This window comes from Arthrobacter sp. AG367 (genome assembly GCF_007828995.1).
Lineage (GTDB): Bacteria > Actinomycetota > Actinomycetes > Actinomycetales > Micrococcaceae > Arthrobacter.
The window spans coordinates 1-56,690 of the sequence record NZ_VIVE01000009.1; the positions used below are offsets into that span (position 1 = coordinate 1).

Here is a 56,690-nt window from a genome sequence, read left to right on the forward strand (position 1 = left end):
ACCACACCCCAACCTTCATCCCCCCACCCCACCTCGACCCCACCCAAAAACCCCAACAAAACCACTACTTCAAACCCCCACCACCACCCCACCAACACGAATGAAGACCAGACGGCCTTGCCACTACGGTTGCCCAGAAGTCCCGGCCGGGACCCCCCTTGCCATCAGGCTCTTCCGGCCCGGCCCGGCCCTTCCTTCGACAACACCACCCGGGGACCGGCAGCCTCAGTTAGGCTTCAAGCATGACGGGCACATCAGTGCGAACGTTGCTGAATTTCTCTGCCTAGATCAGTCCAGCGAGCCTATTCAGCCGGGCCAATCGAAGGAGCACATGGGCCTTGACCGGAAACTTGGGTGCCCCGGCAGTGTGGCCGCGGCCACCGGAACTTCCTGCGCCGGTATTCTCCGACCAGCGGTGGCTCGACGCAGTCTTCCTCCACTGGCGCATCACGGAGGAAGAGGCAGCAACTTTCATGCCCGATGGCGTCCGGCCGGACGTGTTCGACGGCAGTTCGTGGGTGGGCCTGATCGGTTTCCGCATGGAACAGGCGGGACTTGGACGCGGGCCGGGCATTCCCTATCTGGGGAGCTTCAACGAGGTCAACGTTCGGCTATATTCGCGGGAACCAAATGGGACCCGCGGCGTAGTGTTCCTGAGCCTGGATGCGAACCGGCTACCCGTCGTTCTGGCAACGCGAGCGGTGGGAATTCCCTACGTGTGGTCCCGTATCCGGCAAAGGCCGCCTTTTCCCGGCAGTAGCGTCCGGCGCCAGCATGGCCACAGCGAGGTCGAGGCCGCCGCGATCACTGATGAATTTCCTGTGGGCTACTCCGTGCGCCGGTTCGGCAGCGCGGCGGCACGCAGCGACTTCACGGTGGTTCCCAGACTCCCCGCCGCCGCCGGCGATCCCCTGTCAGTCTTTCTGACCGCCAGGTTCGGCATGCATGGGCACTTCTTCGGAAGGACGGCCTTCATACCGAACACGCACCAAGCGTGGCCACTGTTCGGAGCTAATGTCCACCAGCTCAGCGACGGACTCATCAAAGCTGCCGGCATCAGTGTGGGCGGGCCGCCCGAGTCTGTCCTCTACTCGCCCGGAGTCCGGACCAGATTCGGCAGGCCACGCCTGGTCTGCGCCAGCGCCACCGGCTAAACCTCACGATCCGGCTGATGCAAACCTTTAGACGTCCAGCCAGCCCTGGCCTTCGCTGAAAGTACTCACCAGCGTGCCCACCCCCGCCTGCAGGGAGTTCGACGGGTCGAAGTACAAGGATGCCTCCGAGGCGCGGCTGTGGGTGATCAGCTGCTCAGCCTCGAGCTTCGCCTCGGGCACGGTAGCTCCGATAATTGCCGTACGGGCCGGAAGCTCGGGCGTGTGCACCACGTCGGCGCCGGTCTGGGTCAGCGGAACCGTGGTGCCGGTGTTGATCTCGTCGTGCGGGAACTCGAACTCGGCATCACCGGGAGCGGCAGGAACTGTGTACTCCAGGAAATAGGTCATACTCCACCCTTGCAGAAAAGCCGCCACTGCCAAAAGCCCTGATGGACTACTTGCCCAGGCCGGCCTTCCTGAGCGCCTCCGCCATTGCCGTGTTGATGGGCTGGGCTACAGGAGTGGGACGGCCACCACCCGCGGTCCTGCCTGACGGCTGATTCCCTGGCTGTTGCCGGTCCGGGCGTCCGCTGCGCTCACCCTTGCCGCCGCCCACTCCCCGGCGGTTGTCGTTCCCGCCCGGTCTCCCTGCCCCGGGCTTCGCCGAGCCGCTCCGCCCGGAACCTGCACCGCCCCTGGCCGGTTCGTCGTCGAGCTTTAGGGTCAACGAAATCCGCTTCCGCTCAGGATCAGCTTCCAGGACCTTGACCCTGACCACCTGGCCGGACTTCACCACCTCGCGCGGATCGGACACAAAGCGGTTGGCCAGGGCGGAGACGTGGACCAGGCCGTCCTGGTGGACTCCGATGTCCACGAAGGCACCAAACGCCGCAACGTTGGTCACGGTTCCTTCGAGAATCATGCCCGGCAACAGATCAGCGATCTTTTCGATCCCCTCCGAGAAGGTGGCGGCGGCAAAGGCGGGCCGGGGGTCGCGCCCCGGTTTGTCCAGCTCAGCCAAGATGTCCCTGACCGTCGGCAGACCGAAGGTATCGTCAACGAACTTCTGTGGGTCCAGGGACGACGCCGGGGCCGCGCCGGCGGCCTTCAAAACCTTGCGCGCGACGCCGTATGCCTCCGGGTGCACGCTCGACGCGTCCAACGGCTCGGCTCCTCCGGAGATCCTCAGGAAGCCGGCACACTGTTCGAAGGCCTTCGCGCCCAGCCGCGGTACCTTCTTGAGGTCGGTGCGCTTGTTGAAGGGTCCGTGCTCGTTCCGGTAGGCCACAATGTTTTCGCTCAGCAAAGGACCGACGCCGGCCACCCGGCTCAGCAGCGCGGGCGAGGCGGTGTTGACGTCAACACCCACGGCGTTGACGCAGTCCTCCACGACGGCGTCCAGGCTGCGGTCCAGCTTCGACGCCGTCACGTCGTGCTGGTACTGGCCCACGCCGATGGATTTGGGGTCGATCTTCACGAGTTCGGCCAGCGGATCCTGCAGCCGCCGGGCAATGGAAACGGCGCCCCGGAGCGAAACGTCCATTCCCGGCAGTTCCGCGGCGGCGAGCGCGGAAGCAGAGTAGACGGACGCGCCAGCCTCGGACACCACGAGTTTCTGCGGTTTCCGGTCCACGTCCGGGAGGAGCTTGATCAGTTCGGCAGCCAATTTGTCCGTCTCGCGGGACGCCGTGCCGTTGCCGATGGCTACGAGTTCGACGGCGTGCTGCCGCGCCAACCGCACCAGGGTGGCCAGGGCGTCGTCCCACCTGCGTGCCGGGGCGTGCGGGTAGACCGTGTCTGTGGCCACCACCTTGCCGGTGCCGTCCACCACTGCGACCTTGACGCCCGTGCGCAGTCCGGGATCCAGCCCCAGCGTGGCGCGGTTTCCAGCAGGGGCGGCCAGCAGGACGTCGCGGAGGTTTGCCGCGAACACCCTGACCGCTTCGTCTTCCGCCGCCGCGAATAACCTTGCCCGAAGATCAGAGGTGAGGCGGGACAGCACGCGGGAGCGCCATGCCACCTGCGCGGTCTGCAGCAGCCAGGCGTCGGCGGGGCGGCCGCGGTCGGCGACCCCGAGGAACCTGGCCACGGCGGACTCGTAGCGGGCGCGGGCGTCGGTGAGGGCGGCGTCGTCCGATGGATCGGCTTCGGCGAGGTCCAGCTCAAGGATGCCGTCCTTCTCCCCGCGGAACAGCGCGAGGACCCGGTGGGACGGCATCCTGTCCGGCGCCTGGGCGAACTCAAAGTAGTCCGCAAATTTCTGGCCTTCTGCCTCTTTGCCCTTCTTGACGCGGGACACCATCCGGCCCTGGACCCACAGCCGGTCCCGCAAATTTGCTGCGAGGTCGGGATCCTGGGCCACCCTTTCCACCAGGATGGAGCGTGCACCTGCGAGCGCGGCGGCGGCGTCATCAACGGAATGCGCGCTGTTGAGGTACTTCGCGGCCTCGCGGTCGGGATCCAGGTCCGGCCGCTTCAAGAGTGTGTCCGCGAGCGGCTCCAGGCCTGCTTCCCGGGCGATCTGGGCCTTCGTCCGCCGCTTGGACTTGAACGGCAGGTAGATGTCCTCAAGCCGCGACTTGGTGTCCGCCGCCAAGATTGCCTTGCGCAGTTCCGGCGTCAGCTGGCCTTGCGCTTCGATCGCGTCGAGGACGGCACGACGGCGGTCCGCCAGCTCCCGGAGGTAGCGGAGCCGTTCGTCGAGGTCGCGGAGTTGGGTGTCGTCCAGCGTCCCGGTGGCTTCCTTGCGGTACCGGGCGATGAACGGAACTGTCGAGCCGCCGTCGAGCAATTCAACTGCAGCCTTCACTTGCCAGGCCTTGACCCCCAGCTCAGCAGCGATCTGGGCAAAGAGTTCGTCCTCCCCTGATGCGCTGGGGCGGACGGAAGCGGCGGAAGGTCCTGGCATTTGGGTCACCAGAACATCTTGCCTTACCGGCCTGCGGGGCTCCACCGCCGCCGTACTCGCTGAGGCGCCATAGGGAGAAGCAGGTATTCCCCTGGGACGCGCAAAGTGCTGTAGTGGACTAGCCATCACTGGCACCCATGCTCGAGGAAGAGGCCACCATGCGGGAATTGCTGGTTGTGTTTCAGGACGGGTTCGACGAAGCGAACGTCACCGTGACCGTGAACGGGAAGGCTGTGCGCAGGGATGTGGGGATTTCCACGAATCCGCTTCTCGGCATCGCGTCAGAGGTCTCGGTAGAGCTGCCGGCCAAGGGTGCCCAGGTGGGCGTTGAGGTCACCAACCGTGGGCTGAAAGCCATCACCAAGGTCAGCGGCAGGCCCAAGAGTGTGCTGGTGTCCATCGAGGACGGGCGCTTGGTGATGAAGGAAGGGACCGGCCGGGAAGCCGTGCTCTAGCGCTTTTTCCTTGCGGCAAAACTGGCTCTGGTAAGAGTCCATTCGTTGGAGTAGCATCTGATCACCGCCGGCATCCGATGGAGTCCGGCGGGCCACATAATTCTTCAGCCGTGAGGTCGTCGGATGACCTTCCGGTGTTGCTGCCCGGGACCAGCACCCCAGACAGCCAACGACGGCGGCACCCATGATGGGTGCCGCCGTCGTCGTTTTGTTCGACTCGGCCGATCCGCCGCTCAGCCCTGGTAAGCGGCTCAGCCCTGGTAGGCGGGGTAATCCGTGTAGCCGGTGGCGCCTTCGGCGTAGAAGGTGGAGGCGTCGGGCTCGTTCAGCGGAAGGCTTTCCTTCCAGCGGCGGGCAAGGTCCGGGTTGGCGATCGCGGGGCGGCCCACCACCACGGCGTCCGCATGGCCCTCAGCCACCAGGCTCACGGCTTCTTCCCGGGTGGTGACCACGCCGAAGCCTGTGTTCACCAGGAAGGTGCCGCCGAAGCGTACGCGAAGATCCTGGACAAGTTCGCCGGCAGGTTCGTGGTGCAGGATGCTCAGGTAGGCGAGGTTGAGCGGCGCAATGCTGTCCACGAGGACTTCGTACGTGGCACGAACATCCGCGGCGTCGGTCTCGGCAATGCCCTGGACGTTGTGCTCCGGGGAAATGCGCAGGCCCACCCGGTTTGCGCCGAGGGCGGCAACCACTGCGTTGACCGTTTCGATCACAAAACGGGCGCGGTTCTCGGGTGATCCGCCGTAGCTGTCGGTCCGGATGTTGGAATTCGGCGCCAGGAACTCGTGCAGGAGGTAACCGTTGGCCGAGTGCAGTTCCACACCGTCGAACCCTGCCTCAATTGCGTTCAGGGAGGCGTTGACGATCTCCTGGATGACGACGGGGAGTTCGTCGGTGGTCAGTGCCTGCGGCACCGGGTAGGGCTTCTTGCCGGCCGGCGTCCGGACGTCGCCGTCAATCGCTACTGCACTGGGGGCGACGATGGGCAGACCGCCGGTGATGTCAGGGTGCGAAACCCGGCCGCCGTGCATGATCTGGGCGAACATGCGCCCGCCTTCGGCGTGGACGGCATCCGTAACCTTTTTCCACCCTGCAACCTGCTCCTGGGTGACGATGCCCGGCTGGCCGGGATAGGCCTGTCCTGCGGGAGTGGGGTAGGTGCCCTCGCTGACGATGAGGCCAAGGGACGCGCGCTGGCGGTAGTGCTCGACGACGAGCGGGCCCGGGATGCCTTCCTGACCGGCGCGGAGGCGGGTCAGGGGTGCCATCACCAGCCGGTTGGGAAGTTCAAGTTCGCCGAGGGTGAGTGGGGAAAACAGCATGCGCAGTTCCTTTCGAAGGCTGAAGACGTACTGCCTTTGCCAACTGTGGGGCGCGTGCAACTATTCCGGACTTTCGCGGGTGCGATAGGGATCACAGCCAGTTCTGCCCTGCTTTTGAACCTACCGTGGTGCTCCGGCACCCGGACAGCCCTGTCCCTGGGGATTGGCGTTGCAGTCGTCGGCGTAGTTGCGGGTGAGCGAGCGCCAGACGCTGATCCCTTGCGGGGGCGCGCGGAACTGGCCCTGGCCGGGTATCGGAAGGGGTGGACCGGAGTTCACCGAATAGGTGCCTTGGAACGAGGTTGTCAGCACCACCTGGAAATCGCCGGTGGATGCGTAGGCGTGGCTGGTCCGGGTCTTCTCGCCCCACCTGTCCTGCGGCAAGGCGCCGCCCATTGACGGCTGGGGGCCGAAAACCGTGCCGTCCCCGTAGTTCCAGGTGTATTGGACGGGTGTCGCCACCACGTGTACCTGTTGGCCAAACATGGTGATGTCGAACTGCTGTTCAATCGCTTCCGCGTAAAAGTTCGTCTCCGCGCCCCGGAGGGTATTGGGGCTGGGCTGCGCCACAACCTTCCCGGCGTTGACCGGCAGGTTCTGGAACTGGCGCTGGATATCGGCGGCGATCCGGGGCAGGAGGTCCTCGGGCTTCGGATCGTAAAGGCAGGTGGGTCCTGAGTGATGCGCCCAAACCGCGCCGGGTACGCCCCGCGGCCGCGACAGCCACACGACCGGAATGCCCTTGGCACCGTCCTCCCGGTCCTTGCAGTCGAGCTGGCGGGCAAGGCAAGGGGTGTCAAAGTCTCCTCCGCCGAGGTGGCATTGGAGCTCGTACTTGTACTCGTTGGGGTCGGTGCTTACAGTCCCAGGTTCAGGTGGAGACATATGACCGGTGACTGGATCCTTAGTCCAACTGTCAACGTCTATTCCCACCTCACCGAAATCAGCTTCAAGACCGTCATCCGCAAATCCTGGGGGCACGAGCCCGGCGTTCAAAACCACCAATATGATCAGGAACGAAACAATGCTTCGCGAGCTTAATCGAAGCATCAGCGTAAGGGATGCAGATCGTTGACGCGCCAGGCGCCAGCCTCGAAGTTGGCCAACAGTACGTTGCCCGTGTTCGAACCGTTACTGGCAGTTCTAAACTCCCTGCCGCCGGGCTCGTAGTAACTGATAGGACTCTGCAGGACCTGCAAAATGACTTGGAAGTTTCCATCAGCAGATCTCTCAAACGTAGTCGTCCTGACAGGAATCGTGATCTTCCCACCCGACAGCCAGCGATTCCCTTGATAGTTGGTAATCAGAGAAGTGCTTAGTTTCGAGCAATAGTCACAGCCTGGCGAGGTTACTGACTCTAGGCCCGCCACATCACCAGTCTGGTAAGCGTAATTGAGTAGTTCAAACCAATAGGCAGTAAACGCCTCTAGTCCTTCCCTCGTTTCTGTCTTGGCTACTTCCGGCAGCACGGGGACGGGAACGTTTTGGGCAGGCCCGGACGCGTCGGCTGGCTTATAGACGGCGCTGGGTGTGGGGGTGGGAGTCGGCGTGGTGCTGGCTGTGGGCGTCTCGGCCGCCACGGGCGACGAAGTGCCGCCCGGCCCCGGAGAGCCCCCGGAATTGCAGCCGGACAGAGCCAGTGAAAGACCAATAACAAGGGCTGCTGCCCCGGACCGCACAGCACGGGACGTAAAGAAGTTCTGTGATGTCATGGGCCGCTGTACCCCCAGTAAATTTCAAGACGGCTTGCTCCGGACAGTGAGTTAAGGGTAGCCCACGTCACAATTCGGCGACCGAACTTATCCACAGGCGGACCCGGTTCCGTTTCTACCATCCGGAATGCGACAGAAGAAGTCATAAAGGAAGCCGGCACACCACGTGCACCGGCTTCCTTTTTGTAATGACCGTTAGAACTAAAGCGCCTATTTTCCGGCTGGGAGCACCAACTCCCCTGTCTTGTCCGTCGACAAGGCGAGCGAAGAAACGTACTGGATACCGCCGTCGGGAGCGTCCTGCGCGGAACGCACCATGTCCGGCCGCTCGAATTCCAACCCCGTCACGTGGCACAGGAGCTTGGCGTCGCTCGGGTTCCCCTCGGCGTCGAACATGGGCAGATCAATGCCGTCTTCGGTGCGGCGAAGATAAAACCTGCCGCGGGTCAGCACAGCGAGAACCGGCGGCAGGACCAGCGCCAGGCCAACCGCGAAAATGGGCGAGTACGGCTGGATTGCGGCACCGAACGCACCAAAGAACACGGCAATGGAAATTCCTGCGGACACCAGCATGGACACGAATCCGACCGGGTTCACGGCGTACAGCATGCCGCGGCGGAACTCCGGCACCTTCGGCGAGATCTTCAGCAGGTACTTGTTGATGGCGATATCGGACGCCACCGTGACCACCCAGGCCATGGCGCAGTTGGCGTAGAAACCGAGGATGGTATTGAGGAAATCGAACATGTTCGCTTCCATCAGAACCAGCGCAATCAGCAGGTTCACCACGACGAACACCATCCGGCCCGGGTACGTCTTAGTGATGCGCGTGAACGAGTTGGTCCACGCCAGGGAGCCCGAATAAGCGTTCGTGACGTTGATCTTAATCTGCGAGATGACCACCAGCACCACGGCCAGCGTCATGGCCAGCCAGGCCGGCATCATCTCCTGGTAGACGCCCAGGAACTGGTGCACGGGCTCATTGGCCGTGGCAGAGGCGGCGGGGTCCAGTGTGGCGATCAGGTAGATGGCGATAAACAGTCCCACAATCTGCTTGATCGCCCCAAAGATCACCCAGCCCGGACCGGCAAGGATCACCGCGCGCCACCAGGCTCCCTTGTTGGCCTCGGTACGCGGCGGCATGAACCGGAGGTAGTCGATCTGCTCGGCGATCTGCGCCATCAGGGACAGGCACACTCCGGCTGCGAGCATCACGGACGCCAGGTTCGGTCCGCCATCGCCGGACGCACCCGTGTACGCGAAGAAGCTGTCGATGCTCTCCGGATGGGACATCAGCAGGTAGCCCACGGGAACCACCATCAGCAGCAGCCACAGCGGAGTGGTCCACACCTGAAGTTTGGCCAGGGTGTTCATCCCATAAATCACCAGCGGGATGATGATCACGGTGGAGGCGGCATACCCCAGCCACTGCGGGACGCCGAGCCCGAGCTCCAGGCCCTGCGCCATGATGGAGCCCTCCAGCGCAAAGAAGATGAAGGTGAAGGTCGCGAAAATAACGTTCGTGACCACCGATCCGTAGTAGCCAAAGCCGGAACCGCGGGTGATCAGGTCCAGGTCGATGTTGTACCGGGCCGCGTAGTAGGCCAAGGGGAATCCGGTGGCGAAGATGACGACGGCTGCCACCAGGATCCCCAGGATCGCGTTGACAGTGCCGTACGAGATCCCGATGTTCGCGCCGATCGAGAAGTCCGCCAGGTAGGCGATGCCGCCCAGCGCGCTCGTTGCCACCACTCCTGCACTCCACTTGCGGTAGGAGCGCGGCGCGAACCGCAGCGTGTAGTCCTCCAGGCTTTCCTTGGTGGCGTTCAGCGCCGCAGTGTTGCCTGCCGTCGGGGTTGCCGGGGAATGTCCGACGACGGCGGCACCGGATGGTGCCGCCGGTTCCAGTAATTGCGTTGTATCTGTGTCGTTGCCCATTAGGTGCGTCGCTTTCGTTTGCGTTTAGCCATCACGGCCCTGCGTGCGACGCTATCCAGCAGGAAAGACAGTCCGGTCACAAGCCTGTTTCGGAAGTGTTAACCCTTGACGGACCTGTCACAAACAGGCGGAGATGGGTACAAAGCCTCTGGCGCATTTCTACTGCGAGTAGAACAATGGCCGCATGATGTTTGAACACGCGGACGGCAATCCCGTCCTGGAACTCGATGACGAGCAGTCCTGGCGCCTGCTGGCGGCAACGCAGCACGGGCGGCTGGTGGTTTCTGTTGCGGGGGAACCGGACATTTTCCCGGTGAATTACGTGACCTCAAACCGGAAGGTCTACCTGCGCACGGCGCCGGGAAACAAACTCGCGCAACTGACCATCAACGCCCAGGTGCTGTTCGAGACCGACGGCATCCTCTCGCAGGAGGCCTGGTCGGTTGTCCTGAGGGGCACAGCGCGTGTGCTCAGCAATTCGGATGAGCTCGCAGCCATTGAGGAGCTTGGCCTGAAGACCTGGGTTCCAACACTCAAGGACTTCTACGTGGAGATCGAACCGAAGTCCGTCAGTGGCCGGCACTTCGTGTTCGGCGAACAGCCGGAACGGGAGATCTAACCGCTCCTAGACTGGAAGGATGGCGGACAGGTCCACTGCAGACAAGCTCACCCCCGAGCAGCGCAGCTGGAACATGTCCCGGATCCGCGGCAAGAACACCAAACCCGAGCTTCTGGTCCGCAGGTTGCTGCACGCCAAGGGCTATCGGTACCGCCTGCACGGCAGGTCCGGCGGCAGCAAACTGCCGGGAAATCCGGATCTCGTCTTCGCCGCCCGGCACAAGGTGATCTTCGTCAACGGCTGCTTCTGGCATTTCCATGACTGCAGGGTGGGCCTGCACGCTCCGAAAGCCAACGCCGAGTTCTGGGCCGCCAAACGCACCCGGACGCGAGAGCGCGACGAAGGTCAGCGCCGGCAGTTGGAAGACGCCGGCTGGGAAGTGCTGACAGTCTGGGAGTGCGAGCTGAAGGACCGTTCAGCCCTCGAAACCCAGTTGGTGAACTTCCTGGACGCCGGCGGCTGACGCAGGAATTCTTGAGGAAATCTTTAGCCGCTGCCGGCACTGTCCTTGATCCTGGCGGGGCAGGATGAACGGGTTGCCGCGATCAGGCAGCACGCCACTGACAGTTTCGGAGCGTCTATCCCATTTCCCCTAGCTTCTCCGGGCCAACAGGGCGGACTTGAAGGCGGATGCCGACGAGTCACTGCTGTTGATGCGCCAGTCCGTTTCCTTCTGCAGATGGAACCAGACGAAGCCCATCACGTCCGGCTGCGCGGCCAGATAAGACACCAGGTCCGTGTTCCAGGCGGCTTTGGAACCACCCAACTCACTGGACGCTGTCTCCGCGATCAGGACGGGTTTTCCGGGTGCCAGGGTGCGGAGCTGGGAGATGCCGGGGCCAAGGAGATCCATCGGGGAAACCCAGCTGCTCCAGGTTTGGGACGTGCCCCAGTTGTAGCCGTCCAGCGCCACGATGTCCACGTAACCTGCCCCCGGGTACAGGCCGGCCATGTCGGTCGAGCCCCAGTAGGGCACGTTCGGGGACCAAACCCACTGGACATTGGCGGCACCCGTCGCGGCGACAACGTCGTGCACATGACGCCAAGCGACCACATAGTCTCCGGGCTGGTTGCCGTTGACGCCCTCGGCCCACGGGTACCAGTTGCCGTTCATCTCGTGCGCAAAGCGCAGCATGACCGGCTTGCCCCAGGCCGCCAGCGACTGGCCCCACTGGGTGATATTTGCGTCGAAGTCACCGGCAGCCACCCGGTCAAGCGAATAGGCCGGCTGTTCCACCCCTCCGCCCCAAGCCCACGGCTCCCAGGTCACCAGGGGCGTGGCACCCCGCGAGCGCACCGCATCCATTTCGGTGATTGGCGGAGACTGCAGGAAATCCTTGTAGAACATGACCATCGAGGGACTTTCCCCGGCCAGCGTGGCCACCTCGTCAAGCTCGGTGCCGGCCAGCGCTCCCCCGGCGGTTGCCACTCCGAAGCGCAAGGGAGCCGTGCTGACTGTGGGCGGCTGCGGGGCGGGCGCTGGTGCCGGAGCCGGAGCCGGAGCCGGAGCAGCCTGAACCACGAAAATCGCGGAAGCCTTGATGGACGAGGTCTTGGCAGTGATGGTGAGGTTTCCGGTTGACGCCGCTGGAATGGTGATCCCCGTACTGAAAGCACCCGTCGATGTGGTCTGGAACGCGAAGGTCGTGGAACCCACAATCACTGTCCCGGTAGTGGAGACCTTGAACCCTGTTCCGGTAACGGTCACCGCGGAACCGGCCGGACCGGAAGCCGGGTTGAGCATAACTTGAGGTGAAGTGGCTGCGCTGGCCGGCTGGATTATGGACACGGCCAAACCAGCCACGATTAAGAGCGCGGCAAATAAGGTCCTGAGCGTTCGGAACACGGCAATCTATCCCCGGATTGAAGGCGGTTTTGGGCCGCTGTTGACGTCAATGCGGAAAGCACTGGCCTTGATCCTATGGGCAGCAAACCGCACTCCCATCAAGAAAACCACAATTCTTGCCGAGTCTTCTGCAAGGTAAAGGGAACGGTCCTAACCTGAAAAAAGACGAAGCACCTCCGCATTACCACCCTGTTTTCCGAGTCAGCAATTCCAGCAGAAAGGAGTGTCATGAGCACTTCAGATGATGCGCCCAGGCCGCTGGTAGACCAGTCCGTCCTGGACCGGCTGCGGGAAGAGCTTGAGGAGGAAGAAGGCTACAGCAGGGTCTTCGTGGGGAACTTCATCGAGTACCTGCCACAACGGCTGGCCCGTTTGCGGCTTGCCCTGACCACCGGAGACCTCGACGGATCGATGGATGCCGTCCTCAGCTTGAAGACCTCAAGCCAGATGGTTGGAGCCGAGCGGCTGGCGGGGCTTGCCCTGGAACTGGAGAACGAGATCCGGGCCGAGGCGCGACACGCTGACATGACGGTGGCATTGCCCAGGCTGGCAGCCGCGTACCTGCGGCCCATCACCCAGTGCAGCAGGCAAACCACGCACCGGCTGCAGGCTCAGTGCTGCCCGGGCGCCAAGCGATAACCCACTCCGCGGACTGTTTGCAGCCACCGCGGCTGCTGCGGCGAGTCGCCCAGCTTTTTGCGCAGGTTTCCCATGTGGACCTCGACGGAACGTTCGTCGGCCTCGCTGATGTAACTGCCGACGTCGTAATCCTCATCCCGAAGCCTGCGCACCAGGTCGGACTTGGTCCGGACCGTCCGGCCGGCTTCCAGGAGCGCGTACAGGAGTTCGAACTCCGTTCGGGTCAGGTTCATCTCTTTGCCGTCGACGGCCACCGTGCGGGACGCGTAGCTGAGTTCCAGCCCGTTGTGGCTGAAGTTTCCACGCTCGGGGTGGGCAGTTCCGTCTTGGGAAGCATCCACCGTTACCTCGCCGGGCTCGGGAACGGAGCGTGGCCGCCGCATCATGGCCGCGACGCGGGCGCGCAATTCGCGCGGCCGGAACGGTTTGGTGAGGTAGTCGTCCGCACCCGACTCGAGCCCGATCAGGGTGTCCAGTTCCTCGGTGCGGGCCGTGAGCATCACGATGTAGGCATCCGAAAACTCGCGGATCTGCCGCGACACCTCGAATCCGTCGATGTCCGGCAACCCCAGGTCCAGGGTGATGACGTCAGGATTCAGGCTCTTTGCCATCAGGACGCCCTCCGCGCCGCCGCTGGCGACCGAGACGTCGAATCCAGCCTGGGTCAGCACAGTGCGAACCAGTTCCCGAATGTCGTGGTCATCCTCGATGACCAGACCCACACGTGCCTCACTCATAGAGCCCCCTCAGTGCCAACGTCAGAAGTATAGCTGGCTGCGGATATCCTGCTGGTATGGCCCTGCAAACCCCCACATCCGCGTCTTCCACCCCATGAGCGACCCCACAGCCTGGTCCTCCGGACGGCTGCGGTTTTTCAAGCGGCCCTTTCACGAGTACCGGCTGACGGACCGGGTGGCCATGAGCCAGATGCCGTTGTTCGTGACCACCATCCTGACGGCCCTGCTGGTCTGGGCGTTCTTCCCGGACACCATGGACAACCCCCTTTTCGTCACGTTCCTCATCTCCCAGCTGGCGATCATGGCGCTGTGCTACCTCATCCCCTGGGAGCGGCTGCCCCACACCAGCTTCCTGGCCATCCCGCTGCTGGACTTCATCTCGATCGCCGCCGGCCGGGAGGGCGGACAGGAAAGCCTCGCGGGTATCAGCCTGCTGGCCGTGTTCCCGGTCATCTGGCTCTGCGCGTCGGGCTACTACCCGCGGGCCGCCTTGTGGCTCTCCTTCCTGGGACCGCTGGCCATTATCTGGGTGCCGTTGCTCGTGAAGGGAAACTACACGCCACAGGACTTTGCCCGGTCGCTCCTGCTGCCGGTCATGATGCTGGGCATTGGCGTCTCAGTGAGCGTCCTGACCCTGAGCATGATGCGCCAGCAGACGCAGCTGGAGGAGAAAGACGAGCAGCTGAGGGCCAACCTGCGCATCAGCAAGCGCCAGGAGGCCCTGTTAAACACCGTGCTGGAAACCGTGCACCTGGGCGTCCTTGCCGTCGACGCCGACGGCCACGACGTCCTGATGAACCGGAAACAGCGCGCCAACCATGAACTGGCCAGGCCAAAGAATATCGCGGACCCCAACGAGTCACAGCTGCTGGTCTTCGGCCCTGACCGCAAGACGCTGGTCGCCGTGGAGGAGCGGCCGGTCCGCCGGGCTGTCCTGGGGGAAACCTTCACCGATTACCTCGTCTGGCTGGGCGAGGGGAAAGAACAGCGGGCCTTTGTCACGACGGCACGCGCCATGAAGGATTCCGATGGCAACCTCGGCGGCTCCGTCATCGTCTTCAGCGACGTCACGGACCTGGTGAACGCGCTCACCGCCAAGGACGACTTCGTCTCCAGCGTCTCCCACGAATTCCGCACGCCATTGACCTCCATCCTCGGGTACGTGGAGATCCTTCTGGCCGATGAGCTGGAAGGGCCGCAGCGCGAGATGCTGGAGATCATCCGCCGGAACTCCGAGCGGCTCCTGACCCTGGTGTCGGACCTGCTGTCCAGCAGGAACGGCCAGTTGATCGTCACGCCCCACGCCGTCGATGTGGCCGAACTCGTGCGCAGCAGCGTCTCCTCCGCGATGCCGCGGGCCGCCGCCGCCGGCGTCGAACTGCGGGCCGAAACCCCGGAGCGCCTGGAAGCTCACGTGGACAGCGCCCGGATCTCCCAGGTCCTGGACAACCTGGTGTCCAATGCCATCAAGTACTCACCGGACGGCGGCGAGGTGGTGGTGTCGCTGGCGCAGGAGGACGGCCACGTGGCCTGCCGCGTCACCGACACCGGCATGGGGATGAGCCCGGAGGACGCCTCCGAAGTGTTCGCCAAGTTCTTCCGCACCAGCAGCGTCCGCCGCACCGCCATCCCCGGCGTGGGCCTGGGCCTGCCCATCAGCAAGGCGATCGTCGAGGCACATGGCGGCACCATCGGCGTCGACAGCACGCTGGGCGAAGGGACCACCTTCATGTTCCGGGTGCCGGTGTAGCGGCCCGCGCCCGCGGGGTTACCTGGCGGGGCCTGCGGGGGCAGGACGCGGGTGGGAAACCACCTCGCCCCAGGACTGGCGGGCGAGGTCCCTGACGGAGGCAAGGATGGCCGACGGCGGCTGGCTGAGATCCAGCGGGAACTCCACGATGTCGATATCGGTGTTAAGGATGCGGCGGAGTTTCATTTCGCCCTTGCCGGCATAGACGAGCCAGGCGGTGGGTACGGCCAGCGCCGTGCAGTGCGCCAGCATCTGGTAATGGTCTGCGGTGAGGGACGCACCGGCGTCCGACGCGGCCCGGTACTTGGCGTTATACGCCACCACCGGCCGCCCACCCAGCAGGTGGACAGCATCCGGGCGCACGGACAGGCGGTCCGAGTCGCGCACCGCCTCGCTGAGGAGGGCGTTGTACCGCAGCCGAAGCTCCCCCGGATACGCGGCCATCGCCGCCCGCAGTGCGGTGCCCACGAAGTCCCCGAACACCTGGGCCATGTCCACCACGAACGAGGCCGTCCGCTGCCTGCCCTCCCCCGCTTCCGCGGACGCGTTGCGCAGGATCAGCTCCGCCAGGCGCAGCACGGCGTGGTAGCGCAGGTTCATCCTGGTGGGCTTCCACGGCGGCACCGGCGCCCCGGACGGAAGGCGCGTGACGGCGTCGAGCTTTCCCTTCAGCTGCCGCAGCCGGCCCAGCACCTCCGGCCGTACCCCCGGCACCTGCCCCATCCGCTCCAGCGCAGCGCGCAGGATCCGGTTTTCCGCGATGTCCTCGGTGAACTCGTCGTAGGAGACCTCCAGGGGAACCAGCATTCCTGGACGGCGGGAGATCTGGTCCGAAATCCGGATGCGTCCCTTGACCGTCCGCAGCGACTCGTCCACGGTGAGGTAGCCCTGCAGGACACCACGGCCCAGGGCCCGTTCGGCCAGCTGCGCCAGCGACTCGGCCAGGGCGCTCCACAGGTCCCGGTCCTCGTCAGCGGCCACCAGGTCCGGCCGGAAGCCCTGATCCCCCGCATAACTGAGGAGGAAGAGGAGCCGGCTGAGCCCCAGCCTGTCCTTGGGCCGGACGTCCAGCTGGAGCGTGGGGGTCCGGACGGAGCCCACCTTGCCCACCGGTTCAATCCGGTACAGCCCCATGCCCATGGGGGATGCCTTGGCCAGCCCGCTGGAGTTCAGGAAGGAAGCACTTGGCGCGTCCAGCCGTTCCACCAGGCCGCCTGACAGCTCGTCCAGGACCAGGTGCCGCACGGACGCCCGGGGATCAGCGCGCTGCAACGCGTCCCAGCAGCTGGTCCAGCCCGAAGCGCTCCTCCAGCTGCGCCCGCGTGAGCTGGCCGTGGTAGTGCTCCTCCAGCAGCGGCATCAGCTCATACTTCCAGATCCGGCGGAGCCCGGCCGGGGTTTGGGCCGCCGGCTTCATGAAGTAGGACGGCCCGATCATCAGGTCCCGGTCCCACTCGTCGATGGCACCGTTCAGCGCATCCAGCAGCAGCGCCGGGGTGGTGTCCAGCTGCCGGGCCTGCAGGAACCGGAGCAGGGAGCCCTTGACCGGCTCGGTCTGCGGGTGCAGCTCAATGAAGGAGAACCGGCGGCGGATGGCTGCGTCCATCATGGCGATGGAGCGGTCCGCAGTGTTCATGGTGCCGATGATGTAGAGGTTGTCCGGCAGCGTGAACGGTTCGTTGGGGCTGTACTGCAGGTAGATCCGGTCGTCGCGGTATTCCAGCAGGAAGTACAGCTCGCCGAACACCTTGGCCAGGTTGGCGCGGTTCATCTCATCGATGATCAGGAAGTACGGCTTCTTCTCGTTCCCGGGCTTGGCGGCTTCCTCGGCCAGGCGGCGCAGCGGGCCAGCCACCAGCTTGAAGGACACCTGGCCCTCGTCCGTCTTGTCCGGCCGGTAGCCCTCGAAGAAGTCCTCGTAGGCATAGGACGGGTGGAACTGGACCAGCTTGACACGCTCGTCGGTGGTGTCGTCCGCCAGCTCGGCGGCGAGGTGCTTGGCCAGGTAGGTCTTGCCGGTGCCCGGAGGGCCGTAGAGGACCAGCTGGCGGTTCTCCTCCAGCAGGTCCGCGATCTCCTGGAGCGGTTCCAGCTCCATGTGCAGCGACGCCGCGAATTCCTGCGTCAGCGGGCGGAAGCCCTCCTGGACAGGCTGGACGACGGCGGCACCCTCAGTGTCGCCGTCGGGCTCGGTTTCCGCCTCGGCAGGCAGCAGCGCCTGCAGCGCCTGGACCACCCGGGTCACGTCCACCACGATGCCGGGGGTGGCGAGCTGGCGCTGGACGTGCCGGGGAAGGCTGGTGGTGGTGTGCCCGTCGTCGAACCAGCGCACCTTGCGCCGCAGCCGGCGGTTGTCGTCGTTGTACTCGGGCTCCCCCAGCACGCCGCCCAGCCGGACAGTTCCGGCGTGCTGGTAGAGCACCAGATCACCCGGTTTCATGACGGTCAGGAAGGCAAACACCGCAGTCTTGGTGTCCTCGCGTTCCACGTAGCCAAGGTGTTTGTAGTCCTCGTCCACGGCGTGCTGGACCAGGCCGGCGGTGACGCCGGGGTCCAGGTGCCGGAGATGTTCGACGTCGAGGGTGACCTTTTCCTCGCCGTGCCAGGCCGTGAGCAGCTCGGCGTGGTCGCTGTGCGTGCGGAGCAGCCAGGCCCGCCGGCCGGGGTCGCCCACTTTGCGCCACTGGCTGACCAGCTGGCGGGAGTACCAGTCCGTGCGCTGGCCCGCCTGCTCGTCCAGGTGCAGCCGGATGCGGTGGATGTCCGCAGTGATGTCCTCTTCGCTGTCGCCGTTGGCCCCGCCCACCAGCGACGCGAACGCGTCCCGGATTTCCTGCCGCTCCACGTCCGCCACCACCGGCTCGAAGTAGCTGGGCCAGGCGAGGAACTCAATGCTGCGGCGGATGGCGGGCTGATCGTCGGGAGTTGATGCAGCGAGGCGGTGGAACTGCACTGGGTCCTTGATGGCCGCCTGCACCACGCTTGCCGGCCGCTGCGCCACGTTCTGCACAAACCGGCACAGCCACTTCAGGTGGTCCCAGATGGTCCAGTTGAATTCGGCGGTCCGGTCGCGGATCACGCCGTGGTCCGTCATGCCGGCGTACAGCTCCTCGGGAAGCTCCAGCGGCGGCTCAAGCCAGCCCGCGGCCTCGGCCACGCGGGCGCGCTTGACCTTCAACGACTTCACTTCGTGGGCCAGCGGAAGCGACTGCAGGAACAGCAGCTCCACGGCCAACTGCTTGGCCCCGCGGGTGGCGCCCTCCAGGTTCTCGCGGAGGTTGGTCATCATCGGGGCCTTGGAATCGGCGATGCCCCGGTCCAGGCGGTCGAGCAACTCCGCGGCCGCCGGAACCGACCAGGTCCGGGTGCGGCCGTCCAGGGGTGAAGCCTTGCCTTGGAGACCGGGCCCCAGCACGAACCACGCCGCATCCTCGATCTCCTTGGAGATGCCGAGGGCGCGGGTCATGGCAACAGTGGCAGTGGGGGTCATGCCTCCAAATTTACAGGGTCAAGCTGGGCGGCCGCTCCAAACCGTCCGGCCGCCCATCCGCCATGCCGGGCTAAATGCCGGTGGCGGGCCGCTTCCTGCCGAAGACGAAGTACCCCATGGGGCCGATGAAATTGATGAAGGAGGCCGCCCGCCAAACAGCCTTTGGGCCGTTAATCAGCTCGGCGGGCCTGCGCGAGATGTCCCGTTGGGCGGCAACCAGCAGGGACACCTGCATGATCGCGGTAAGGATGATGCCCGCCCTGCCGGATGGGGACATTTCCTTCCATGTCTTCTTGTTCCGGCGGCCAAGGGTCTTGTTCTTGGCCATCTTGTTTTTAGCCATCTTGTTTTTAGCCATCGGGGCTCCCTTTCACCGTTCGCTGGTTGTTCCAGTCCAGTGTGTCCAGACCGGCCCTGTCCAGAGGCTTACTGCCTGTAGGGGGCCATCCGGTCCTTTTGTTCCTGGCTGAGTCTCTGCACCCGGCCGGTCGTTTCGTCCACGAACGCCAGGTGGCTGCTCGCCTTCACGCAGTCCTCGCGGGTGACGGGGTCCTGGAGCAGGTAGTGGATATCGAAGCTGGCTCCCTTGACGGCGCCGATCCAGAGCTGCACCACCGCCGGTATGTTGCGGTACTCCAGCGTCCGGACGTAGCGGATCTTGTGATCCACCACCAGCGCCATGGTTCCGGCCGGAACGTCGTTGAACAGCGATACCGGCGGCTCCACACCGGGCAGACCCGCGCCCCGGGGCGGCCCGAAGGCGGCGATCCTCGCCTCCTCCAGCATCCTGACGATCTGGACATTGTTGATATGGCCGTAGGCGTCCATGTCTCCCCAGCGCATCGGCACCAGGACCTCAATGCGCTTACCGCCGTCCGGCCCGGCCCCTTCCGCGGCCTCCCGTCCGTCTTCCTGCCGCTGCAGCCGCTGGGCCGCCTCGGCCTGCTGGGCGCTCAGCTGCGCACCGCCGTCGAATCGTCCACCGGTACTTCTCCGGCATCTGCACCCGCGAACTGTGACATGTAGAGGCGGTGGTAGGCGCCCCGGGCATCGAGCAGCACCTGATGGTTGCCCTGTTCCACGATTTGTCCGTTTTCCATGACCAGGATGGTATCGGCATCGCGGATGGTGGAGAGCCGGTGGGCGATGACGAAGCTCGTGCGGTCCGAGCGCAACGCGGCCATGGCCTTCTGCACCAGGAGTTCGGTGCGGGTGTCCACGGAACTGGTGGCCTCGTCCAGGATCAGCAGCGAGGGGTTCGCCACGAAAGCACGGGCGATGGTGATGAGCTGTTTCTCGCCGGCGCTGACGTTGTTGCCCTCCTCGTCAATCACGGTGTTGTAGCCCTCGGGCAGCGCCCGCACGAAGCGGTCCACGAAGGTGGCCTTCGCGGCGGCCATCACCTGCTCGTGCGTGGCGTTGAGGTTGCCGTAGCGGATGTTGTCGTAGATGGAGCCGCCGAACAGCCACGCGTCCTGGAGGACCATACCCACTTTGGAGCGCAGCTCGGAGCGGCTGAGGTGCGTAATGTCCACGCCGTCGAGCATGATGGAGCCGGCGTTGAGCTCGTAGAACCGCATAACCAGGTTCACCAGCGTGGTCTTGCCGGCGCCCGTGGGCCCCACAATCGCCACTGTGTTGCCGGGCTCTGCCGTGAAGGACAGGTTCTCGATGAGCGGCTTGTCCGGGGTGTAGCTGAAGGTGACGTTCCGGAAGTCCACATGCCCGTCGGTCTTCGGCGGCAGGTGTTCGGTGGCGGTCTCGGCGTCCTGTTCGTCGGCGTCCAGGAATTCGAAGACGCGCTCGGAGGATGCCACGCCGGACTGCAGCATGTTGGCCATGCCCGCCATCTGGCCCAGGGGCTGGGTGAACTCACGGGAGTACTGGATGAACGCGGTGGCATCACCCAGGGACATGGCGCCGGATGCCACCCGCAGGCCGCCCACCACTGCGATGCCCACGTAGCTCAAGTAGGAGACGAACTGCATGACGGGGAAGATGATTCCGGACACGAACTGCGCCCCAAAGCTTGCCTTGTAAAGGGCCTCGTTGCGTTCCTCGAACCGGGCCAGCATGTCCGCATCGCGGCCGAAGACGCGGACCAGGTCGTGCCCGGAAAAGGACTCCTCGATCTGGCCGTTCAATGACCCGGTGTTCTTCCACTGGGCAGCAAAGAGCTTCTGGCTCCGGACTCCGATCAGGCCAGCGGCCACCCCGGACAGCGGAAGCGCGATCAGGGCAATCAGGGCCAGCTGCCAGGAGACGATGAACATCATGATCACGATGCCCACCACGCTCAGCACGGAATTGACCAGTTGGGCGAAGGCCTGCTGGAGTGCCTGCTGGATGTTGTCGACGTCGTTGGTCACCCGGGACAGCACGTCGCCGCGCTGCCGGGTGTCGAAGTAGTTCAGGGGAAGCCGGTTCAGCTTGGCCTCGGTGTCATCGCGCAGCCGCCGGATGACCTTCATGACGATCCGGTTCAGCACGTACCCCTGCAGCCACATGAAGATGTTCGCCACGAAGTACATGAGCAGCACGATGGCGATGAGCATGGTGAGCTTGTCGAAGTTGATGCCGGTGCCGGGCACAAGTTCCATGCGGGCCACCATGTCCGCAAAGTTGTCCTGCCCCTGCTGCCGGAGGCCGGTAACGAACTGCTCCTTGCTGGCCCCGGCGGGAAGTTGTTTGCCAACCACCCCGGCGAAGATCACGTCCATGGCCTGGCCCAGGATCTTGGGGGCGATGACGTTGAGGACCACGGAGATGACCACCAGCCCCACCACGGCATAGATGCCCAGCGCTTCGGGCTTCAGCAGCCCCATGAGACGTTTGGCAGACGGCCAGAAATGCTCGGCTTTCTTGGCCGGCATGGCACCGAACATGCCGCCGTCGGCTTCGGTGGGCTGGAACTCCTCTTCGACGTAGTCGTCATCCTCCGGCTGCCCTGCGCCCGGTTGTGCCTCCCCCGCGGGCGGCTGGACGGACATTGGCGTCACTTCCACGGGACTGGAGTCCTTCTTGCGCGGGCTCATGCCACTTCCTCCACACTCAGCTGGGATTCGACGATTTCCTGGTAGGTGGGTGAGGTTTCCAGCAGTTCCTCATGGGTTCCACGGTCAACGATCCGCCCGTTGTCCAGGACCAGGATCTGGTCAGCCTCGGTAATGGTGGAGATCCGCTGGGCCACGATGATCACCGTGGCGTCCGAGGTGGTGCGTTTGAGGGCGGCACGGAGCCGGGCGTCGGTGGCAACGTCCAGGGCGGAGAAGGAGTCGTCAAACAGGTAGACGCGCGGTTTGGTCACCAGCGCGCGGGCGATGCACAGGCGCTGGCGCTGGCCGCCGGAGACGTTGGTGCCGCCCTGCGAGATCCGGGAATCGAGTCCGTTCTTCTTTTCCCGGACAAATGATTCACCCTGGGCTGTCCGGAGCGCATCCCACAGTTCCTGGTCGGTCGCCTCGGTCTTGCCGAACCGGAGGTTGTGCCCGATGGTGCCGGAGAACAGGTAGGGACGCTGCGGCACCAGGGCGACGCGTTTGGTGATCTCCGCGCGGTCCAGCCTGTCCACCGGGACGCCGTCAAGCAGCACCTGGCCTTCTGCGGCGTCGTACAACCGCGGCAGGAGGGAAAGGAGGGACGTTTTGCCGGCACCGGTTGACCCAATGATGGCGATGGTCTGGCCGGGGCGTGCAGTGAAGCTGATGTTGCTGAGCACCGGGGACTCGGCTCCCGGGTAGGCAAACGTGACGTTGCGGTACTCAACCACGCCTTGCAGGGAGGCCGGGGCTTCGGGACGCTCGGGGTCGTGGATGGAAGGTTCGACGCCGAGCACCTCGCCGATGCGGTCAGCACAGACTGAGGCGCGCGGGATCATCATGGCCATGAACGTGCCCATCATGACTGCCATCAGGATCTGCAGCAGGTACTGCAGGAATGCGGTCAGCGACCCTACCTGCATGGCGCCGGCGTCCACCCGCTGCCCGCCAAACCACAGCACAGCGGCAGTGGACAGATGCAGGATCATGCTGATGGCCGGGAACATCAGGACGAACAGGGCGCCGATGCGGAGGGAGACGTCCGTGAGTTCCTTGTTGGCGCCACCGAACCGGTCCGTCTCATACGGTTCGCGGACGAAGGCCCGGACCACGCGGATACCGATGATCTGTTCGCGCAGGACGGCGTTGATCCGGTCGATCTTCCGCTGCATGGAGCGGAACAGCGGCATGAGGCGGACCACCAGGTACCCCACCACCACGGCCAGCAGCGGGACGGACACCCACACCAGCCAGGAGAGGTTGATGTCCTCACGCAGCGCCATGACGATGCCACCGATGCACATGATGGGGGTGGCGACCATGAAGTTCAGCGCCATCAGCAGGAGCATCTGCACCTGCTGGACATCGTTGGTGCCGCGGGTGATGAGCGTGGGAGCGCCGAACGCGTTGACGTCCTTGGCGGAGAAGCTGGTGACTTTGCGGAACACCGCGCGGCGCAGGTCGCGGCCCACCGCCATGGCCGTCCTGGAGCCGAAGTAGACGCCGGCGATGGCCGCAGCTATCTGGGCGAAGGCCACCAGGAGCATCACTGCACCGGTGCGCCAGATGAAATCGGTGTCTCCGCGGGCCACCCCTTCGTCAATGATCTGCGCATTCAGGCTGGGCAGATACAGGGCGGCAATGGTGGACGCGAGCTGGAAAACGAGGACAGCCAGGATGTACGGCAAATACGGTTTGGAGTAGCGCCGTATAAGGGTGAGGAGCATGGACTCAACTCTAGTGATGCCCACCGACATTGGGTCCCCTTGGAAGCAGGTTTTCCAGGCCGGAGCCACTGGTGGAGGGCCAGTCTACGGGGGCACCATGGGCAGCGGCATTCCCCGCAGTCCGCAGTAGAAGCCGCAGCCCGCACCGGGAAGTGTCTTCCCAGTGCGGGCTGCGGCGTTGGTGTTCCCAGTGCGGGCTGCGGCGTTGGTGTTGCCGGTGCGGGGGGCCGCGCCCTGCTGTCGATGGCCTGCCAGGCGCTGCTAGGAGCCGGCCCCGGCGGACGGAGCCTCGGCTGACAGGGCATCGGCTGACGGTGCGTCAGGCGCTGCGGCACTGTGCTTCCCGCGCCCTGCCAGGTACAGCGCGGCCGCTGCCTGGATCTTGCGCTCCTTCAGGAGCTTGCGCTGCAGCCTGCTGAGCTCTGCCGCGGTGGCCGCCTGCCTGGCCGCCACGTCCTGCTGGGAGCGCAGCTGTTCCTGGATGTCCAGCACCAGGCCGCCCAGTTCCGCCTGCTGGCGGGCCAGCAGGTGCTGGGTGTCCTGCAGTTTCTGCAGGGTGGCGGCGGCGCTGGCCACCGCGTCGGCAGCCTTGTCCATCGTGTCGGCAGAGCGCAGGTCCAGCCCTTCGGAACGGAAGCTCCTGGCGAAGACTTCCTCGAAGTCCTCCGTGGCCACCCGCCCGGACGCCGCGGCAGCAGCGGCAGCACCGCCGTCGTACATCCTGGCCGGCGCTGAACCCAGCCCTGCAGGTGTGGCACTCCTTGCGGGCAGTCCGTTCCCGGGGGCGTTCCCGACCGGCGGGACCACGGGCAGCTGGCCGGTCATGGCGGTCATTCCGGCTTCGCCGGCGGCGTTGGCCTGCAGTGTGGCCTCGGGGGTGATGTCCACGGTCCTGCGCAGCGGCACCTCCTTGATGAAGATCACGGCGATGAGGGCAACCGCGCTCACGACCGCGGAAATCATGAAGATGCCGGCAGTCGCGTCACCGTAGGCCGCCCGCATGATGTCCGCGACCGGTGCGGGCAGGTCCTTGAGGTCCATGCTGGCGCCGCTGTTGCCGGAAGCCTGGATGCCCAGCTTCGACAGTCCATCGGTGGCCAGGTCCTTGACGTGGTTGGCCATGACGGCGCCCAGGACGGACACGCCGATGGCGCCGCCCACCGAGCGGAAGAACGCGACGGAGGCACTCGCGGAACCGATGTCCTTGGCCTGGACCGTGTTCTGCACGGCGAGGACCAGGTTCTGCATCAGCATGCCCAGGCCGATGCCGAAGATGCCGGTATAAAGGCCGGTCAGCCAGAGTTCGGTGGTGTGGTCCATGGTTCCGGCTAGCGCCAAGCCGCCGATCAGCAGGACGGTGCCGCCGATCAGGAAGCGCTTCCACTTGCCGTAGCGGCTGATCAGCTGGCCGGACAGGACGGAACCGACCAGGTTGCCGGCGATCATGGGCAGGGTCAGCAGGCCCGCCTCGGTGGGCGTGGCGCCGCGGGCCACCTGGTAGTACTGGCCCAGGAAGGTGGAGGAGCCGAACATGGCCACGCCCACGGCAACGGATGCCACGATGGCCAGCGCGGTGGTGCGTTCGGAGATGATCTTCAGCGGGATGATCGGCTGCGAGACCTTGGATTCAACCAGGACCAGCAGTGCGAGCAGGAGGACGCCGCCGCCCACCATTACCGCGGTCTGCCAGGACCACCAGTCGTAGTAGTCGGCTTTGCCTGCGAAGGAGACCCAGACCAGGAGCAGGCTGACGCCGGAGGTGAGCAGGATGGCACCGAGCCAGTCGATCTTGGCCGGGCGCTTGGTGTGCGGAACCTTGAGCGTGACCTGGAGCAGGATCAGGGCGACGACGGCGAGCGGCACGCAGACGAAGAACGTCCAGCGCCAGCCAAGCGAGCTGTCCACGATGAAGCCGCCCAGAAGCGGTCCGCCGGCGGTACCGACGGCCATGACGGCACCCATGTAGCCGGAGTACTTGCCGCGTTCACGCGGCGGAATGATGGAGCCGATGATCGCCTGGGCCAGGGCAGTCAGCCCACCCATGGCGATGCCCTGGATCACGCGGGCGGTGAGCAGGAACGGGATGTTTTCGGAGAAGCCTGCCATCACCGAGCCGGCCACGAAAATCACGATGCTGAGCTGGACCAGGACCTTTTTGTCGAAGAGGTCGGCGAGCTTGCCCCAGATGGGGGTGGTTGCTGCGTTGGCCAGCAGCGCGGCTGTGATGACCCACGCGAAGTCCGTCTGGGTGCCCTTGAGCTCGGACATGATGGTGGGCAGCGCGTTGGCCACGATGGTGCTGCTGAGGATTGCGGTAAAGAAGGCAGCGAGGAGACCGGTCAGGGCCTCCATGATCTGCCGGTGGTTCATGGGTGCGCCGGGTTCGTGGCGCTTGGATTGCCGCGACTCCTGTTTGGCGCCGCGTTGGCGCTGGCGCTCCTGTTCCTGGTCCGCGGCGGCGGTGACGTTAGCCATTAATGGACTCCTGCGTTTCGTGTTCAATGGTGGTTCCGGCCGCCCTTGCCCGGATGGAATTCTTCAGGGATGTGGTGAGCTTGCTCAGCATCGCGGCTGTTGCCACGGCGTCGTCCTCGTTCCAGTCGGCGAGGTAGGCCTGCAGGGTCTCCGCCCGGTGCCGCACCAACTCCGCAAGCTTTTCCTTGCCGCGCGGGGAGAGTGCCAACAGCTGGGCCCGGCCGTCGTCCGGATCGGGGGTGCGGACCACCAGGCCCGCGTCCGCCAGCTCCGCCACATGCCGGCTCAGCACCGGAGGGCTGACCCCCAGCCGCTCAGCCAGGTGCGCGGCACGGGTCTCCCCTTCGCCGATGAACTTGAGCACGCCCTGGAGGGCGATGCCCGTGTCCTGGCCCTTGATGTTGATCATGGTGACGCAGCGCAATGCGCGCTGGAGGTCATAGATGTTGCTGACGAGGTCGGCTGCAGTGGCCGGTGCGACAGACATGATCCTCCCTAAAGAATTAGTTGCTGCAAGCAACTGTATCAGGAAAAGGTTGCTTAGGGAAACGAAGTTGTTGCCGCTGGCCCTTAAACACACACGCTCCCCCACTTCAGCCGTTGTGGCAGAAGTGAGGGAGCGTGTGAGCGTTATTGGCTACATCAGTCGCCCAGGTGGGTGGGCCCGAACATCTTTAAAAGCGTCTCAACCACGACGACGTTGGGCCCGTCCCCGGCGAAGCCCGCCTTCAGCGCGTCCCCCACATCCTCCGGGGCAACCCGGGTGGCGGGAATGCCGAAGGACTCGGCAAGCCTGACGAAGTCCGGGCGGGCCAGTTCGGTAGCGGTTGCCTTGCCGAAGGCACCCACCATGTATTCACGCAGGATGCCGTAGCCGCCGTCGTCCACGATCAGCCAGGTGACCGGCACGTTGTGCTGTTTCGCCGTAGCCAGTTCGGCGATGGAATACATCGAGGAGCCGTCGCCGGACACGGCGAGTACCCGGCCCGGCCTCCCCTGGGTTTCCAATCCCACGGCCGCTCCAATGGCGCCGGGAAACGCGAAGCCCAGGCCGCCGGCGCCCTGGGCTGAGTGGAACTGCCCCTGCCGCGCGTCCCAGCAGGACCAGCCCCAGTAGGCGGCGATGGTCATGTCCCAGAAGGTCTGCATGTCCGCCGGCACGGCCTCGCGGATGTCGGCCATGAACTTCAGTTCCTTGCCCAGGTCCTGGGATTCCAGCCGGGCGCGGACCTTGGCGAGCGATTCCTGCACCAGCGACTCCGGGGTGGCACCATGCCAGTCCGGGGCCGCGGCCCTGCCGGGCTGCAGTGCTTCATCAAGGGCCGCGAGCGCCTGCCCGGCGTCGGCACGGATGCCAAGGCCAGGCCGGTTGGATTCCAGCACCCGCGGTTCGGCGTCGATCTGGATGATCCGCCCGCGTGGTTCGAACGTGAAGTAGTTGGACGTCACCTCGCCCAGCGAGGAGCCGATCACCACCAGGACGTCGGCGTCCTCCAGGACGTCGGTCATGTAGCGGTCCTCGATCCAGGCCTGGAGGGACAACTCGTGGTTCCAGGGGAACGCGCCATTGCCGCCCGGCGTGCAAATCACGGGAGCGCGGAGTTTCTCCGCGATGGACAGGAGGGACTTCTCCGCCTTGCCGCGGCGGGTGCCGCCTCCTGCAATGATTGCCGGGCGCCTGGCTGCTTCCAGCCACTTCACGGCCTCCCGCACCAGTTCGATCCGCGGCGGGTTGTCCGCTGCCTCCGCCAAGGCATCCTCCACTGGAGGCACCATGATGGGATCCAGCAGCACGTTTTGCGGAATCTCAAGCCAGACCGGGCCCTGCGGCGAGGAGATGGCCTCGGTCCAGGCGTCCTGGATGGCGGACGGGATGCCCGATGCATGCTGGATCAAGCGCTGGCTCTTGGTCACGTTCGCCGCCGACGCCTTCTGGTCATCAAGCTGGTGCAGCATCCCCTTGCGCCTGGCACCCAGCCCCTCCAGGGGAATCTGGCTGGCCACCACCACCATGGGCACGCCCGTGGCGTAAGCCTCCTGTAGGCCGGCCAGGGACGTCAGCGCGCCGGGGCCGGTGGACAGGAACAGCACGCCCACTTCCCCGGTGGCGCGGGAGTAGCCGTCCGCGGCAAAGGCGCTGTTGTTCTCGATCCGGGAGGAGACGAAGTGCAGGTTGCCGCGTCCCATCGCGTCGAACAGTCCCAGGGCATGCTGCCCCGGGATGCCGAACACCGTCTTGGCACCCAACGCTTCGAGGGTCTCGACGACGAGGTCCCCGCCATTGCGGGCACCCCTTCCCTCCGCGGGGGCGGGTGCCGCCAGTTCGGTCACCGCCCTACTCCTTGGTGGCCGCGGCGAAGCCGGCGGGACGGCGGGCCTCCTGGCCCAGGGCCTGCGCCTGGTAGCCCGTTTCGGCTCCGAAGCGGCTCCCGGGAACGGCATTGTCCGCCATGAGGGTCACCAGTTCGTACGCCACGTGGCTGGCGGCAACACCGGTAATTTCGGCATGGTCGTAGGCGGGCGCTACTTCAACGACGTCGGCCCCCACCAGGTTCATGCCGCGGAAGCCGCGGATGATCTCCAGGAGTTCGCGGCTGGTGATGCCGCCTGCTTCCGGCGTGCCGGTGCCCGGTGCGTGTGCCGGATCCAGGACGTCAATGTCCACCGAGATGTAGAGCGGGCGGTTGCCGATCCGGTCGCGGACCTTGGCGACGGTTTCCAGCACGCCCTGATAGTAGACGTCCGCTGAAGTGACAATGCCAAACCCAAAGCGGTGGTCGTCGTCGAGATCCTTCTTGCCGTAGAGCGGGCCGCGGGTGCCGATGTGGCTGATGGCTTCAGTGTCCAGGATGCCTTCCTCCACCGCGCGGCGGAAGGGCGTGCCATGGGTGTATTCGGCGCCGAAGTAGGTGTCCCAGGTGTCCAGGTGGGCATCGAAGTGGAGCATGGCAATGGGCCCGCCGGCGCGCTCGGCAGCGGCCCGCAGCAGCGGCAGCGCGATGGTGTGGTCCCCACCCAGGGTCAGCAGCTTGCTCCCGGCGGCGGTGAGGTCCAGCGCGTTCTGCTGGATGGTTTCGATGGCTTCGTTGATGTGGAACGGGTTGACGGCCATGTCGCCGGCGTCGGCCACCTGGATGTTCTCGAACGGGCTGACATCCCAGGCGGGATTGTAGGGACGCAGCAGCCGGCTGGCCTCGCGGACATGGTTGGCGCCGAAACGGGCCCCGGGGCGGTAGGAAACACCTGAATCGAACGGCACCCCCACCACGGTCACGTCAGCCTTGGCCACCTGGTCCAGGCGGGGAAGACGGGCATAGGTGGCAGCTCCGGCATAGCGGGGAATCCGGGATGAATCGATAGGGCCAAGGTTGCCGTTGGCTTCAATGCGCAGCTCTTCCAATGGAGGCCTCTCCTTCGAGGAGGTAAGGGACAGGTGTGACTGCAATCATACACTCCTGTTTCCCCTAGAGCATCAGGTGTTTACCAAACCTACCCCCGAACCCCGAGGACAAGTCAGCGGCTGGCGGCGGGCACCAGGACCCAGAGCACCTCTACGGGCTTGTCCGTGGGGTTGACCCAGGTATGGGGTTCGCGGCCGGGAAAGGTTACGGTGTCGCCGGTGCTCAGGTCGTATTCCTCGTTGGTGAGGATCAGCTTGATGGACCCCTTGATCACATGCAGCACATCCACGTCGCAGTCCACCGCATAGAGCTCGGACTCGCCGCGGCCGTGCGGCTCGATCACGGCCTGGATGATCTGGACCCTGCGCTCCGAGCGCGCCGTCAGGAGCCGCTCCACGATGCCCTGGCCGCCGAGCGAAATCCGGGGGCCGTCGTTCCGCTTGGTCAAGTGGGTCTCGGGTGCCGCAAAAAGGTCGCCAATGGAAATGGACAGGACCTGGCAGAGCGTCACCAGTGAGGCCACCGACGGTGAGGTCAGGTCCCGCTCCACCCTGCTGAGGAAACCCTTTGTCAGGCCGGTGGCATCGGCAACCTGCTCGATGGTGAGCCGCTGGGACTGCCGGGCGGCCCGGATCCTTGAGCCGATGGCAACAGGGACGTTACTGGGCTCAACTGGCAGTGCCTTCATCTACGAACCTTTCATGGCCGGCAGTCCGGCTCCACTCTCGAGCCATACTAATCTGCGGCGCTTTTGTGACACGCGCATGCCACACGGGAGCGGCACCGGCGTTCCGATCCTTGACTGTTGCAGCCGTCACACTCTAGTCTTTGGAAACTCCTGTTGCCTATAAGGCAATACCAGGAACCCCTCTCCGTTCGTCCGCGGCGGTGCCGGGCGCCGTCGCCCCCGGCACCACACCCGGCCCACAGCTCCAAGGAGCCAACTATGGATGCAAGTGCCATCAACATCGCCATCGTGGTGGTGTATCTGCTCGCAATGCTGGCCTTCGGCTGGTGGGGCAAATCCCGCACCAGGAACAACAGCGACTTCCTCGTTGCCGGCCGTCGCCTGGGACCGTTCCTGTACACCGGGACCATGGCCGCCGTCGTCCTCGGCGGGGCGTCCACGGTGGGCGGCGTGGGCCTTGGCTACAAGTTCGGCATCTCCGGCATGTGGCTGGTGGTGGCCATTGGCGCCGGCGTCCTGCTGCTGAGCCTTCTCTTCGCCGGGACCATCCAGAAACTGAAGATCTACACCGTGTCCCAGATGCTCACCCTCCGCTACGGGAGCAAGGCCACCCAAGCCTCCGGCATCGTCATGCTCGCGTACACGTTGATGCTCTGCGCCACGTCAACCGGCGCCTATGCCACCATCTTCGTCGTGCTGTTCAACCTGGACCGGGCGCTGGCCATCGCCATCGGCGGCGCGATCGTCCTGGTGTACTCCACCATCGGCGGCATGTGGTCCATCACCCTTGCGGACCAGGTCCAGTTCGTGATCAAGACGGTGGGCATCTTCTTCCTCATGCTCCCCTTCACCCTGAACGCCGCGGGCGGCCTCGACGGGATCCGCAGCCGCGTGGATGCCAGCTTCTTCCAGATGGACGGCATCGGCGTCCAGACGATCATCACCTACTTCGTCGTCTACACCCTGGGCCTGCTGATCGGCCAGGACATCTGGCAGCGCGTGTTCACCGCCAAGACCCCAAGGGTGGCCCGTTGGGGCGGCGCCACCGCCGGCATCTACTGCATCCTCTACGGCGTGGCCGGTGCGCTGATCGGCATGGCCGCCAACGTGGCCCTGGCCAACGTCAAGATCGCGGCGAAGGACGACGTCTACGCCGAGGTGGCCCAGAACCTGCTCCCCGTCGGCATCGGCGGACTGGTCCTGGCCGCCGCCGTGGCTGCCATGATGTCCACCGCGTCCGGCGCCCTCATCGCCGCCGCCACCGTTGCCCGTGCCGACGTCCTGCCGTTCGTTGCCGGCTGGTTCGGCAAGGACGTCAACACCGGCGACACCGAAAACCCGGAGCACGACGTCAAGGCCAACCGCATCTGGGTCCTGGCGCTGGGCATTGTGGCCATCGTCATCGCCATCATCACCAAGGACGTGGTAGCGGCCCTGACCATTGCCTACGACATCCTGGTGGGCGGCCTGCTGGTGGCCATCCTGGGCTGCCTGGTGTGGAAGCGGGGCACCGGCGTGGCAGCCGCCGCGTCCATGGCTGTCGGTTCGGTCATCACCCTCGGCACCATGATCATCCTGGAAGTGAACGCCAAGGCCCCGCTGGACGGGATATACGCCAACGAGCCCGTCTACTACGGCCTGATCGCCTCCGCGGTTGTCTACATCACGGCTTCGCTGCTTACCCGCCCCACGGACCCAGCCGTCATGCGTGCCTGGCAGCTTCGTGTTGCCGGCCAGGAGCTGGAAGAAGCGCCCGAGGAAGTCCTCGCCGGCCGCTGACTTGACCAAGCATTAAGCACGACGGCGGCGCCTCCTTTCGCATTCACGCGCAAGGAGGCGCCGCCGTCGTAAGTCCTACCCTCCTGGGTCCCTACCCCTCAGTGTCGCGGGGCTCGTCGTCATCCAGCGGGACCTCGCGGTCCTCGGCGTCGACGACTATCGGTGGCGGCTGGACCACCGGTTCCCCTTCATCAAGGACCCCGTCCTCCGCGTCCGCATCGTCTACCGGTGCATCCTCGGCGTAATCGTAGGCGGGGTCCGCTTCCACGGCGTCCAGGTGCGGCATGTCCGGGTGCTGTCCGGTGGTGCTCATGATTCAACCTCCGTTATTCGCCTGACGTGCTCTTTAGGGTAGGGCGCAGGATGCGCCACACCTTCATCACAGCACCCGCCGGGCGGACGGGTCAATAGTCGTGGCGGCGCCCGGAAGAGTGGCCAACGGGGGCGGTATCGGCCCCGGTTTTAAGGCATACCGAAAGTTCCCAGCGAGGTTGGCCAGCCAAAAAACCGCGGAAATACGCAGTACGCTGGCAAGGCAAAGGCGCGTAAAACATGCCCTTTCCAGCCCAGGAGTTACCAGTGTCGCAGCACGCACAGTCCAACAACGTCGGGTCCAATTCCCGGACCCCGCACCCGGAGGCCGCCGGCACCCCGCAAAGCCAGCCCTCGCCGTCGAACATCAAACGGTGGCGCCAATACCTGGCGGACGAGCGCGCGGAAGCAGCGGTCTACCGGGACCTCGCCCAGAACCGCGAGGGGGAGGAACGGGACATCCTCCTGGCCCTGGCCGAGGCCGAAGGCCGGCACGAAGCCCACTGGCTGGCCCTCCTGGGAGAGCACGCGGGCAAACCAAAGAGGGCCTCGGCGCGAAGCCGGTTCCTGGGGTTCCTGGCGCGGCACTTTGGCTCGGTGTTCGTGCTGGCCCTCGCCCAGCGCGCCGAGGGCCGCTCCCCCTACGCCAAGGACCCCAACGCCACTCCCGCCATGGCCGCCGATGAGCAGATCCATGAGGAAGTGGTGCGGGGCCTGGCAACGCGCGGCCGCAACCGCCTGGCCGGCACGTTCCGGGCAGCCGTCTTCGGCGCGAACGACGGCCTGGTCAGCAACCTCTCCCTGGTGATGGGCATGGCGGCGTCCGGCGTGGCCAGCACCGTGGTGCTGCTGAGCGGCATCGCCGGGCTGCTGGCCGGTGCCATGTCCATGGGCGCCGGGGAATTCATCTCCGTGCGTTCCCAGCGCGAGCTGCTGGCGGCCACCCGCCCCACGCAGATCACGCTGGCGGCCGCGCCCCAGCTGGACCTTGAACACAACGAACTCCTCCTGGTGTACCTGGCCCGCGGGATGTCCCGCGAGGCGGCGGAACACCGGGTGGCCGAGCGCATGGGGCTGCTGTCCTGCGACTGCGACCCCAGCCTGTCCCTGCAGCCGGACCTGCCGGAGGAAGAGGACCAGCACGAGGCCGTGGGGACGGCCTGGGGTGCGGCGCTGTCCAGCTTCTGCTTCTTCGCCTCCGGCGCCATCGTGCCCATCCTGCCGTTCCTGTTCGGCCTGACCGGGGTCGCCGCATTGGTGGTGGCCGGGGTGCTGGTGGGCATCGCCCTGCTGGCCACCGGTGCCGCCGTCGGCCTGCTGTCCGGCACCTCCCCGCTGACCCGCGGCCTGCGCCAGCTCGCCATCGGCCTCGGCGCCGCCGGCATCACCTACCTGCTGGGCCTGCTCTTCGGCACGGCGGTCGGATAGGGCTCAGCCCCGGAGGACCTCCACGGCCTGATCCACCGTATCCACCAGGTGAATGTAGTCCGCCATGGGCCGCCCGGCGGCCAGGCTGCGCAGCATGGGCCAGGCCGGGTACTCCTGCTCCCAGTGGCGCCGCCCCACCAGCACCATGGGCGCCACTTTCTCGCGGGCGCCATAGTAGTTTTCGCAGGCGTCCTGGAAGATCTCCTGGACGGTCCCGGCTGCTCCGGGCAGGAAGACGATTCCGCCGTGGCACAGTTCCAGCAGGATGGCCTCCCGGATGGCGTTGGCGAAGTATTTGGCGATGTGCGTGGCAAAGTAGTTGGGCGGTTCGTGCCCGTAGAACCAGGTGGGGATCCCCAGGGATGCAGTCCCGCCCGGATGGCGTTCGACGACGGCCGCCGCCGCGCGTGCCCACGCCGACACCGAGGGACGGAACCCGGGGACCGCGGCAAGCGTGCCTAGCGCTGCGTCCAGGTCGCCGTCGGACGCCTGGCTCAGGTAAGCGCCCAGGTTGGCCGCCTCCATGGCGCCGGGGCCGCCGCCGGTAGCCACCGAATACCCCTGGAGGGCCAGGAGCCTGCCCAGCCGTGCCGCCTCCGCGAACTCCAAGCTGCCGCGCGGCGCTGCATGGCCGCCCATGACCCCGACGATGGAGCGGCGGGTCCAGGCCGCCGACCCCGTCAGCTCTTCCAGCGCGTCCCCGATGGCATGGTCGTGCAGGGCAGAGGCCAGGGTCGCATCCACGCGGCGCCGCTGGCCGGACTGGATGCTCCAGTGGTAGATGCGGGCGTCCGGCAGTTCCTCGTAGGGAGACGATGCCAGTCCGGCATACAGTTCAGCCGGGGAGTACAGCGATGCCCGGTAGGGGTCGAAGGGGACGCCTTCCAGCCGGGGAAAAATCAGGGCACCGCGGCTGCGCAGGTTGGCTTCCATGCCGTCGTCGAACAGGCAGCCGAGGAACATGGCACCTTCGACGGTGACGCTCTTCAGGGCGGCCGACCGGCCCCGCAGGTCCAGCGACTGCGCGTGCCAGCCATGCAGGTTAACTGCGCCGCCGGCCACCAGGCGGTCGAAGCTGGCCAGATCCTGGACCTCGAGGTTGCGGGGACGGGGACCAAGGCTTCCGGCGAAATTCACGGCTGCCGCCTTCCAGTCCACATCATGGAGCCAGCCTAGGCCACGCAACGCAACGCTGGCCGGACCTTGTTGCCTCTCAAATTCTCCCGGGGACCGGAAGCCTGCCACCGCGGCTGCTTCTGCCTGCCTCCCTTGACCCGGGAGTAGCGCCTGTTACGATCGTGGAAGAAGAGTATGTCCTATCAAGCGAACATATGGTGGCAGTGCGCCACTGGCGCAGGCGCCGGTCGGGCGGACGCGCAGACATGAACATGAGGGAACGCACCGTGGCGAACAATCTGGGACTCAGCATCGACCGCTCTTCTCCCGTGCCCCTGTACCACCAGGTGGTCCAGGGCATCGAAGCGGCCATCTACAGCGGGGTGCTGGAACCCGGAAGCCGGCTGGAGAATGAAATCGACCTGGCCGCCCAGCTCAACCTGTCCCGGCCCACCATGCGCAAGGCCATGGACGAGCTGGTCCGCTCCGGACTCCTGGTCCGTAAACGCGGCGTGGGAACCCAGGTGGTCTCCAGCCAGGTGCGCCGTCCGCTCGAGCTTTCCAGCCTCTACGACGACCTCACCAACGACGGCAAGAAACCCACCACCGAAGTCCTGAGCTTCTCCCACGTTGAAGCCGAGGACGCCACCCGGGCAACACTGCAGCTTCCGGCAGGCTCAAAGGTCTATCACTTCACCCGGCTCCGGAAGGTAGGCGGCAATCCGCTGGCCCTCATGGAGAACTGGGTTCGGGACGACATCGCGGAAATGGATGAGGCCATGCTCGCCGCTGAAGGCCTGTATTCGATCCTCCGGCGCGGCGGGGTCAACTTCCGCCTGGCCAACCAGCGCATCGGCGCCGTCAATGCCAACGACTACCAGGCCTCCATGCTGGACACGACGCCGGGATCCGCGCTGGTCACCATGGAACGTACTGCCGTCGACGACACCGGGCGGCGCGTGGAAACGGGCCACCACGTGTACCGCGCCGATTCCTACAGTTTTGAAATGACTCTCGTACAGCGATAATCCAAGGAGCCAACTCCATGACCAACTGGGTTTACCCCCGGGGCACCGCCGCTGACGGCAAATGGGACATTTCGATCGGAACCTCCGACTCCTCCCTCGCCGTGGACGGCTGGGCGCACACCGGCCTGAAGGTGGCCACGGTGCCGGCCGGTGCCGCCGTCGAACTCTCCGCCGCGGACGAGGAACGGATCGTGGTGCCCCTCAACGGGGCCTTCACCGTGACGGTTGACGGCACCGACTATCCCCTGGCGGGCCGGCCCTCGGTCTTCTCCGGGCCCAGCGACGTCCTTTATTCCGGCGCCGGACGCGCCGTGAGGATCAATTCCGCCGACGGCGGCAGGGTGGCAGTGGCCACGGCCCCCGCGAAAGCCTCCTACCCCACCCGGCTGGTCCATGCCGCGGAGACCCCCGTGGAACTGCGCGGCGCCGGCAACTGCTCGCGCCAGGTCCACAACTTCGGCACCCCGGCAGCGCTGGAGGCCGACCGGTTCATCGTCTGCGAGGTCCTCACCCCCGCAGGGAACTGGTCTTCCTACCCTCCCCACAAGCATGACGAGGAAAAGGACGGCGAGACCCAGCTCGAAGAGATCTACTACTTCGAAACCCAGGTGGCGTCCGGCTCCGCAGCGCCACCCGACGCCGACGCCATCGGGTACCAGCGCGTCTACGCCTCCGATGAGCGGCCCATCGATGTGTCGGCCGAGGTGCGCACCGGCGACGTGGTCCTGGTCCCCTACGGCTGGCACGGCCCGGCGATGGCCGCGCCCGGCTACGACCTCTACTACCTCAACGTCATGGCAGGTCCGGGCCCGGTGCGGGAATGGCTGATCAGCGACGATCCCCACCATGGCTGGGTGCGTCAGACCTGGGAGACCCAAAACATCGACCCGCGGCTTCCGTTCGGCGCCTAAGGAACCCCGCCGCCTAGCGGCTGGCCAGCTCCTCGACAGGCACCGGCACCTGGCCTTCAAGCTGCCGTTCCCGCTTGGCCGCGGCGGCGGCGAACGCCATGACGGCCAGGCCCGCAACGGTGATCACGGCGCCCGCCCAGATGGGTGAGGTGTAGCCGAGGCCGGCGGTGATGGTGACCCCTCCCAGCCAGGCGCCCAGGGCGTTGCCCACATTGAAGGCACCGATGTTGGCGCCGGAGGCCAGGGTGGGAGCCCCGGAGGCATACTTCATCACGCGCATTTGCAGGCCCGGCACGGTGGCGAAGCCGAAGCCGCCCATCAGGACCAGCGACATGACCGTCAGGACAGGGCTGGCGGCCGTCAGAGCGAACACCACCATGACCACGGCCAGCGCGGCGAGCACCACCAGGAGCGTCCGGTCGACGTTGCGGTCTGCGGCTTTGCCGCCAAGGGTGTTGCCGGCGAAGAGGCCCGCCCCGAAGACAATGAGCAGCCATGGCACGGTGGAGGCCGCAAATCCGGACACCTCGGTGAGGGTGTACGCAATGTAGGTGAACGCGCCGAACATGCCGCCGAAGCCGAGGATGGTCACCAGGATGGAAAGCCACACCTGGCCGGAGCGGAAGGCCCGAAGCTCGGAGCGGAGGCTTCCCGCCTGCCCCGCTTCACGGGCCGGCTTGGGAACCAGGGCCAGGATGCCGGCGAGCGCAGCCACGCCAATGACCGTGATGGCCCAGAAGGTGGCACGCCAGCCGGCCGCCTGGCCCAGCAACGTCCCGAACGGCACGCCAAGGACGTTGGCCGCGGTCAGTCCCGTGAACATGAGCGCGATGGCGCCTGCCTTCTTGCTGGGCGGGACCATGCCGGCCGCCACCACTGCCCCGATGCCAAAGAAGGCGCCGTGCGAGAGGGCGGCAACAACGCGGCCCAGCATCATTGGCCAGTAACCGTCAGCAGTGGCGGAAAGCAGGTTTCCGGCAATGAACAGGACCAGCAGTGCGGCCAGTACGGGCTTGCGCTGGAATCGCGTCACGGCTGCCGTCAGGCCCAGCGCGCCCACCACCACGGAGAGTGCGTAGCCGGAGATGAACCAGCCGGCCTCCGCTTCGGTGACGCCAAAGTCGGTTGCCACCTGCGGGAGGAGGCCGGCGATGACGAATTCCGTGAGTCCTATGCCAAACCCGCCCAGGGCGAGTGCTATCAGGCCAACAGGCATGCGAATGCTCCTTTGAGCTGTACGTGTGGTTGTTCCGTGAAGTGGAAGGCGCCTAAGATAGTTGCAGGCGCGGTATTTATTGTTGCACATGCAAATATGCCGCGCAAGCAACTATCTCTACCCGCGGCTGCCGGAGGGCTCTCCCGCCGGGACAATTCGTAAAGGAGCAACCATGGGCATCAAAGACGACGCCGTCGAGGTCCGCGCCCAGGGCTGGCGCACCCTGGCGGCCCTGCATGGGCTGATCGAAGGCGAGCTGGAGCGCTCCCTCCAGGCAAAGTCGAAGCTCTCCGTGGTGGAGTACACAGTGCTGGACGCCCTCAGCCGACAGGACGGCTGGCACATGCGGATGCAGCAGTTGGCGCGTGCCACGGCGCTCAGCCCCAGCGCCACCACCCGGCTGGTGAACCGGCTTGAGGACCGCGGCCTCCTGACCAGGATCCTGTGCGACGACGACCGCCGTGGAATTTATACGGAACTGACGCCCACCGGCCTGAGCCTCCTTGAGGAAGCACGGCCCGTCCACGATGCCACGCTTGAGCGGGCCCTCGGCCGCGCGATGGCCATGCCGGAACTCGCACCGCTGGTTGACGCACTGCCCGGGCTGCATGCGCGCGCATAGGACAGCAGAGCCCCTTTGAGGATCCTCATAGGGGCTTTGCAAGGAGCAGCGGGGCGCTGGTCCGGTCAGGGAACCTTCGCCGCGGCGGCCCCGGCCTTGCTGCCGGCCACATTCTTGAAGTAGTGCTCCAGGTCCTCCAGGCTTTTGTCCTTGGTCTCGGGCACGTATTTGGCGGCAAAGGTGATGGCGCCAACACCCAGCACGGCGAACACGAAGAACGTGTTGGAGATCCCGATGGCCGCAAGCAGCTGCGGGAAGCCGAAGCCGATCAGGAAGTTCACGATCCACAGCAGGAAGGCCGACGCGCCCATGCCCAGCCCACGGATCTTCAACGGGGTCGAGGCCAGCCAGCGTGGACTCTCGGGCATGACGTTCATCCCGATCCACAGCGCGATGGCCGGCAGGGTGGCGATGACCAGCATCCAGCGCCAGATGCCGTGCGATTCGCCGAAGGAGTTGCCCACGTAGGCGTTGAAAATGAAGGCCAGCAACTGCCCGGTGACGATCATGAGTTCGTTCTGGGTGACGATCCGGCCGCGCCGGTCGCGCGGCGATATCTCGGCCAGGTGGACCGGAACGGTAACGGATGCCCCGCCCACGGCAAGCCCCAGGATAAACCGCGCGGCGATTAACACTTCGGTGTTCGGCGCGAAGGTGCAGCCCAGGGTGCCCAGCAGGAAGACGACTGCCAGGACCATGATCATCCCGCGCCTGCCGTTGCGGTCTGCCAGGCGGCCGCCGAACAGGGCGCCAAACGCGGCGCCGAACAACAGGGACGAGGCCACCAGGCCCTCGGTCAGTGGGGTGAGGCCCAGATCCTGCTGCATATAGGGCAGCGCGCCGTTGATTACGCCGGTGTCGTAGCCAAACAGCAGGCCGCCAAAGGTGGAGATGATCGTGGCGGTCCGCAGGGCGCGCTGGTGGTTGCCGGGCTGCCGTATGGTCGTTTTCCCCTCCGTCCCCTTCTCCTGTCCTACTTGTAGAGGTCGGGCTTCGCAGCCAGCTTCACGGCGACCTTTTCGCCGTTCTTCTGCGCCTCGACGCCTGCCTCGCAGCATGCGGCGGTGGCGTAGCCGTCCCAGGCGGTGGGGCCGCCGATCTCATCGCGGAGGGCGGCATCCACCCAGGACTGGATTTCGACGTCGTACGCTGCCCCGAAGCGCTCCTCGAAGCCGGGGGTGACGCTGCCGCCCCAGCGGCCGGAACTGCGGGTGTAGGGACCCTTGTCGCCGCCGATGCTGACGATGCCGTCCTCGAAGGAGGCCTGGGTGGCCACCTCGTAACCGAATTTGGCGTTGACGTAGATCTCGACGTCCGCCAGGACGCCGGACTCGGTCTCGATCAGGACGTGCTGAGGGTCGTGCTGGCCGTTGGGAGCATTGCGGGTGGGCTTGCCCAGCCGGACCTGGATGCTGGTGATTTCCTCGCCGGTGAAGAACCGGATGGCGTCGAATTCGTGGACCACGGAGTCATTGATGAGCATCTCGTTGGTGAAGCCCTCAGGGGTGTTGGGGTTGCGGTGCTGGTGGTGCAGCATCAGCAGTTCGCCCAGCTCATGGTTGCGGATGATGGAGCGGAGCGCTGCGTATTCGGCGTCGAAGCGGCGCATGAAGCCCACTTGGATGCGCTGGTGGCCCAGCGCCACTTCGGCTTCGACAATCTTCCAGGAGGATTCGGCGTCCGGGGTCAGCGGCTTTTCGCAGAGGATCGGAATGTCCCTGGCGATGGCCTTGAGCAGGATGTCCTGATGCAGGAAGCCCGGGGTGGCGATGAGAACGGCGTTGACGTCGCCGTTGTTGAGGGCTTCGTCAGCGTCGGCCAGGGCGACTGCGCCGGGGATGTCTTCGACGGCGGCCTCGGCGCGGGCGAGGTCGACGTCGACGACGGCGGCCACTTCGGCGCCATGGATCCGCTTGTTGAGGCGCTGGATGTGGTCGGCGCCCATGCGGCCTGCGCCGATGACGGCGACGCGGAGGGTTTCAGTCATTGTTTGGTCCTTTTGGCGTTAGCAGGAAGAGGTCAGTTGACGGCGGTGCGGGAGCCGCAGGTCAGCAGGTAGTTGCGGGTGCGCTTGGCGATCGGCATCGGGACGTCGAAGGCCACCGGGTACATGTCCTGTTCCACGATCCCGAAGATGGGGCGGTTCAGGGCTTCCACGGCCTCGATGACGGCGCGGAGGTCGGGCAGCCCGCTCGGCGGTTCGGTCATGACGCCGGCGAGGTTGGCCGCGGCCCAGGTCATGTTGTCCTCGTTGACTCGCCTGAGGATGTCCGGATTGATCTGCTTCAAATGCAGGTAGCCGATGCGGTCAGGGTAGTTCTTGATGAGCTCCAGGCTGGAGGCGCCGCAGTATTCCGCGTGGCCGGTGTCCAGGCAGAGGTTCAGGTACTGCGGATCGGTAGCTCCCAGCAGCGTTTCGATGTCCTCCTGCGCGCCAACGTGGGAGTCAGCGTGGGAGTGGAACTGCTGCTTCAGGCCGAAGTCCTCCAGCAGGGTCTTGCCCAGGCGGTTGTGGCCTGCGAACAGGTCGCTCCAGGCCTTGTCGCTCAAGGTGCCGCTCTCCACGGCCTCGCCGGTGACGTCGTCGCGCCACATGGCCGGAATGACCACGATGTGCCCGCCGCCCATTGCCGCGGTGAGTTCGGCCACTTTGCGGGCTGGCTCCCAGGCGGTCTCCCACTGGTCCACGCCGCGGTGGAAGGCGGTGAACACGGTGCCGGCGGTGACTTTCAGGTCGCGCTGCTTGAGTTCCTCCGCCAGGCGGGCCGGGTCGGTGGGAAGGTAGCCGTACGGGCCAAGTTCGATCCACTTGTAACCGGACTCGGCCACTTCGTCGAGGAAGCGTTCCCACGGGGTCTGCTTCGGATCGTCCGCGAACCAGACGCCCCAGGAGTCCGGCGCCGTGCCGATGATCAGCTTGTTCTCAGTCATGACAGCGTTGTCTCTCTGGGTGTTAGTTGGACGGGAAGTTGTAGGAGGCTTCGGAGGCGTGGTGGGTTTCGGGCCAGCGGGAGGTGACGACTTTGCCGCGGGTGTAGAAGGAGACGCCTTCGGGGCCGTAGATGTGTTTGTCGCCGAAGAGGGATGCTTTCCAGCCGCCGAAGGAGTGGTAGGCCACGGGGACCGGGAGGGGCACGTTGATGCCGATCATGCCGACGGTGACGGAGCGCTGGAACTTGCGGGCGGCGGCGCCGGAGGAGGTGAAGATGGCGGTGCCGTTGCCGTAGGGGTTGGCGTTGATCAGCTTGATGCCGTCTTCGAGGGTGTCAACGCGGACCACCACGAGGACCGGCCCGAAGATCTCTTCCGTGTAAGCCGTCATTTCGGTCTTGACGTGGTCGATCACGGTAGGCCCCACCCAGAAGCCGTCTTCGTGGCCCGGGACCACCAGCTCGCGGCCGTCCACCACCATGGCGGCGCCGGCGGTTTCGGCTTCGGTGACGATCCGTACGATGCGTTCCTTGGAGGCCGGGGTGATGACCGGGCCCATTTCGGCGTCGGGGGCGGTGCCGTTGTTGACCTTCACGGCCAGGGCGCGTTCTTGGACTTTGGCGACCAGGGCGTCGGCGGCGTCTCCAACGGCGACGGCGACGGAGATCGCCATGCAGCGTTCGCCGGCGGAGCCGAAGGCGGCGGCGGCGAGGTGGTCGGCGGCGTTGTCCAGGTCGGCGTCGGGCAGGATGATGGCGTGGTTCTTCGCCCCGCCCAGGGCCTGGACGCGCTTGCCGTGTTTGGTGGCGGTTTCGTGGACGTACTGGGCGATTGGGGTGGAGCCGACGAAGGAGATGCCGTCCACGTCCGGGTGGGTCAGGAGCCCGTCGACGGTTTCCTTGTCGCCGTGCAGGACCTGGAACACGCCGTCGGGCAGGCCGGCTTCCTTCCAGAGCCTGGCCAGCAGCAGGGACGCGGAGGGGTCGCGCTCGGAGGGCTTGAGGATGAAGGCGTTGCCGGTGGCGATCGCCATCGGGGCCATCCACAGCGGCACCATGACCGGGAAGTTGAACGGGGTGATGCCGGCGACCACGCCGAGGGGCTCGCGGAAGTTGAACACGTCGATACCGGTGGAGACCTGGTCCGAGTAGTCGCCCTTGAGCAGGGTGGGGATGCCGCAGGCGTACTCGATGACTTCCAGGCCGCGGCCGATTTCGCCCTTGGCGTCGGAGAGGACCTTGCCGTGCTCGGCCGTGATTAGTTCAGCGAGGTCGTCCACGTGGGCGGCGACGAGTTCGCGGAACTTGAACAAAACGGCGGTGCGCTTGGCCAGGGAGATGTCACCCCAGCTGTCGGCAGCCTTCCGGGCGGCGGCGACGGCGGCGCCAAGGTCGGCGCGGTTGGCCAGGCGCAGCTCGCCGGTCACGGCCCCAGTGGCCGGGTTGTACACAAGGGTGGTGCGGTCGCCAGCGCCGGCGGTTTCGGCGCCGTTGATGAAGTGGTTGATCACGGTGGTCTGGGTATCGGTGGTCTGGGTGGTGGCAGTCATGGGGACTCTTCCTTGAGGGGGGTGTCTGGAGGAGGGTTAGCCGAGCAGTTTGCGCTGGCGGGACTTGCGGTCGACGTAGGTATGGAAGGCCTGCTTGGTGGAATCCAGTTCGGAGACCTGGGAGACGGGGACGTCCCACCAGGACTCGGAGGACGGTGCGTCCAGCAGCGGGTCGGATTCGACGTGGATCAGGATCGGTCCGCCGCGTTCGGGCGCCGCTTTGGCATCGCGGATGGCCTGCTCCAGTTCGGCGATCACCTTCTCCCCGGGTTCGATCCGGATGACCTTCACGCCCAGGGACTCGGCGTTCAGGGCCAGGTCCACCGGCAGGGTGTCCCCTTCGTCGAAGCTGTGCTGTTCTTCGTCCAGGGCCCGGTAGCGGGTGCCGAAGCGCTGCGAGCCCAGGGATTCGGACAGGGAGCCGATGGAGGCGTATCCATGGTTCTGGATCAGGACCACGATCAGTTTGATGCGTTCGGCGACGGCGGTGACCAGTTCGGTGTGCATCATCAGGTAGGAGCCATCCCCCACCATCACCACGACGTCCCGCTGCTCGCCGCCGCGCGCGGCTTCGGCCAGGGCTGCGCGCTTGACCCCGAGGCCGCCGGGGATTTCGTAGCCCATGCAGGAGTAGGCATATTCGACGTGGTAGCCGAACGGGTCCCGGACACGCCACATCTTGTGCAGGTCCCCGGGCAGGGACCCGGCCGCGCAAATCACCACATCCGCAGCGTCCATGGCCCGGTTGGCGGCGCCGATGATTTCGTTCTGTGCCGGCAGCGGGGTGTAGCGGGTGTCAAAGGCCTCGTCCACAGTGGCGTTCCAGCGCTTTTTCTCGGCGGCGACCTTCTGCTCCAGGTCGGCGCCTACCCGGTAGCCGCCCAGTGCTGCGTTGAGCTTGACCAGTGCCTTGCGGGCGTCGGCGACGATCGGCAGCGTGGTGCCGTGCTTGTACGCGTCGATCGGGGCAACGTTGATGTTGATGAAGCGCACCTCGGGGTTCTGGAACGCTGTGCGTGACGCGGTGGTGAAGTCCTCGTAGCGGGTGCCGATGCCGATGATCAGGTCGGCGTCGGCAGCGATGGCGTTGGCCGCCGTCGTACCGGTGGAGCCGATGGCACCCAGGCTGAACTGGTGGTCCCACGGCAGGACGCCGACGCCGGCCTGCGTGTTGCCTACCGGGATGCCAGTCAGCTGGGCGAGCTTTGCGAGCTCGTCGTTGGCGTAGGCGTAGAGGACGCCGCCGCCGGCGATGATCAGCGGGCGCTTCGCGGCACGGATCGCCGCCGCGGCACGGGCGATGTCGTCGTCGTCCGCGTCGGGGCGGCGGATCCGCCACTCCCGCTCGGCCAGGAACTCCTCGGGGACATCGAACGCCTCGGCCTGGACATCCTGAGGCAGGGAGATGGTCACGGCGCCGGTCTCCGCCGGATCCGTCAGGACACGCAGGCCGTGGTGGAACGCGGAGAACAGCTGTTCCGGGCGGGTGACCCGGTCAAAGAACTTGGACAGTGGCCGGAAGGCGTCATTAACGGTGATGTCGTAGGCGTAGGGCTGTTCGAGCTGCTGCAGCACCGGGTCCGCGGCGCGGGTGGCAAAGGTGTCGCTGGGCAGCAGCAGCACCGGCAGCCGGTTCGTCGTGGCCAAAGCGGCACCGGTCAGCAGGTTGGAGGACCCCGGGCCGATCGAGGTGCTGATGGCGAAGGTCTGGCGGCGGCGGGTATGCCGGGCATACCCCACGGCCTGGTGCGCCTGGGCCTGCTCGTTCCGGCCCTGGTAGTACGGCATGATGGCCGGGTCCAGCTGCTGGTACTGCTTCAGGGCCTGCCCCACACCGGCAACGTTACCGTGCCCGAAAATACCGAACGTGCCGGGGATGAGCCGCTCCCGGTAGTCCACACCGCCCACCTTGTCGACGGTGTATTGCTTGGACAGGTATTCGACGACGGCCTGGGCCACCGTCATCCTGCGCGTTCCTGTTGTGTCCATGGGGAGGCTACTCCGATACTTCCGTGGTGTGGTTCAGCAGTGAGGCGGCCGTGGCCACGGCACCGGCAACATCGCCGTCGGCCGGGTACAGGAGCGTCCGGCCAACAGTGAGGCCCTGGACGCCCGGGAGCGCCAGTGCCGCCTGCCAGGACGCAAAGACCTCGTCCTGGGACGCATCCGGGTCTCCACCCAGCAGGACGGTGGGCATGGTGGTGGCCGCCATGACGCGTTCCATCTCAGCCACGACGGGAAGCTTCATCCAGGTGTAGGCACTGGTGGAGCCCAGCCCCTCTGCGATGGCGATGGACTTGATCACGGCGTTGGTGGACAGATCGTTGCGGACGCGGCCGTTTTCCCGGACCGACAGGAACGGTTCCACCATGGCAATCAGCTTGCGCTCCGCCAGCGAATCGATGGCCTTGGCGGTCGCTTCCAGGGTGGCCACGGTGTCGGGGTCGCCCAGGCAGATGCGGGTGAGCATCTTGCCGCCGTCAGCACCCAGGGCCTCCAGAGCGGGGGCGGTGTGGCCGGTGAAGCGGTCATCGAACTCGTTGACCAGCCCGGAGAGGCCGCCGCGGTTCATGGAACCGAAGACCAGCTTGCCGTCCAGGGCGCCCAGCAGCAGCAGGTCGTCCATGATGTCCGGGGACGCCAGGACACCGTCGACGGCGGGGTTGGCCAGGGCGATCTGCAGCCGGTCCAGCAGCTGACGCCGGTCAGCCATGGCCACGGGGTCGCTGCCGACGGCAAGGGCGCCGCGGGCGGGGTGGTCGGCGGCGACGATGAAGTTCTGCCGCCCCGACTTCAGGCCGGGGTGGCGCCGGCGGGACTTGGCCGCCCGGGCCACGGCACCAGGGTCTTCCAGCCGTATAGTGCTCAGGTGCTCATAGCGGCGCGGATCGTCGTCCACAGCGTTGTTGGAAGCAAGAGAGGTGAGGGTCACAGTGCTGCTCCTTCGGGAATCGAGGCGCCCGGAACCGCGCGGCCGCGTTCCACCAGCAGCGAGGTGACCTCATCCGGCGTCGGCATGGCATCGGCGCAGGAAAGGCGTGAGGCGACGATGGCGCCGGCGGCGTTGGCGTAGTCCAGGACCTGTGCCAGCGGCCAGCCGGAGAGGAGTCCGTGGCAGAAGGCGCCGCCAAAGGAGTCGCCGGCACCCAAGCCGTTGAGGGTTTCCACCGGGACGGGCGCGGAGACCACGCGTTCGGTGCGGGTCTTGGCCATCACGCCTTCGGGGCCGAGCTTGACGACGGCGATTTCCACGCCGGCAGCGAGCAGGCGGTCCGCCTGCTCATCGGGAGTCCCCTCGCCGACTGCCACGGCACATTCCTTGTCGTTGCCGATCGCGACCGTGACGTGCGGCAGGACCTTGGCAACCTCGGCCCGGGCCTCCTCCTCGGAAGCCCAGAACATCGGCCGGTAATCCAGGTCCAGGATGGTGAACTGGCCCTCAGCCAGCCCGGTCCGCGGCCGCGCCTCATGCGCGGCAATGTGCGCTGATCGCGAGGGCTCCTGGCACAGGCCGGTCACCGTGGACCAGAAGATGCCGGCATTCCGGATGGCGTCCAGGTCCAGTTCTTCAGCCTTGATCTGCAGGTCCGGCGCCGTGGGGAACCGGCCGTAGAAGTATAGCGGGAACTCGTCCGTGGCCGGCTTGATCGCGCAGAAGGTCACCGCCGTGGGCCAGTCCTTCACCGGGGTAACAAAGGCGTCATCGACGTTGAACTTGCGCAGCTCGCGGTGCAGGTAGGCGCCGAACGGATCATCCCCGGTCCGGGTAATGACCCCGGTGCGGCGTCCGTGGCGGGCGGCGGCAACCGCGACGTTGGACGGTGAACCGCCAAGGTATTTGCCGAAGGAATTAACGTCCTCCAGGCCAACCCCGATGTCGTTCGGGTAGATATCAACGCTGATGCGCCCGATCGTAAGAAGCTCGTGGGTCACGGGAATCGTGGACCTTTCTGGTGTGGAACGCGGATCCTTCTAGGGGCAGGAGTTCCGGGACTGGCAGGCCGTGGCGCGGGCCACAGGCACTACTTTGCCTTAGATCCAATGTCCTGTCAAAAGTTTGTACTGACATACTTACAACTAAAGTTGCCCGGCGCCCCGTCCCAATATTGCGGGTGCCGGAACTACTTTTTAGCGACGGCCAACTCTCCCGTGCGTACTGCGCGCAGCCGAAGCCGAAGGACCAGCCACCGGGCACTGTTTTCCACGTAGCCGGAATCCCTGAAGACGCGGGTCTTGAATCGTCACCCTGGGACTCTTATGCTTAAGCAACCTAAAGGTTGATAAACCTGGAGGTTGATTAGAAACGGGCAGCAATGAACCCTGAAAGTGCGGCATTGGACTCGGCCTTCATGGCCCTGGCAGATCCCGTGCGGAGGAGCATCATCGCCCGGCTCAGCCGGGGCCCGGCAACAGTGAACGAATTGGCAGAACCGTTCGAGATCTCCAAGCAGGCGGTCTCGAAACACATCCAGGTACTCGAGCAGGCCGCGCTGGTGACCCGAAGCAGGGATGCACAGCGCAGGCCCGTCCACCTGAACCCGGCGCGGCTTGAGGAGCTGACCGCCTGGATTGACCGGTACCGGTTGGTCCGCGAAGGCCAGTTCCGCAGCCTCGACGCCGTTCTTAGGTCAAACGCTGCGGACAGCGGCGAAAAATCCTCCAAGGAGTCATGATGAGCAATTCCCTGAAACTCAGCGTTCCTGAGGGCGTCCCCTTCATCGATTACGAGCGCGAGTTTGATTTCCCGGTGGCGGACGTGTTCCGCGCCCACAAAGAACCGGACCTGATTGTCCAGTGGCTGGGCCCGCGGGGCTTGAAAATGGAGATCGACCACTACGATTTCCGCACCGGCGGCAGCTACCGCTACCTGCACACAGGACCGGACGGTGTGGCCTACGAGTTCAAGGGCATCTTCCACACCGTCCGGGACAACGAATTCGCCATCCAGACCTTTGAGTTCGGCGGATACCCGGATGTGGTCAGCCTGGACTTCATGACGTTTGAGGACCTGGGCAACGGAAGGACCCGGTTGCGGGGCCACTCCGTCTACCCAAGCCAGGAGGCGCGCGACGGCATGGCCCAGTCCGGGATGGAGGGCGGCCTGAGCGAGGGCTACGAGCGGCTGGAGGAATTGCTGGCCGGGGCGCGGGTCTGAGCCAGGGCGAGGGCTTCGTCCAGCACGCGGCCAAGGTTGGCGGCGTCGTGCGCAAAACGGCCCAGGAAGAGTCCGTCCGCTGCGGGAAGCTGCGGCAGCAGCCCTGGCCCGGCGCTGCCGCCATAGATCAGGGGGCAGTCCGGGCCCAGTGCGGCCCGGAGCAGGGTCAACACGGAGTTGATGTGCTGCGGCGGGGCGGGTGCAGGAGCACCGATAGCCCATACAGGTTCATAGGCCAGGACCAGGCAGCTTAGGAGGCTGGCGTCGCCGCCAGTAGCGGCGTGGACCTGCCGCACGCAAAAGTCGGCGGCAGCACCGGCGTCGAGCCTGTCCGGCTCACCGATGCAAAGCAGCGGGGTAAGGGAACTGTCGACGGCGGCACGCACCTTGCGTGCCACCACGGCGTCGTCCTCGGCGAACAGGCTGCGGCGTTCCGCGTGGCCGATCTCGACGAGCTGGACGCCCAGTTCGGCCAGCATGCCGGGGCTGACTTCCCCGGTGAGGGGCCCGTCCCCCCAGGCGCAGTTCTGGGCGCCGAGCAGGACGGGTGAGCCGGCCAGGATCCGTGTGGCCGGCTCCAGGACGGGGAAGGAAGGGATGACGAAGACCCGGACCGGCGCGTCCTTGGCGGAATGCGCACCCAGCCCGGGCCTTTCGTCCACAACGGAGCGCACCTCCGACAGCCAGCGCAGGCTTGCCTGGTAACCCAGGTACATTTTGGTGCTGACGCCGATGTGGACGGTGCCGTTGCCTGTGCTGCTGCCGGAGGTGCGCATGAAGTTCCTTGCGATGTGTTGTGACGGGCTCAGTCGAGCAGGTCGTCGGCCTTGTTCTTGAACCGCTTGGTGGCGTACATCATTGCGGCGGCCACGAAGGGCAGGACGCCCAAGGCGTACACACCCATGGATCCGGTGGGCGAGTGCGTGGCCTCGTTGACGGCGGTCCGCAGGATCGGGGCCACAAAGCCGCCCAGGTTGCCCAGCGAGTTGATCAGGCCGATGCCGGCAGCTGCTGCGGATCCGGCGAGGAACGCGGTTGGGTAGGACCAGACCACCGGACCGACGGCGAGGAAGCTGCAGACTGCCAGGGTTATGAAGATCATCCCCAGGACCGGCTGGTGGTTGGTTCCCGCCCAGGCCGAGCCGAAGATGCACAGGCCGGTGGAGAGAAACAGGATGGTGCCGAACTTCCGCCGCTTGGCAACGGTGTTAGCCGCCCGGCCGATGAAGTAGCAGGAGAAGATGCCGAAGAACCACGGGACCGCGATCAGCAGGCCGACGGCGAGGCCCACTTTCTGCCCGGTCAGGGACGACACCTGCTGCGGCAGGAAGAACGTCACGCCGTAGACGGCGATCTGCAGGCAGAAGTAGATGGCGGTGAAGTACCAGACCCGGCCGTTGCGCATGGCGGCGAGGATGCCGCGGGGGCCGGTCTGGTCCTTGATGTTGTCTTCCAGTGCCATGACTTCCTTGAGCGCGTACTTCTCCTCCCGGCTGAGGAACTTGGCCTTTTCAGGACCGTTGATCAGGAAGAAGAAGGCGGCGATGCCGGCCAGGACTGCGAGCAGGCCCTCGACGAAGAACATGACCTGCCAGCCGCGCAGGCCCGGCACCTGGTCGCCGATGTTGATCAGCCAGCCGGAGAGGGGGTTGCCGATCATCTGGGAGAACGGCTGGGCCAGGTAGAAGATGGCGAACATCTGGACGCGCACCTTGTTGGGGAACCATTCGGCCAGGTACATGATCACGCCGGGGAATAGGCCGGCCTCGGTCACGCCGAGGAGGAAACGCAGGATCACGAACGAGGTCTCGCCCTGGACGAAGGCGAAGCACGCCGAAACGATGCCCCAGGTGATGGCGATGCGCGCCAGCCAGATCTTGGCGCCGACCTTCTTGAGCAGCAGGTTGCTGGGGATCTCGAAGATCGCGTAGCCAATGAAGAAGATGCCGGCGCCCAGGGCGAAGGCTGCGGCGGACACTCCTTTGTCCGCCCCGAGGGCCGCCTCGGCAAAGCCGACGTTGGTGCGGTCCAGGAACGAAACGACGTACAGGATGACCAGCATCGGCATGAGCCGGCGGGCCGCCTTGAAGATCGCGGACTTCAGGACCGGACGGGCCAGAAGTTCCTTGGATGTTGCGGTGGTTTCGGACACAACACTCTCCTTCGAGTGGTGACGTGATGGTTTCCGCGGGCCGGCGGCCCGCATGTTGGTGGTGGCTCCGGTCTTCGTGATGCGAAGGGAAACGGAGCCCGTCAGTGCATGTACAGTCCGCCGTCGACGTTCAGCGTCTGGCCGGAGATATACCCGGCGTCCTCGCCAATCAGGAAATGGATGGCGGCAGCGATGTCGCGCGTGTTGCCCACGCGGTTCACCACCAGGTCCTTGACCAGCTCGTCCTTGCGTTCCTCGCTCAGGGTGCCGCCCATGATGTCGGTGTCGATCGGCCCGGGCGAGATGGCGTTGACAGTGATGTCGTACTCCCCCAGTTCACGGGCGGTGGCGCGGGTCAGGCCGATGACGCCGGCCTTGGCCACGGAGTACGGGGTCTTGCTGAAGGTTCCGCCACCGCGCTGGGCGGAGACGGAGGAAATGTTCACAATCCGGCCCAGCTGGTTCTTGACCATCGATTCGGCGGCACGGCGGGTGGCGTAGTGGACGCCGTTCAAGTTGATGCTGAGTACCCGGTCCCATTCGGCGGCGTCCAGTTCCAGGTACGGCACCGGGGAGCTGACGCCCGCGATGTTGGCCAGGGCCACCAGCTGCGGAAGTTCGGCCTCGATCTCGTCGATGGCCGCCCGGACCGACGCTTCGTTGCTGACGTCTGCGCCTGCTCCGTGGGCCTTGATTCCGTACTTTTCGGCCAGCTCCTTGGCCACGGCCTTGGTGGCGGCGTCATCGATGTCGATCACGCCGATGTTCCAGCCGCGCTCTGCCAGGTAGTCTGCGGTGGCCCGGCCGATGCCGCGTTCGGAGACAGCGCCGGTAACGATCACCGTGCGGTCTGTGGGAAATGCTGTCATGGAGGTGTTCCTTCGGATCAGGAAAGCGGGGCAGGGCCCAGCTCTTCGATGAGCTTCTGCATGGCGACGTACGCCTTGTTCCGGTAGGCAACCAGGGCTGCGGTCCGGTCTGCGGGGACGTCAAGGAAGCCGGAACCGGTCTTGGTGCCCAGCTGGCCGGCGTCGACCTTTTCCTGCAGGATCTTGGGGGTGGCGAACCGCTCCGGGAACCCGGTCTGGAGGGACTTGTAGCAGAACGCATATACGTCCAGGCCCGCCATGTCGGCGATCGCAAACGGCCCGAAGAACGGCAGCCGGAAGCCGAAGGTGGTGCGCACCAGGGTGTCCACGTCCTCCGCGGTGGCGATGCCTTCCTCCACCACTTGGGCTGCCTCGTGGAACAGGGCGTACTGGAGCCGGTTGAGCACGAAGCCGGTCACGTCCTTGACGGTGGCTGTTTCCTTGCCGGTCTCCCCCACGAGGGTGCGGGCCGCCTGGATGGTGGCCTCGGAGGTGCCCTCGTGCGGGATGACTTCCACGCCGGGAATGAATGGTGCCGGGTTGGAGAAGTGGACGCCCAGGAAGCGCTCCGGGTTGTCCACCACCTCGGCCAGCTTGGCGATGGAAATGGTGGAGGTGTTGGAACCAATGATGGCCTCGGGGCGGGCGGCGGCGCTGATCCTGCCCAGGGTGGCGTGCTTGATCTCCAGGATTTCCGGCACTGCCTCCTCGATGTACTCGGCGCCGGCCACGGCTTCTTCGATGTCCTTGGCTGCCCAGAGGTTTTCCTTGAGCAGGTCGGTGGCGTTGTCCGGGAACAGGCCGGCGGCGACGAACTCGTCGGACTCCTTCAGGAGCCGCTCGTAGTTGTTTTGCGCGATTTCAGCGGAGACGTCGGCGAGTGCCACGCGGGCTCCTGCGAGTGCCAGGACCTGGGCGATCCCGCCGCCCATATAGCCTGAGCCGACGACGGCGATGTTGCGGTTGCTCATTTGTCTTCAAGTCCTTCCGACGCGTCCTCGTAGGAGGAGATTGCGTCTACTTTGGCCGCGGATGCGGAGTTTTCATCGAAGCGGTGGTCAAGCCACTCGCCCACCAGTTTCTTGGCCAGTTCCAGGCCGATGACGCGCTGGCCCATGGTCAGCACCTGGGCGTTGTTGGACAGCACGGAACGCTCCACTGAGTAGCTGTCGTGTGCGGTGACGGCCCGGATGCCGGGAACCTTGTTGGCCGAGATGGCCACGCCGAGGCCGGTTCCGCAGATCAGCAGGGCACGGTCCGCCTCTCCGGCTGCGACCTTGCGGGCTGCGGCGACGGCAAGGTGCGGATAGGCAGTAGCGTCGTCGGCGCCCACGCCCACGTCCTCCACCGAGGCGACCCGGGGGTCTGCCTCCAGCATCTCGCGCAGCGCGTTCTTGTATTCGACGCCGGCTTCGTCATTGCCGACGACGATGCGCCAGCCTTGCTGGGTGTGTTCGGTCATGCGATTCTCCTTAGTGGCTTTCGATGGTGGCGGCGTACTCGGCCACCCTGCGGGCAATGAGGCCGAACGAAACGGCGCCGGGATCCGGGTGGCCCAGGCTCTTCTCGGCCAACGGGCGCGCCCGGCCTTTCCTGGGGCTGAGTCCGGCAGTCGCGTCAGCGGCCTCGGCGGCGGCCTCCGCTGCCGCACGAAGGCTGCCGGCCAGGCTGCCGCCGTCGTCAATTGCTTTGGTGAAGGTCTCGGCGAACGGAAGGAGCGCGTCCACCATGGTCTTGTCTCCCGCCTCGGCCTTGCCCAAGGTGACAATGGCGTCGCGGAGGGCATTGACGGCCGCCGCTGCGTCGGCCGCGGTGTAGGCGTCCTTGCTGCCCAGGGTCCTGCCGACGGCGGTGACCGCCGCGCCCCAAAGGGCCCCGGAGGTACCGCCGGCACGCTCGGCCCACTGCTCCCCCGCCGCCGCGAGCACTTCCTCCAGGCCGGCACCGCCGGCATGGGACTTCTCCGCGGCGGCAACGGCAGCATCCACTCCGCGGCGCATTCCGATGCCGTGGTCGCCGTCCCCGGCGATGGCATCCAGCTTCCCGAGTGCCTCCTCGTGTTCGACGACGACGGACCGGGCTTCCTTCAACACTCCCACCGCCGTGGCAGCCAGCGCGGTGGACGCCGGCGTGGCGGCCAGCCCCGGCGTCGTGGCCGCCTCGGCCAGGGACTCGACGGCCCGGGCCCGGCGCGGGGCCAGGTTGCCCTTGCGGAAGGCGGGGGTGTCAGCCGGCGCGGCCCAGAACTTCTCCAGTTCCGCATCCAGCCAGAACAGCGTCAATGACAGGCCGGACATGTCCAGGCTGGTCACCAGTTCACCGCACTCCGGCTCAACGATCTCGAGTCCGGCAGCGGTGAGCAGGGCCTCGATCTTGCCGAACAACAGGAAGAGTTCGTCGTACTTGACTGTTCCCAGTCCGTTGAGGATGGGCACTACCCGGTGGCCTGCGGTTTCCGGCTTGTCCTTCAAAAGCCCGTCCACCAGCAGCTTGGCCAGTTCACTGGCACTGGGCAGGGGCAGGTCTGAAATCCCCGGTTCGCCGTGAATGCCCAGTCCCACGGACATCATGCCTTCCGGCACGGTGAAGAGGGGCTCGGATGCTCCGGGGAGGGTGCAGCCGGCGAACGCCACGCCCAGCGAACGGGTGTGGTGGTTGGCCTTGATGGCAAGCCGCTCCACCTCATCCAGGTCCAGCCCGGCCTCTGCCGCCGCGCCGGCAACCTTGAAGACCGTCAGGTCGCCGGCGATGCCGCGGCGCTTGCCGATCTCCTCGAGGGGCGCGCTGGCTATGTCGTCAGTCACCAGGACGGTGCGGGTTTCGATGCCCTCAGCGTTCAGCTTCTCCTGGGCCTGGCCGAAGTGGAGCACATCGCCGGCGTAGTTGCCGTAGCTCAGGAGGACGCCGCCGCCGGTCTGGGATGCCTTGGCCACGCGGTACACCTGCCCGGCGGAGGGGGAAGCGAACATGTTGCCGCAGGCGCTTCCGGCGGCGAGCCCTGCCCCCACCAGGCCGGCGAAGGCGGGGTAATGGCCGGAACCGCCGCCAATGACCACTGCCACCTGGCCCTCTGGTGTTTCGGTGGAACGGACAACGCCGCCGTCGACTCGCGCCACATACTTGCGGTTGGCGGCCACGAAACCGTCGAGGGCGTCGTCTGCGAACTGCGCTGGATCGTCAAATATCTTTGTCATGATTCCTCGTTGAACCGGTTGGATCGGTTGGGAAGCCTGCCGTGGCTTAGCGTGCGGGGACAGCCGCCGGGGCCTGCCGGCCCTGCGCTACCATGCTGGTGCCCAGGGTGTAGCCGTCGCGCTTGGGCAGGACCTGGCGGCGCAGGTAGTCCTGGTTGGCGGCGGTGACGCTCAGGCCGTCGCCGCCGTAGTGCTCGGTGCAGATGATGCCCTGGAAGCCCACCGAGATGGCGAACTGGAAGGCCTCGCGGTAGCTGATGAGGCCGGATTCCATGGGCGCCGGCATGGCGACGTAGTGGTTCCGGGCCTGGTCCTCGTCGCGGATGTAGTTCTTGACGTGCCAGTAGTTGGAGTAGGGCAGCGTCTTGTGCACCAGTTCGCGCCAGTCTTCGATGGGGCGGTGCAGGCGGATCAGGTTGCCCAGGTCGGGGTTCAGTCCAACGTTGGGCAGGTCGACGTCCTGGACGAGCTGCACGGAGGAGTCAGCAGTGCCGAGGTACGTGTCCTCGTACATCTCCAGGGACACCAGGAGGCCGAGTTCAGCGGCGTGCTTGCCGACCTCCCGGATGCGGGTAACGGCGTTGTTCCAGGTTTCCTTGTCCGCTACCGGGTCCTTGTGGCCTTCAACGGTCCAGAACCAGAGCTGTTTCTGCTGCTCCGGGGTGATGGCCTGGTGCAGGCCGATGGAGACGACCTCGCAACCGAGCTGCGCAGCGGCGTCGATGGTCCGGTGGGTGTAGGCCAGGTTTTCCTCCCACTTGCCTTCCTCAATCACGCTGCGGCGGATGGCGGAGATGGAGGGAAGCCCGAGGCCGGCGGCACTGGCCGCGGCCTTCAGTTCGTCCAGACGGGCGCTTGAGAGATCGCCCGGGCGCACCCAGCTGTCGGTGAGGTCGGCGTTGCTGAAGCCGGCGTCTGCGACTTCTTCAAAGACCTGCTGCCAGTCGCTGGCGGGGGCCTCCTGGGCGGTGGTCCCGTCCGGCCTTGTTCCCGGGAACTGCAGCAGGGCAGCAGCGATGGGCCAGTTTTCAGCGGTGTACGGCATTGTCACTCCAAATTTAGAATCGCATTTCCTATAGGATCTACGCTATTCGAGGCCCTGTCAAGGGCCTCTCTGTTCCTCCCGGGCGGAGGTTGGTGAAAAAGTCGGGCCATATTGGGCCCATGGGCGTGCGTGCTAGCTGCGCACTTCGCTGTCGTGCTGCGAGCGCTGCTTGACGCCTTCGATGTGGTCGATCATTTTCTGCCGGGCAAGATCGGCGTCGCCGGTCTCGAAGGCTTTGAGGATCTCGGTGTGCTCGGCAATGGCGTAGTCGGCATCGGTCACGCCCAGGCCGCCAAAGAAGCGGAAGCGCTGCACCTGCCCGCCCAGGGCGTTATATGCGGACAGCAGGAACTGGTTGTCAGCGGACTCGGCGATGAGCCGGTGGAACCGTTCATCGGCTTCCCAGTAGGCGCGGAACTCCGTGAAGGATGGACCGCGCGGGGCTGCCTTGAGGTCCTCGATGGCCTGCTCCAGCTGCCCGGTCAGTTCCGGGTCAGCATGCTTGCAGGCCATGAAGGCATTGGCCGGTTCGATCACCAGGCGGGCGTCCATCAGGTCGGCCAGTTCTTCCGGGGAGAACAGCGGTGCCACACGGTAGCCGCGCAGGGCCATCCTCCGCACCATCCCGGTCGCTTCCAGCCGGGCGAGCGCTTCGCGCACCGGCGTCGGGGAAACGTCCAGCTCCCTGGCCATCCCGTCGATGCTGACCGGGGTTCCCGCCTCCAGCCGGCCGTCCATCAGGGCAACAAGAAGCGCTTCGTAAACGTGGTCGGCGAGGACCTGCCTGCTCACGCCGCCGGAGGCCTGGTTCTTGGTTGCCATGTAGAAATCCTATAGCCGGAAAATGTGCGGGAGCGCGTGGGATGGGGTGTCCCCGGACACGTCCCGCTGGTGCCGTACGGCCGGCAGGCAGCACTGCACCAGCGGAAACCGGTGGTCAGGAAACCTGCAGGCCGCCGTTGATGTCGTAGGTGGCGGCAGTAATGTAGCCGGCGTCCTCGCTGAGCAGGAATGCGATCAGCGCCGCCACTTCCTCCCGGGTTCCCACCCGACCCATCATGATGCCCTCGGACATCTGGGCCTTGCGCTCGTCCGTCAACGTTCCGCCCATGATGTCAGTGTCGATCGGACCGGGGGCGATGGCGTTCACGGTGATGTTGTGTTCACCCACTTCACGGGCCAGCGCACGGGTGAAACCGAGGATGCCGGCTTTCGAGGCGCTGTAGGCCACCTTGGAGTAGGTGCCGCCGCCACGCTGGGCCGAGATGGAGGAGATGCTGACGATCCTCCCGAGTTCGCGCTCGATCATGCCCCTGAGGACCCGCTGGGAAACAAGGAAGGTGCCGCGCATGTTGATGGCGAAGACCTTGTCCCATTCCGCCACCGTGGTCTCCATGAAGGGGGTGGGTGAGCTGATTCCGGCCAGGTTGACCAGTCCGACGATGGGCGGAAGCGCCTCCTCAATTTCCGTGATGGCGCGGTCAACCGATGCCTCGTCGGAGACGTCGGCGCCCACGCCGATGGCCTTGACGGCACGGCTGGAG

The 56,690-nt window shown here is 65.8% G+C and carries 51 protein-coding genes (1 of these 51 running past the window's edge); 13 read left to right on the forward strand and 38 right to left on the reverse strand.

The window, feature by feature from the left end; all coding sequences use genetic code 11:
• Positions 1-338 precede the first annotated feature (338 nt).
• On the forward strand, positions 339-1,154 hold the full coding sequence (locus FB478_RS18190; RefSeq protein WP_144601257.1) for a YqjF family protein: 816 nt from the start codon (positions 339-341) through the stop codon (positions 1,152-1,154).
• 27 nt (positions 1,155-1,181) lie between these two features.
• Here FB478_RS18190 and FB478_RS18195 read toward each other — a convergent pair whose 3' ends face one another.
• Both FB478_RS18195 and FB478_RS18200 read right to left on the reverse strand, forming a co-directional pair.
• Positions 1,182-1,502: a hypothetical protein gene (locus FB478_RS18195; protein ID WP_144601258.1), complete on the reverse strand. Its 321-nt coding sequence runs from the start codon at positions 1,500-1,502 to the stop codon at positions 1,182-1,184.
• A gap of 46 nt (positions 1,503-1,548) precedes the next feature.
• Complete coding sequence (locus tag FB478_RS18200; protein WP_144601308.1) at positions 1,549-4,002, reverse strand: Tex family protein; 2,454 nt, start codon at positions 4,000-4,002, stop codon at positions 1,549-1,551.
• Between the two features lie 137 nt (positions 4,003-4,139).
• On the opposite strand from FB478_RS18200, the gene FB478_RS18205 reads away from it, so the two are divergent.
• A complete protein-coding gene (locus FB478_RS18205) occupies positions 4,140-4,457 on the forward strand; it encodes a hypothetical protein (protein WP_018769621.1) in 318 nt (105 codons plus the stop codon).
• 251 nt (positions 4,458-4,708) lie between these two features.
• On the opposite strand, the gene FB478_RS18210 is transcribed toward FB478_RS18205, so the two are convergent.
• From FB478_RS18210 to FB478_RS18220, 4 genes are all read right to left on the reverse strand, one after another.
• Positions 4,709-5,779, reverse strand: coding sequence for an alkene reductase (locus FB478_RS18210; protein WP_134165609.1), 1,071 nt, complete (start codon positions 5,777-5,779; stop codon positions 4,709-4,711).
• Positions 5,780-5,899: 120 nt separating this feature from the next.
• Entirely contained in the window at positions 5,900-6,664 is a 765-nt protein-coding gene (locus tag FB478_RS18215) for a PKD domain-containing protein (RefSeq protein WP_261377448.1), read from the reverse strand.
• A gap of 164 nt (positions 6,665-6,828) precedes the next feature.
• Entirely contained in the window at positions 6,829-7,491 is a 663-nt protein-coding gene (locus tag FB478_RS21255) for a DUF6318 family protein (protein ID WP_222430070.1), read from the reverse strand.
• A gap of 210 nt (positions 7,492-7,701) precedes the next feature.
• Complete coding sequence (locus FB478_RS18220) at positions 7,702-9,429, reverse strand: cytosine permease (RefSeq protein WP_144601259.1); 1,728 nt, start codon at positions 9,427-9,429, stop codon at positions 7,702-7,704.
• Between the two features lie 184 nt (positions 9,430-9,613).
• On the opposite strand from FB478_RS18220, the gene FB478_RS18225 reads away from it, so the two are divergent.
• On the forward strand, positions 9,614-10,048 hold the full coding sequence (locus tag FB478_RS18225) for a pyridoxamine 5'-phosphate oxidase family protein (RefSeq protein WP_026265824.1): 435 nt from the start codon (positions 9,614-9,616) through the stop codon (positions 10,046-10,048).
• Positions 10,049-10,067: 19 nt separating this feature from the next.
• Positions 10,068-10,511 carry a very short patch repair endonuclease gene (locus FB478_RS18230; protein ID WP_144601260.1) on the forward strand — a complete coding sequence of 148 codons (444 nt, stop codon included), beginning with the start codon at positions 10,068-10,070 and terminating at the stop codon, positions 10,509-10,511.
• A 129-nt stretch (positions 10,512-10,640) separates the two neighbouring features.
• Here the strand turns inward: FB478_RS18230 and FB478_RS18235 are convergent, their stop codons facing one another.
• The gene (locus tag FB478_RS18235; RefSeq protein WP_261377449.1) at positions 10,641-11,792 is read right to left on the reverse strand and encodes a glycosyl hydrolase; all 1,152 of its coding nucleotides are present in this window, start codon (positions 11,790-11,792) and stop codon (positions 10,641-10,643) included.
• 330 nt (positions 11,793-12,122) lie between these two features.
• Between FB478_RS18235 and FB478_RS18240 the strand changes: the two genes are divergently transcribed.
• Positions 12,123-12,533: an Hpt domain-containing protein gene (locus tag FB478_RS18240; RefSeq protein WP_018769614.1), complete on the forward strand. Its 411-nt coding sequence runs from the start codon at positions 12,123-12,125 to the stop codon at positions 12,531-12,533.
• Here FB478_RS18240 and FB478_RS18245 read toward each other — a convergent pair.
• A complete protein-coding gene (locus tag FB478_RS18245) occupies positions 12,506-13,270 on the reverse strand; it encodes a response regulator transcription factor (protein WP_186447835.1) in 765 nt (254 codons plus the stop codon). The genes FB478_RS18240 and FB478_RS18245 overlap by 28 nt on opposite strands.
• A 94-nt stretch (positions 13,271-13,364) precedes the next feature.
• Here FB478_RS18245 and FB478_RS18250 point away from each other — a divergent pair, with 94 nt between their 5' ends.
• Positions 13,365-15,020 carry a cell wall metabolism sensor histidine kinase WalK gene (locus tag FB478_RS18250; RefSeq protein ID WP_144601262.1) on the forward strand — a complete coding sequence of 552 codons (1,656 nt, stop codon included), beginning with the start codon at positions 13,365-13,367 and terminating at the stop codon, positions 15,018-15,020.
• Between the two features lie 18 nt (positions 15,021-15,038).
• Here the strand turns inward: FB478_RS18250 and FB478_RS18255 are convergent, their stop codons facing one another.
• From FB478_RS18255 to FB478_RS18305, 11 genes are all read right to left on the reverse strand, one after another.
• Positions 15,039-16,292, reverse strand: coding sequence for a 5-methylcytosine restriction system specificity protein McrC (locus FB478_RS18255; RefSeq protein ID WP_186447836.1), 1,254 nt, complete (start codon positions 16,290-16,292; stop codon positions 15,039-15,041).
• Positions 16,279-18,510, reverse strand: a complete 2,232-nt coding sequence (locus tag FB478_RS18260) for an McrB family protein (RefSeq protein ID WP_144601263.1) — start codon at positions 18,508-18,510, stop codon at positions 16,279-16,281. The genes FB478_RS18255 and FB478_RS18260 overlap by 14 nt, the downstream gene beginning before the upstream one ends.
• 70 nt (positions 18,511-18,580) lie before the next feature.
• Complete coding sequence (locus FB478_RS18265; protein WP_134165661.1) at positions 18,581-18,838, reverse strand: hypothetical protein; 258 nt, start codon at positions 18,836-18,838, stop codon at positions 18,581-18,583.
• A gap of 98 nt (positions 18,839-18,936) precedes the next feature.
• Positions 18,937-19,353: a thioesterase family protein gene (locus FB478_RS18270; protein WP_144601310.1), complete on the reverse strand. Its 417-nt coding sequence runs from the start codon at positions 19,351-19,353 to the stop codon at positions 18,937-18,939.
• A gap of 110 nt (positions 19,354-19,463) precedes the next feature.
• Positions 19,464-21,500 (reverse strand): ABC transporter ATP-binding protein, encoded by a 2,037-nt coding sequence (locus FB478_RS18275; protein WP_315898353.1) that lies wholly within the window; start codon positions 21,498-21,500, stop codon positions 19,464-19,466.
• 41 nt (positions 21,501-21,541) lie between these two features.
• The gene (locus FB478_RS18280; protein WP_134165617.1) at positions 21,542-23,275 is read right to left on the reverse strand and encodes an ABC transporter ATP-binding protein; all 1,734 of its coding nucleotides are present in this window, start codon (positions 23,273-23,275) and stop codon (positions 21,542-21,544) included.
• A 261-nt stretch (positions 23,276-23,536) separates the two neighbouring features.
• A complete protein-coding gene (locus tag FB478_RS18285; protein ID WP_144601265.1) occupies positions 23,537-25,750 on the reverse strand; it encodes an MDR family MFS transporter in 2,214 nt (737 codons plus the stop codon).
• Entirely contained in the window at positions 25,743-26,237 is a 495-nt protein-coding gene (locus tag FB478_RS18290) for a MarR family winged helix-turn-helix transcriptional regulator (protein ID WP_018769604.1), read from the reverse strand. The genes FB478_RS18285 and FB478_RS18290 overlap by 8 nt, the downstream gene beginning before the upstream one ends.
• 155 nt (positions 26,238-26,392) lie before the next feature.
• Positions 26,393-28,081: a thiamine pyrophosphate-binding protein gene (locus FB478_RS18295; RefSeq protein WP_144601266.1), complete on the reverse strand. Its 1,689-nt coding sequence runs from the start codon at positions 28,079-28,081 to the stop codon at positions 26,393-26,395.
• A 4-nt stretch (positions 28,082-28,085) separates the two neighbouring features.
• Positions 28,086-29,150, reverse strand: coding sequence for an agmatinase (gene speB, locus FB478_RS18300; protein WP_018769602.1), 1,065 nt, complete (start codon positions 29,148-29,150; stop codon positions 28,086-28,088).
• Positions 29,151-29,263: 113 nt separating this feature from the next.
• Positions 29,264-29,839, reverse strand: coding sequence for a cupin domain-containing protein (locus FB478_RS18305; RefSeq protein WP_018769601.1), 576 nt, complete (start codon positions 29,837-29,839; stop codon positions 29,264-29,266).
• 258 nt (positions 29,840-30,097) lie between these two features.
• On the opposite strand from FB478_RS18305, the gene FB478_RS18310 reads away from it, so the two are divergent.
• Positions 30,098-31,618 (forward strand): sodium:solute symporter, encoded by a 1,521-nt coding sequence (locus FB478_RS18310; protein WP_144601267.1) that lies wholly within the window; start codon positions 30,098-30,100, stop codon positions 31,616-31,618.
• Between the two features lie 91 nt (positions 31,619-31,709).
• Here FB478_RS18310 and FB478_RS18315 read toward each other — a convergent pair whose 3' ends face one another.
• The gene (locus FB478_RS18315) at positions 31,710-31,931 is read right to left on the reverse strand and encodes a hypothetical protein (RefSeq protein WP_056389059.1); all 222 of its coding nucleotides are present in this window, start codon (positions 31,929-31,931) and stop codon (positions 31,710-31,712) included.
• A 266-nt stretch (positions 31,932-32,197) separates the two neighbouring features.
• Between FB478_RS18315 and FB478_RS18320 the strand changes: the two genes are divergently transcribed.
• Positions 32,198-33,358, forward strand: a complete 1,161-nt coding sequence (locus FB478_RS18320; RefSeq protein ID WP_056389060.1) for a VIT1/CCC1 transporter family protein — start codon at positions 32,198-32,200, stop codon at positions 33,356-33,358.
• Positions 33,359-33,361: 3 nt separating this feature from the next.
• On the opposite strand, the gene FB478_RS18325 is transcribed toward FB478_RS18320, so the two are convergent.
• The gene (locus FB478_RS18325) at positions 33,362-34,495 is read right to left on the reverse strand and encodes an LOG family protein (RefSeq protein WP_144601268.1); all 1,134 of its coding nucleotides are present in this window, start codon (positions 34,493-34,495) and stop codon (positions 33,362-33,364) included.
• Between the two features lie 266 nt (positions 34,496-34,761).
• Between FB478_RS18325 and FB478_RS18330 the strand changes: the two genes are divergently transcribed.
• Both FB478_RS18330 and iolB read left to right on the forward strand, forming a co-directional pair.
• Complete coding sequence (locus tag FB478_RS18330) at positions 34,762-35,502, forward strand: GntR family transcriptional regulator (protein ID WP_144601269.1); 741 nt, start codon at positions 34,762-34,764, stop codon at positions 35,500-35,502.
• Positions 35,503-35,519: 17 nt separating this feature from the next.
• Positions 35,520-36,413, forward strand: a complete 894-nt coding sequence (iolB, locus tag FB478_RS18335; protein WP_144601270.1) for a 5-deoxy-glucuronate isomerase — start codon at positions 35,520-35,522, stop codon at positions 36,411-36,413.
• Between the two features lie 13 nt (positions 36,414-36,426).
• Here the strand turns inward: iolB and FB478_RS18340 are convergent, their stop codons facing one another.
• The gene (locus tag FB478_RS18340; protein WP_018769594.1) at positions 36,427-37,629 is read right to left on the reverse strand and encodes an MFS transporter; all 1,203 of its coding nucleotides are present in this window, start codon (positions 37,627-37,629) and stop codon (positions 36,427-36,429) included.
• A gap of 172 nt (positions 37,630-37,801) precedes the next feature.
• Between FB478_RS18340 and FB478_RS18345 the strand changes: the two genes are divergently transcribed.
• Positions 37,802-38,251, forward strand: coding sequence for a MarR family winged helix-turn-helix transcriptional regulator (locus FB478_RS18345; RefSeq protein ID WP_144601271.1), 450 nt, complete (start codon positions 37,802-37,804; stop codon positions 38,249-38,251).
• Between the two features lie 65 nt (positions 38,252-38,316).
• Here FB478_RS18345 and FB478_RS18350 read toward each other — a convergent pair whose 3' ends face one another.
• Genes FB478_RS18350 through iolC form a run of 7 tightly spaced genes read right to left on the reverse strand, consistent with a single transcriptional unit; the run spans position 38,317 to position 46,664 of the window.
• A complete protein-coding gene (locus tag FB478_RS18350) occupies positions 38,317-39,306 on the reverse strand; it encodes an MFS transporter (RefSeq protein ID WP_395858361.1) in 990 nt (329 codons plus the stop codon).
• Positions 39,225-40,238: a Gfo/Idh/MocA family protein gene (locus tag FB478_RS18355; RefSeq protein ID WP_144601272.1), complete on the reverse strand. Its 1,014-nt coding sequence runs from the start codon at positions 40,236-40,238 to the stop codon at positions 39,225-39,227. Before FB478_RS18355 ends, FB478_RS18350 begins: the two co-directional genes overlap by 82 nt.
• 32 nt (positions 40,239-40,270) lie before the next feature.
• Positions 40,271-41,182, reverse strand: a complete 912-nt coding sequence (locus tag FB478_RS18360) for a sugar phosphate isomerase/epimerase (RefSeq protein ID WP_144601273.1) — start codon at positions 41,180-41,182, stop codon at positions 40,271-40,273.
• A gap of 22 nt (positions 41,183-41,204) precedes the next feature.
• Positions 41,205-42,731 (reverse strand): CoA-acylating methylmalonate-semialdehyde dehydrogenase, encoded by a 1,527-nt coding sequence (locus FB478_RS18365; protein ID WP_144601274.1) that lies wholly within the window; start codon positions 42,729-42,731, stop codon positions 41,205-41,207.
• Positions 42,732-42,767: 36 nt separating this feature from the next.
• Positions 42,768-44,696, reverse strand: a complete 1,929-nt coding sequence (gene iolD / locus FB478_RS18370) for a 3D-(3,5/4)-trihydroxycyclohexane-1,2-dione acylhydrolase (decyclizing) (RefSeq protein ID WP_144601312.1) — start codon at positions 44,694-44,696, stop codon at positions 42,768-42,770.
• Between the two features lie 31 nt (positions 44,697-44,727).
• Entirely contained in the window at positions 44,728-45,663 is a 936-nt protein-coding gene (locus FB478_RS18375; RefSeq protein ID WP_144601275.1) for a deoxyribose-phosphate aldolase, read from the reverse strand.
• The gene (gene iolC / locus FB478_RS18380) at positions 45,660-46,664 is read right to left on the reverse strand and encodes a 5-dehydro-2-deoxygluconokinase (RefSeq protein ID WP_144601276.1); all 1,005 of its coding nucleotides are present in this window, start codon (positions 46,662-46,664) and stop codon (positions 45,660-45,662) included. The genes FB478_RS18375 and iolC overlap by 4 nt, the downstream gene beginning before the upstream one ends.
• A 380-nt stretch (positions 46,665-47,044) precedes the next feature.
• On the opposite strand from iolC, the gene FB478_RS18385 reads away from it, so the two are divergent.
• Together FB478_RS18385 and FB478_RS18390 are read left to right on the forward strand one after the other, a co-directional pair.
• Positions 47,045-47,404 carry a helix-turn-helix transcriptional regulator gene (locus FB478_RS18385; protein WP_056389079.1) on the forward strand — a complete coding sequence of 120 codons (360 nt, stop codon included), beginning with the start codon at positions 47,045-47,047 and terminating at the stop codon, positions 47,402-47,404.
• Positions 47,404-47,886 (forward strand): SRPBCC family protein, encoded by a 483-nt coding sequence (locus FB478_RS18390; protein ID WP_018769584.1) that lies wholly within the window; start codon positions 47,404-47,406, stop codon positions 47,884-47,886. Before FB478_RS18385 ends, FB478_RS18390 begins: the two co-directional genes overlap by 1 nt.
• Here the strand turns inward: FB478_RS18390 and FB478_RS18395 are convergent.
• The 9 genes from FB478_RS18395 to FB478_RS18435 form a co-directional block, all read right to left on the reverse strand.
• Positions 47,844-48,662, reverse strand: a complete 819-nt coding sequence (locus FB478_RS18395) for a triose-phosphate isomerase family protein (RefSeq protein ID WP_134165628.1) — start codon at positions 48,660-48,662, stop codon at positions 47,844-47,846. The genes FB478_RS18390 and FB478_RS18395 overlap by 43 nt on opposite strands.
• Before the next feature lie 29 nt (positions 48,663-48,691).
• The gene (locus tag FB478_RS18400) at positions 48,692-50,038 is read right to left on the reverse strand and encodes an MFS transporter (protein WP_018769582.1); all 1,347 of its coding nucleotides are present in this window, start codon (positions 50,036-50,038) and stop codon (positions 48,692-48,694) included.
• Positions 50,039-50,139: 101 nt separating this feature from the next.
• Positions 50,140-50,907 carry an SDR family NAD(P)-dependent oxidoreductase gene (locus tag FB478_RS18405; protein WP_018769581.1) on the reverse strand — a complete coding sequence of 256 codons (768 nt, stop codon included), beginning with the start codon at positions 50,905-50,907 and terminating at the stop codon, positions 50,140-50,142.
• A 17-nt stretch (positions 50,908-50,924) separates the two neighbouring features.
• Positions 50,925-51,878 carry a 3-hydroxyacyl-CoA dehydrogenase family protein gene (locus tag FB478_RS18410; protein ID WP_144601277.1) on the reverse strand — a complete coding sequence of 318 codons (954 nt, stop codon included), beginning with the start codon at positions 51,876-51,878 and terminating at the stop codon, positions 50,925-50,927.
• On the reverse strand, positions 51,875-52,369 hold the full coding sequence (locus tag FB478_RS18415) for a ribose-5-phosphate isomerase (RefSeq protein ID WP_018769579.1): 495 nt from the start codon (positions 52,367-52,369) through the stop codon (positions 51,875-51,877). Before FB478_RS18415 ends, FB478_RS18410 begins: the two co-directional genes overlap by 4 nt.
• 10 nt (positions 52,370-52,379) lie before the next feature.
• Positions 52,380-54,101 carry a dihydroxyacetone kinase subunit DhaL gene (gene dhaL / locus FB478_RS18420; RefSeq protein ID WP_134165629.1) on the reverse strand — a complete coding sequence of 574 codons (1,722 nt, stop codon included), beginning with the start codon at positions 54,099-54,101 and terminating at the stop codon, positions 52,380-52,382.
• A gap of 46 nt (positions 54,102-54,147) precedes the next feature.
• Complete coding sequence (locus FB478_RS18425; protein ID WP_018769577.1) at positions 54,148-55,146, reverse strand: sugar phosphate isomerase/epimerase; 999 nt, start codon at positions 55,144-55,146, stop codon at positions 54,148-54,150.
• A gap of 132 nt (positions 55,147-55,278) precedes the next feature.
• Positions 55,279-55,968: a GntR family transcriptional regulator gene (locus tag FB478_RS18430; RefSeq protein WP_018769576.1), complete on the reverse strand. Its 690-nt coding sequence runs from the start codon at positions 55,966-55,968 to the stop codon at positions 55,279-55,281.
• Between the two features lie 115 nt (positions 55,969-56,083).
• A protein-coding gene (locus FB478_RS18435; RefSeq protein WP_144601278.1) for an SDR family NAD(P)-dependent oxidoreductase crosses the window boundary here: on the reverse strand, positions 56,084-56,690 show its 3' portion. It continues 170 nt past the right edge of the window; only the last 607 of its 777 coding nucleotides appear in the window; the start codon falls outside the window, past its right edge; it ends in the stop codon at positions 56,084-56,086.

Bases quoted from the DNA above. Each gene is read 5' to 3' on its own strand.
- FB478_RS18230 (WP_144601260.1), top strand. From the start codon at position 10,068: ATGGCGGACAGGTCCACTGCAGACAAGCTCACCCCCGAGCAGCGCAGC.
- FB478_RS18215 (WP_261377448.1), bottom strand. From the start codon at position 6,664: ATGTCTCCACCTGAACCTGGGACTGTAAGCACCGACCCCAACGAGTAC.
- FB478_RS18305 (WP_018769601.1), bottom strand. From the start codon at position 29,839: ATGAAGGCACTGCCAGTTGAGCCCAGTAACGTCCCTGTTGCCATCGGC.
- FB478_RS18410 (WP_144601277.1), bottom strand. From the start codon at position 51,878: ATGAGCAACCGCAACATCGCCGTCGTCGGCTCAGGCTATATGGGCGGC.
- FB478_RS18270 (WP_144601310.1), bottom strand. From the start codon at position 19,353: ATGCGCTGGGGAGACATGGACGCCTACGGCCATATCAACAATGTCCAG.
- FB478_RS18310 (WP_144601267.1), top strand. From the start codon at position 30,098: ATGGATGCAAGTGCCATCAACATCGCCATCGTGGTGGTGTATCTGCTC.
- FB478_RS18280 (WP_134165617.1), bottom strand. From the start codon at position 23,275: ATGCTCCTCACCCTTATACGGCGCTACTCCAAACCGTATTTGCCGTAC.
- FB478_RS18430 (WP_018769576.1), bottom strand. From the start codon at position 55,968: ATGGCAACCAAGAACCAGGCCTCCGGCGGCGTGAGCAGGCAGGTCCTC.
- dhaL (WP_134165629.1), bottom strand. From the start codon at position 54,101: ATGACAAAGATATTTGACGATCCAGCGCAGTTCGCAGACGACGCCCTC.
- FB478_RS18210 (WP_134165609.1), bottom strand. From the start codon at position 5,779: ATGCTGTTTTCCCCACTCACCCTCGGCGAACTTGAACTTCCCAACCGG.
- FB478_RS18250 (WP_144601262.1), top strand. From the start codon at position 13,365: ATGAGCGACCCCACAGCCTGGTCCTCCGGACGGCTGCGGTTTTTCAAG.
- FB478_RS18415 (WP_018769579.1), bottom strand. From the start codon at position 52,369: ATGACCGAACACACCCAGCAAGGCTGGCGCATCGTCGTCGGCAATGAC.
- FB478_RS18355 (WP_144601272.1), bottom strand. From the start codon at position 40,238: ATGACTGAAACCCTCCGCGTCGCCGTCATCGGCGCAGGCCGCATGGGC.
- FB478_RS18385 (WP_056389079.1), top strand. From the start codon at position 47,045: ATGAACCCTGAAAGTGCGGCATTGGACTCGGCCTTCATGGCCCTGGCA.
- FB478_RS18405 (WP_018769581.1), bottom strand. From the start codon at position 50,907: ATGACAGCATTTCCCACAGACCGCACGGTGATCGTTACCGGCGCTGTC.
- FB478_RS18220 (WP_144601259.1), bottom strand. From the start codon at position 9,429: ATGGGCAACGACACAGATACAACGCAATTACTGGAACCGGCGGCACCA.
- FB478_RS21255 (WP_222430070.1), bottom strand. From the start codon at position 7,491: ATGACATCACAGAACTTCTTTACGTCCCGTGCTGTGCGGTCCGGGGCA.
- FB478_RS18275 (WP_315898353.1), bottom strand. From the start codon at position 21,500: ATGTCCGTCCAGCCGCCCGCGGGGGAGGCACAACCGGGCGCAGGGCAG.
- FB478_RS18390 (WP_018769584.1), top strand. From the start codon at position 47,404: ATGAGCAATTCCCTGAAACTCAGCGTTCCTGAGGGCGTCCCCTTCATC.
- iolB (WP_144601270.1), top strand. From the start codon at position 35,520: ATGACCAACTGGGTTTACCCCCGGGGCACCGCCGCTGACGGCAAATGG.
- FB478_RS18345 (WP_144601271.1), top strand. From the start codon at position 37,802: ATGGGCATCAAAGACGACGCCGTCGAGGTCCGCGCCCAGGGCTGGCGC.
- FB478_RS18245 (WP_186447835.1), bottom strand. From the start codon at position 13,270: ATGAGTGAGGCACGTGTGGGTCTGGTCATCGAGGATGACCACGACATT.
- FB478_RS18315 (WP_056389059.1), bottom strand. From the start codon at position 31,931: ATGAGCACCACCGGACAGCACCCGGACATGCCGCACCTGGACGCCGTG.
- FB478_RS18395 (WP_134165628.1), bottom strand. From the start codon at position 48,662: ATGCGCACCTCCGGCAGCAGCACAGGCAACGGCACCGTCCACATCGGC.
- FB478_RS18285 (WP_144601265.1), bottom strand. From the start codon at position 25,750: ATGGCTAACGTCACCGCCGCCGCGGACCAGGAACAGGAGCGCCAGCGC.
- FB478_RS18360 (WP_144601273.1), bottom strand. From the start codon at position 41,182: ATGACTGAGAACAAGCTGATCATCGGCACGGCGCCGGACTCCTGGGGC.
- FB478_RS18195 (WP_144601258.1), bottom strand. From the start codon at position 1,502: ATGACCTATTTCCTGGAGTACACAGTTCCTGCCGCTCCCGGTGATGCC.
- FB478_RS18200 (WP_144601308.1), bottom strand. From the start codon at position 4,002: ATGCCAGGACCTTCCGCCGCTTCCGTCCGCCCCAGCGCATCAGGGGAG.
- iolD (WP_144601312.1), bottom strand. From the start codon at position 44,696: ATGACGGTGGCCCAGGCCGTCGTCGAATACCTGTCCAAGCAATACACC.
- FB478_RS18205 (WP_018769621.1), top strand. From the start codon at position 4,140: ATGCTCGAGGAAGAGGCCACCATGCGGGAATTGCTGGTTGTGTTTCAG.
- FB478_RS18225 (WP_026265824.1), top strand. From the start codon at position 9,614: ATGATGTTTGAACACGCGGACGGCAATCCCGTCCTGGAACTCGATGAC.
- FB478_RS18290 (WP_018769604.1), bottom strand. From the start codon at position 26,237: ATGTCTGTCGCACCGGCCACTGCAGCCGACCTCGTCAGCAACATCTAT.
- FB478_RS18265 (WP_134165661.1), bottom strand. From the start codon at position 18,838: ATGGCCAAGAACAAGACCCTTGGCCGCCGGAACAAGAAGACATGGAAG.
- FB478_RS18425 (WP_018769577.1), bottom strand. From the start codon at position 55,146: ATGCCGTACACCGCTGAAAACTGGCCCATCGCTGCTGCCCTGCTGCAG.
- FB478_RS18340 (WP_018769594.1), bottom strand. From the start codon at position 37,629: ATGCCTGTTGGCCTGATAGCACTCGCCCTGGGCGGGTTTGGCATAGGA.
- FB478_RS18365 (WP_144601274.1), bottom strand. From the start codon at position 42,731: ATGACTGCCACCACCCAGACCACCGATACCCAGACCACCGTGATCAAC.
- FB478_RS18235 (WP_261377449.1), bottom strand. From the start codon at position 11,792: ATGCTCAACCCGGCTTCCGGTCCGGCCGGTTCCGCGGTGACCGTTACC.
- FB478_RS18240 (WP_018769614.1), top strand. From the start codon at position 12,123: ATGAGCACTTCAGATGATGCGCCCAGGCCGCTGGTAGACCAGTCCGTC.
- FB478_RS18260 (WP_144601263.1), bottom strand. From the start codon at position 18,510: ATGACCCCCACTGCCACTGTTGCCATGACCCGCGCCCTCGGCATCTCC.